Genomic DNA, 57,671 nt, shown 5'->3' on the forward strand with positions numbered 1-57,671 from the left:
GTTTTGGAATCTTTTATTTTATATCAGTACAATTTGATGTGTTTTTATCATTTGTAACCCTTCCTGCTTGGTTACTATGTGGTATTTTATTTCTTGTATTTAGTAAATATGCACAGAAAAATAGTTAAATAAAAAATCTCTAATTAGAGTTTAGACAAAAAAGGCAGGATTAAAATCCTGCCTTTTTTGTTACTATATATTTTAATTAAACTAATTGTGACAATTTTTGAGAAGACTTTCTAACAATTAATTCGGGAGCCAAAACAATATGTTTTTCAGTTTTTTCTCCTTTACTATTAACCTCTTCAAGAAATACCTGAGCTGCAATTCTTCCCATTTGTATAGGAGATTGATCTACAGATGTTATTGATAGTTCCATAAATTTCGTAAACGGTTCATTACTAAAACCAACCACACTTATATCTTCAGGGATTTTAAGCCCATTTGCTTTAATTTCTTGAATAGCACCAAGAGCTGTAAAATCACTTGAAGAAAATATTGCATCAGGACGGTTGTCCATATCTAAAAATATTTTAGTAGTTTTTCTTCCTTCAACAACTTTACTAATTGTTTCAATAACTAAACTCTCATCAAATTCAAGTCCGTTATCAATTATAGCCTGTTTATAACCTAAGTATCTATTCTGAAAAATTTGTAATGAACGATTATTAGATAAATGGGCGATTCGCTTATAGCCCTGATTTATTAGATGATTAGTAGCATCGTATGCCCCCTTAAAATCGTCAATAGTAACAGAGCTTACTCCATGTATATCTTTCTTTCTATCAAAAAATATTAATGGCACATTTTTTTTAATTAGCTTATTAAAACTAGTGTCTTTTTCAATTTTAGCATTGGATATCGACATTAAAACACCATCTACCTGAGCATTCAATAAAGAATTTATATTTTCAATTTCTAAATTTTGCTGATCATGAGTTTGGCAAATTATTACATGATAACCTTTTGGATAAAGCTCTTCTTCAATACCTCTAATTACAGAGGCGAAAAAATTAGTATCAATTCTTGGAACTATAACCCCAACATTATAACTCTTTCCACTTTTTAATGCTAAAGCCAATTTATTTTGCTCATAATTCATTTCTTTGGCTGTCTTAAAAACTAATTCACGTGTAGCAGCGCTAATTTTAGAATTATTATTTAAAGCTCTAGAAACTGTTGCAGCAGTTATATCAAGTCTTTTAGCAATATCATAAATAGTTGTTTTTTTTGTCATGAAAATTAATTGGCTATAGTTAACAAAAATACATTAATAAAAGTTAATATCTAAAAAATTATGATGCAAGCTACAATAAAGTAGATTAATCAAAAACAATACAAATTATCGTTTTTTTTACTAAAACACTTCGATTTTCTTTCTATTTTTGCTTTTATGCAAAAATCTCTTGCAATATATATATATTTTTCTATTTTTGTACAATCGATTGTAATTTTTATACAATCGATTGTAATCGATTGAATTAAAAAAAATCAGTAGAAACATACAAAAACATACAATCGATTGTATGTTTTTTGTATGTTAAAGGAAAAACAAATTCATAATGAATATGTATACAAATATGATTTAGATTTATTAATAACTTAAAAAAAAGCCTATGTAAAAAAACTCTATTTACAAAAATTAAACAATAATTAAATTAACTAAACAAAAAGAATGAAAACAAAGAAAAACATTAAGTATTATTTCTTCCTTCTAGGAATGCTACTATGCTTACCTATTTATGCGCAAAACGCATCAGATATAAATGGTACAGTATCAGATGAATCTGGAATGCCTCTACCAGGTGTGTCAGTAATTATTAAAAACACAACTACAGGAACTGCTACCGATTTTGATGGTAATTATACCCTTAAGGCAAGTTCTGATGCTATATTAGTTTTTAGCTATTTAGGCTATACATCACAAGAAGTATCTGTAAACGGAAAATCAACCATCAATATTACTTTGGTTGAAGAAGCTGGTTTATTAGATGAAGTTGTTGTTGTAGGTTATGGTTCTGTAAAAAGAACTGATCTAACTGGATCTGTTACTAGTATTTCAACTGAAGAAATAACTCAAAGAAGTGTTAACAACCCCTTAGAAGCAATTCAAGGTAATTTACCTGGTGTAGTAATTACTAATAATACTGGACGTCTTGGTGATGGCTTTAATGTAAATATTAGAGGTATAAATACATTTAATACAGATAGAGCAGACCAACAACCATTATATATAGTGGATGGTGTGCCAACGGATAATATTGAATTTTTAAACCCTCAAGATATAGCACAAATAGATGTTTTAAAAGATGCATCTTCTGCTGCTATTTATGGTTCTAGAGGAGCCAATGGAGTTGTTATTGTTACAACAAAAAGTGGCACAACTGCTAAATCAGGCGTAAATGTTTCTTTCGAAAGCTCATATGGTATTGTTAAAACAGCTAGATTACCGGAGTTTATGACTGGCGCGGAATGGTGGGCTTATCACCAAACTGCATATCTATCTAGAGATCCTCTTGCACAAACACCTGCTCAAAATTTCACATTAGCAAGTAATAATAGTCCTGAATTAGTAAAAAGAGCGAACGCAGGGTTTGAATTTGATTGGGCTGATGCTGTTCTTAGAGATGGTGTTTTACAAAACAACTATATTTCTGTAGCTGGTAGAGCTGAAAATGGATTAGCTTATAACATCGCAATTGGTGTTCAAAATGATGAAGGTCAGCTTCAAAAGGAATCAAGAGATAATTACACTTTTAAAGCTGGTGTAAGTCATAATATAAATGATAAATTTTCTGCTGGTATAAATCTAACTATAGCTCATGAAATTAACCAACTTGGTAGTGGTCAAGCCATGAGAGATGCACTTAGATTAAGCCCACTAACATCACCATGGGCAATCGATGCAGACGGAAACCAATTGGTAGGAGAATTATGGGCACAGCCTGGTAAATTAAAGTACCCTAATGGAGATTGGGCATTTAATAAAACAAGTACTAGAAACCCTTTAGTAGAAATAGCAAATTCATCAGACGAAAGAAGAAGATGGAGAACACTTGCTAATATGTTTTTAGAATATAAAGCTTTAGATTGGTTATCATTTAAAACAAGTTTCTCAGCTGGACAAGGAAGTGTTAGAAGAGGTCGAGCATATGGTGTAGATTCTTATGCTGGTGGTGGTAATGGTATTAATTCTAGTATTGATAACTCAGAAAATTTTAATTATACTTGGGATAATCAATTTAATATAAATTATACAATAAATGAAGACCATGTGTTTAGCTTTTTAGGACTACAAAGTTTGTATTCTAATAGAACTGAAACTTCTTTTTTATCATCTAGAAATCAAACTTTTGAATCAGATTGGTATAATATTGGTTCTGGATTGCCGTCAACTTTTATTAATAAGTCAGGCTTTAGAAAGAATACTTTAAGTTCTTATGCGGCTCGTTTAAATTATTCATACCAAGATAAATATTTATTAACAGCATCTAATAGATGGGATGGGTCTTCTGTATTATCAGCAGGTAATAAATGGGATTTTTTCCCTTCAGTAGCATTAGCATGGAAACTTTCAAATGAATCATTTTTAAACAATAATAGCTTTATTTCAAACTTAAAAGCAAGAGCTAGTATTGGTTATACAGGTAATGATAATGTTGATCCTTACACAACACTAAATGGAGTTCCTACGCAAACTTATTATGACTTTGATGGAAATGATGCAAATGGCAACATAGCAGATCAATTAGCTAATAAAAATTTAACATGGGAAAAAACAAGAGAATTAAATTTTGGTATTGATTTTGGATTTTTAAATCAAAGAATATCAGGTAGTATCGATGTATATGATAGATTATCTAAAGATTTAATACTTGAACAAGTATTACCTATAGAAACTGGAGCTGGAAAAGTTAATAACAATATTGGAGATATAAGTAATAAAGGTATTGAAATTGCTTTATTAACAAGAAATATACAAACTGATAAAGTGACTTGGACAACTAATTTTTCATTTTCAAAAAATAAAAATGAAGTAATATCATTTTATGGACAAAGTGAAGTAGATGACCCAGGTAATGGATTATTTGTTGGAAAGCCATATAGACCTCATTACAACTATCTATTTGATGGCGTTTGGCAAGCCGACCAAGCAGCTGAAGCAGCTGTCTATGGGATGAACGAAGGTGAAGCTATAGCTAAAGATATTAATAATGATGGTAAAATTGATCCAGACGATGATAGAATTATTTTAGGTACAGAGCAACCAGATTGGATTGCAGGATTAACATCAAACTTAACTGTTGGTAATTTTGACTTATCTATCTCTGCTATTGCAATGCAAGGCGTACTAGTAAAAAGTGATTTTCTTAATGATAGTTTTGGTGACCCAAATGATAGAGGGCGTCAACACTTAGCATGGGATAGTTACTATGTTCCAGTAAATAGCGCTGGCTTACCAGCCCAAGTGTCAAATGAAGTACCAAGGCCTCGTGGACAAGGACAATTTTGGGGAACTGATTTTGGTTTTTATAGAGATGCATCTTTTGTAAAAATTAAAAATATAGCTCTTGGATATTCTCTTAACGATCAAATATTAGATAAATTAAAAATAAAAAGTTTAAGAATTTATGCTAATATTTTAAATCCGTTTGTATTTGCAAACAAAGATTTTGAAGGTTGGGAACCAGAATGGGCTGCTGCAGATCAAAATGTAGCGAGACCTAGTTCTGTTACATACCAATTAGGATTAAGTTTAAAACTTTAAAAAAAAGAAAATGAGAAAAATATTAATTTTAGGAATACTTATTGCTACATTTAGTTCTTGTAGTGATTTTATAGAAGAAGAAAACCTTTCTAATGTTTCTGCTGAAAGTTTTTATGTAACTCCAGAAGGGTTTAACTCTTTAGTTAACGCAAACTATGCCCAGCTTAGAAATATATATGGAGATTCACCATTTATGTTTATTGGTGGTACAGATTTATACTCAAAAGGAAGAGGACGTGGTATAGTTGGTTTAACAGAATATACAGAGTTAAACTCTACAACTAATGGTGTTGATGATTTATATAGAGAAGCGTATGAAGCCATTCAACTTGCAAATAGAGCAATTTATTATTCTGAAATAACAGAGCAAACTGATGAAGTACCTGCTCGAATTGGTGAGGTTAAATTTATTAGAGCATTATCTTATTTCTTATTAGTTCAATCATATGGTGGCGTAGCTATTACAGATTATATTGATACTCCAGTATTAGAATTTGATAGAAATTCTGCAGAAGAAGTATACACTCAAATCATTACTGATTTGAATGAAGCAGTAGCTACTTTAGGTAATGGTGCTTATGATGGCCGTGTAAATAAAAGAGCAGCTAAAAATTTATTAGCTAAAGTACACTTAACTAGAGCTTACGAGACTTTTGGTACTGCTAGTGATTTTGCAACAGCTGCAACTTTAGCAGATGAAGTGATTGCTGGACAAACTTTAAACTTAACTCATGAAGAAGTTTTTACTCCAGAAAATGATTTGAATGAAGAAGTTATTTTTTCAGTTCAATTTGATGCTGGCTCAATTAGTGCTGATAATAATGGTTTAGGAAGCAGACAATATGCTTATTTTGGATCCTATTTAGGAGGAACAGAAGTAGAAGGTCAGGCTCCTGCTAGAGATTATTCAGCTTGTCCTACTAATTTTGCTTTAGGTCTATTTACTCAAGATGATACCCGTTGGGAATCTACATTTATGACAGAAATATTTTATTGGTCTGATGCAACATACCCAGGAGGACCTTCATACTTTACTTATTACAGAGTACCTAAAGAAGATCATGGAGATCTAGCTGTTAATGAATTTTATGAGCCACAATGGTTTACACCAGCAGATAAAGCAAATTATTTAGCTACAAAAAACTTAGCTTCTGGCTTTGAATACCATAATTGGGGGGAATATTCTTCAGAGTGGACAGATACAGTTTCTTTAGATTACGAAGTAATTTGCGTAAGAAAATTTGATGATCCAGATCCAAGTACTGCTTTTGGTGGTAGATCTAGTACAAGAGATATTATATTAGGGCGTCTTGCAGAAACTTACTTAGTTGCTGCTGAAGCTTATTTACAAAGCAATCCTACAACTGGTTTAGCAAGATTAAATGAGGTGAGAAGAAGAGCTGGTGTTACACCTGCTACTTTAGGTGAATTTGATATTGATTATATATTAGATGAACGTGCAAGAGAATTATTTGGAGAATATCACAGATGGTTCGATTTAAAACGTACAGGTAAATTAGTTGAAAGAGCTTCAATGTATAATGCTGAAATTGAAGAAAGTAATTTTACAGGAGCTGGTGGAAATCTTAAAATATTAAGACCTATTCCGCAATCTGCATTAGATTTAAATCAAAATAGAGATTTTCCTCAAAACCCAGCTTATAACTAATATTTAGTTTTAATCTAAAAAAATAAAAGTTAATTAAAAATAACTTTTTTATAAAACCCGCTTCTTAACTGAAGTGGGTTTTTTGTTTACAACAACTGTTATACGTATTACTATTTATATAACATAAATTATCATTCTGGGATATCATTAAATATAACATTTAACATACTGTATTTTTATTATTTTGTGTTTTTTTGTTTTTATTTTTCTTTAAAAATATATAATTACTTTTAATTATAGAGCACCTAATACTTAAAGTGTTTTCAACTGTTTTAATGCTTTCAAAATATTAATTCAATAATATTTATACTCTTTTATTGTTTTTATATCAAAATATTTGCAAGATATTTTTTTTTTGATACATTTGTGTAATCGATTACAGTTATAAAAGGCACTTGCAAATAAATTACATCTTCTACTATTCGTAAATTTTGGAAAGCATTAAATGATTGCAATCGATTGGATGATTTAATAACTTAATACAAAAATCGCGTATGCAAAAAACAACAATCAAACTAACAAACAAACAAAATTAAAAAACTCAACTAAACAAAAAAGAATGAAAACAAACAAAAACATTAAGTATTACTTCTTTTTATTAGGATTAATACTATGCCTACCTATTTATGGGCAAAACGAAAATACTGTTAAAGGTACTGTTTCAGATGAATCTGGAATTCCTTTACCAGGTGTCTCGGTAATTATAAAAAATACGACAACAGGTACAGCTACCGATTTTGATGGTAACTATACTCTTAAAGCTAAATCTAGTGACGTTTTAGTATTTAGTTACCTTGGTTATACTACAAAAGAAATTACTGTAGGCAGTAAATCTACCATCGATGTAAATATGGCAGAAGAAGCTGGTAAACTTGATGAAATTGTTGTAATTGGTTATGGTAGCACTACAAGACGTGATGTTACTGGTGCAATTGCATCTGTATCAGGAGAAGACATTGTAAAAGTACCTGTAGCAAATGCTGCTCAAGCTATACAAGGTAAACTTCCTGGTGTAAGAGTTACAACTCAAGATGGACGTCCAGGTGCAAATATTGCTATACGTGTTCGTGGTGGTGGTTCTCTTACTCAAAGTAACCAACCATTATTTGTTGTTGATGGTTTCCCAGTAGGTTCTATAGATAATATACCTGGTGACCAAATTTTAAGTATTGATGTATTAAAGGATGCATCTTCTACAGCTATTTATGGTGCTCGTGGTGCAAATGGTGTAATTATAGTTACTACTAAAGGTGGTAAATCTGGTAAGCCAAAAGTAACATACGATGGTTTTACGCAGTTTAGTACAATTCCAGAATACTTACCAGTAATGAACGGATATGATTATATAGCTTATAACTGGGCATATGGTGATGCTATTGGTAGTCAATACAGCGATGCTTGGGAAAGATTATGGCTAATTGGTAGTCAAAATGGAAGTAATTCTGCAGGCATTGATTATTACAAAAATATTTCAAGTCGTGATTATACTAAAGAATTATATAATAGTGCTTTTTCGCATAGTCACAATGTTAATGTTTCTGGTGGAAACGAAAATGCTAAATACCTTTTAGCATTAAATCATTTTGACCAAGAAGGAAATAAAGTTGGATCATTTTTTGAAAGAACAAACCTTCAATTAAGATTAGACCAAAACTTAGGTAGCAAACTTAAATTTTCACTTAACACACGTTATTCTCAAATAAGTGAAGGTGACAATGGAGGTAACTCAACAGCTTACTACTTCCGCCCTATTAATTCTGCTGATATCCTTGGTGATTCTGATATAACAAGTAATACACAATTAGGGGATTATCTTGGTGTTTTAGATGATGACTTTAGCCCTATTGCTGCTTTAAATAATAATCAAAATGATGGCGTTTCACGTACATTGGTTACCAATACATCTTTAAGCTACGAAGTTATACCTGGTCTTACTGCAAAAACAGATTTTAGCTTAGTAAGTTTATGGAGTAATAGTAAATCTTGGTCTGGTGGCCCTCAAAATGAAGTTACTGAAGATGGTATAAACCTAGTTGGTTCTGCTAGAACACAACAAAAACAAGGCTGGAACTACAGGTGGATAAACACATTAAACTATGACTTTCAAGGATTAGGTGAAAACCACAAATTAGGATTATTAGCTGGTTATGAAGTTGCTGACACTGGTAGTGAAACTGTTACTATAAATGCATCAAAATTTCCAGAAGCTTATGATGCTGAACGTGCATGGAACAACATGCAAGAATATTATCGAGACCCTGATGATGGCGCTGCCAATCACTCATACACTACAGTTGGAGGTACTCCAACTACTCAACAGTCCTTATTTACTAGACTAACTTACGGGTTTAAAGGCAAATATTTATTTACTGGAACCTTTCGTGCAGATGGATCTTCTAATTTTGCACCAACAAAAAACTGGGGGTATTTCCCTGCTGCTGCCTTTGCATGGCGTGTATCTGAAGAAGAATTCTTAAATGATGTTAGTTGGTTAGACGACCTTAAAGTACGTATATCATATGGAGCTGTTGGAGCAGATGGTATTGATGCAGAATTATGGAAACAAAACTGGAGAGCTGCTCAAACTAGATTCTCAATAGGAGAAACAAGACAATCTTCAAACATTCCAGCAACTGGTGAACTTGCTAACTCAAATTTAGTATGGGAAACAACTATTACTAGAAACTTAGGTTTCGATTTTACATTATTTAATGGCAATGTAACTGGTGCTATAGACCTATATAAAAATAGTGTTGAAGACCTATTGGTGAAAACTCCTAGAAGTGCTCTTACAGGTTTCAGTAGTGGTTTTAACAACATTGGTGCTACAAGCAATAAAGGGATTGAATTCTCTTTAGGAGGAACCCTTATAAGCTCTGAAGATTTTAACCTATATGGAAGTTTTAACATCAATATTAATAAAGGCAATATTGATGAACTTGTGGATAGCGTTAATGGAGAATACAGTTCTGGATTTGGTGGTGTACGCCTTAACCCTCGTAACGACTACTTCTTACGTGTTGGAGATCCTGTAGGTTTACTAAGAGGTTACACACATGATGGGATGTATACTACTGCAGATTTTGACTATGATCCTGGGACTCAAATATATACTCTAAAAGCTGGAGTTCCAGATATTGCAAGTGGAATATTACCTAATATTTATGGTACTTTTAGTAATAAACCTGGTGCTCAAACGGCATATCCTGGTGTTCAAAAACTAAGAGATATTAATAATGATGGAGTTATTGACGATAATGACATTGGTGTTATTGGTGATACAAACCCAGATCATACAGGTGGTTTTAATTTAAGTGGTAACTATAAAAACTTCGATTTTAATGCAGATTTTACTTGGAGTGTTGGCAACGATATTTATAATGCAAATCGCGTACAAGCTTATTTAGGTAATAAAGAATCTGGATTATTTAGAAATAGATTTCAAGAATTAGCTGGACATTATAAAATTTACGATATAGTAAATGGTCAATTAACTAAAGTAGTTGAACCTGCTGCACTAGATGCACTTAATGCAAATGCAACAACTTACTTACCTTATCCTGAAAGCGCGGTAAGTTCTACTTTTGGAGTTGAAGATGGATCATACTTAAGACTTAACACATTTACTTTAGGGTACTCTTTACCACAAAATATTATTGACAGATTAGGTTTAAATAGATTCCGTTTTTATGGATCTATATTTAATGCTTTTACTCTAACTGGCTACAAAGGGTTCGATCCAGAAGTTAATGTAAACGACAATGATGGTAGTGGTAATTTCCCAACACCAGGTTTAGATTTAAATGCCTACCCAAGACCTCGTACTTACACATTTGGTGTAAACATTGAGTTTTAATTAAAAAAAAATTAAATTATGAAAAAAATATTTTATTTAATACTATCTGTATCTATACTTTTAAATACAGCCTGTAAGGAAGATTTCCTAGAGGTACAAGCACTTTCCAGTGTTGATGAAGATTTTGTTTTTGGATCGCCTAGTGAGGCTTTTAAAGTTCTTGCGGGATTATATGAAATTTGGTATGATTTAGACAGATTAATGTTTTATGAAACAGAAGTTGTAGGATCAGATTCTGAATGTCATCCTGAAAATTATGCGTCTCAAGGACGTCATATTCCAGAAGGACTGTTTGCTTCAGAATTCAACATTAACGATGGTAACTCTTCTAAGCAATGGAATGAATGCTATATCATTATTAATAGAGTTAATATCATGTTAGAGGCACTAGAGGCTAATGAAGATTATCAAGCTGCTGTAGCTGCAGGCCAACCTAGCGCTTGGACACAATTATACGGAGAAGCAGTTGCTTTTCGATCAACTGCTTACAAATTGCTAGTACGTTATTTTGGTGATGTACCTTATTATGACTACGCTATTAGAAGTACAGCTCAAACTGATACTTTAGGAATGACTTCTCGTGATGTAATTTACGAGAAAGAAATTGCAGCTCTTAAAAAAGCAATTCCTTTAATGTATAGATTAGGTGATGGCGGACTAACTGCTGAGCGTTTTTCTGGAACCTATGCTGATTATGTAGCTGGTAGAATGGCATTTGATGCTGCAGGTTATCAATTACGTCGTACAGATTTTGATTACGGAAGTGTTTCTTTTGATCAAATAGGAATAGAAAACTCAACTTGGCAAGCAAAATACGTTAGACGTAGCGATTGGCAAACTTATATGAATATTGCTAAAGATCATTACAGAAAAGTTTTAGATAACCCTGGCTCTGCTCGTTTAATAACGAATGATGAGCGTGGTGCTGGTTTTAATAACCCTTTTCAACGTAACTTCCAATATTTAATGGATTTAGAAATAAGTCCAGAATCTTTATATGAATCAGGTTATACACGTGGTCAAAATTCAGATTTCCCATATTCATTTGGTCGTCCATCAGGTGGTGGAGGTAGAAATGCTTATCCATGTAAAAATTATGGTCAAAGTCGTATTTATGCTAGTTTTTACTATGGAGATTTTATAGAAGGTGATATGCGTCGTGATGTAACAGCTTGTGTAACTGCAAATTCTGGAGCAGCTTCTGAAAGATTAATTAATTTTAATCCTGGAAGTCGTGAAAAAGGAGGTTTAGCTCATAACAAACTTGATGAATCTCGTTTTGCAGAGCCATATACAACAAGACAACGTCAATCAGGTTGTAACTGGCAGCAAGTAAGAATGGGTGATGTTATATTAGACCTTGCTTATGCTTATGCTGCACTTGGTGAGGATGCTAATGCAAAAACTGAACTAACAAAAGTACGTAGTCGTGCATTTAGTGCTGCTGACCAAGCAACTAAGGTTACAGCATACATAAATGGACTTTCTGGTCAAAGTTTAATTGACGCAATAGCTCAAGAACGTAAGTTAGAATTAGCTGCTGAAGGTAAAACACGTTGGGACATGACACTTTATGGTACTATGCCTGAGAGAATCAAAAAGTTACGTGACAGACAAATAGCTATGGTAGAAGGTTTAAAAGCTGATGGATTTTACACATTCCCTGAAACTGGAATGACAATTTCTAATTATGTTTGGACTAAATATGTAAATATTAAAACGGACATAGATCCTTCTTTGAATCTTTTAACAACTCAAACTCCTGATGGTATTACTACTGCAGATCCTAAATATCCTGTATTAGTTCCAGGTTGGAGAGGTACTAGTGATTTATGGACAGACTATATTGCTACACTTTCTAGCGATAAAGTTAACTTAGCAATTCGTGGTTTATATGAATACATTGATCCAGATGGACCTATAGCAGCAGCTTTAGAAGCTGATGGTTATGAAAAATCTGATTGGGGATCAAATATTATTGCCAATGAAAGTCAATACACATCAGATATTTTTAAAGGATATCCAGATTCTTATTATTCAGCAGGTGAACCACCTCGCTATATGAGAGCTGTTCCTTTTACAACATTATCAACTTCAAACGGTTTAATTACTCAAGGATACGGTCACGCATCAGAATAATTAATATCTTTTATAATACTAATAACCCGCTTCACAATTGTTGCGGGTTATTTTTTACCAAGAATTAAAATAATAAAACAATGAAATTTAACAAACACATCTCTATTCTTGCTCTTATACTTTTTTGTGTAGCCTTATTTAATAGTTGTAAACAAGAAAAAAAGGAAAGCCCTAAAGTTGAGGAAACAAAACAACTAACTATTTCTGACACTTTAAAATGGTCTCAACGTATGGCACTTTCAATAATAAAACGTAACCCTCAAGCTTGGGATATCGATCATATTCCTGAACCAAAATGGGAATATAAAGTAGGTCTAGTTTTAAAGGCTTACGAAAGGCTTTACGATAAAACTAAAAATGAAAAATATTATAACTATATCAAAGATTTTGTAGATTTAATGATTGATAGCACGGGTACTATCAAAGGTTATAAACTTGAAAGTTATAATATTGATTTAATAAATTCTGGCAAACTTCTCTTTAACCTATATGATAAAACTAAGGATGCAAAGTATTTAATCGCATTAAAACTTTTAAGAAGCCAGTTAGATGGACATCCAAGAACAAAATCTAATGGATTTTGGCACAAGAAAATATATCCTAACCAAATGTGGTTAGATGGTTTATATATGGGAGAACCATTCTATGCTCGGTATACTGCTGAATTTGAAAACGGTAAAAACTTTGATGATATAGCTCACCAATTTCAACTTTTGCATGATAAAACTTTTGACAAAAATACAGGTTTGTATTTTCATGCTTGGGATGAAAGCAAACAAATGGATTGGGCAAACAAAGAAACAGGGTGTGCTCCTAATATATGGTTAAGAGCATTAGGATGGTATTCTATGGCCTTAGTTGATGTGCTAGATTATTTGCCAAAAGAGCACCCAAAACACCAACTGTTAGTTGATTATTTAAATGAATTAGCAGAAGCTGTAAGTAATTTTCAAGACGAATCTGGATTATGGTACCAAGTACCTAATATGCAAGATAGAGAAGGGAATTATTTAGAAGCCTCTGGATCTTCAATGTTTATATATGCCTTTGCAAAAGGTGCTCATAAAGGATACTTACCAGCTAAATTTGAAAATATTGCTAATAAAGGTTTTGATGGTTTAATTAATAAATTAGTTACAGTTGATGCAAATGGAGAAATACATTTAAATCAAATTTGTAAAAGTGCAGGTTTAGGAGGTAACCCCTATAGAGATGGTTCTTATGAATACTATTTAAGTGAACCTATCTTAACGAACAACTCTCATGGTTTAGGTCCATTTATAATGGCTGCATTAGAATTAAACAGATAAGATAAGTTTTAGAACTAAACAAAAAAGCTATTTCTTTAAAAAGAAATAGCTTTTTTTAAATCATATTTTTTTAAATTAAAATCTATAATAAAAAGTAAAAAAGATTAATGTTTTATTACTTTTAATGTTACAGGTTCTTCTAATAACACTTTAAGAAAAAACATTTCAGATGGCTTATCAGTAATATTTAACTCAATCTTATCTTGATTAACATTATGTTTTTGTGATGAAATTAAAGCTCCACTTATACTATACAATTCTGAATTAACTGTATTAAGGATTTATTACTTAAACTAACATTAAAAACACCATTTGTTGGATTTGGAAAAACCTTTATAGTCTTAGCCAATTCATTTGTTTTCTATATATAAGTAAGGGTGTATATTTAAATATACACCCTTACTAAAATTATAAAAGATACTATTAATTAAATTTTATGTATTTTATTTAGTAATAAATTTTACAGATTTTTGACCTTCAATTGTTTTAACAGTCGCAATCCAAAGTCCTGATTTAAATGCAAAGTTAGTATCTTCATTAGTTTTTAAAGATTTTACTAATGCTCCAGTAATACTATAGATATTTACTTCTGTTGCAGATTTTACATTTGAAACATAAACTCTATTACCATAAGATTTTACATTAGTTGAAACATTAGATTTAGTAATATCATCAATTCCTAATGCTATATAATCAGGGTTTACATATAATGTATTTGGAGACATCATACCAGTTAAGTGATATGCAGCATTTCTCCAGATAGTTAAAGCTTCAGAAGAAATATTTTCACCATCCCCTAATGCAATAGCTCCATAATTCATTGAGAAAGCAATTACAGGTACTTGAAGTACATCTAAAGCATCTTCTCCTAATTGAACACCAGCACGTAATTCATTGAATACAATGGCTGCACTTGGAGTTGTAACGTCTGCTGTTTCAGCATGCATTGAACCTGTACTACCACCAATGTTGTTACCAGTAATATCGATATCATTAAGAACTTGAAGTCCTTTAGCTCCACCTCCTGCAGTACCAATATCATCAGTGCTTAAATCAGCAAATATTTGGATGTCGTTTCCACCTGAAAAATCTATACCACTAAATAATGGGTCAGCTCTTCTAGGACTATGATTAACAGATACTGATAAAGACGTAGATTCTACAATACTTGCATCAGCTTCTGTAATACCAGGCTTACCACTTTTCCAAGCATATGTTTTATTAATAATCATTGGCACACTAATATTTCTAATACTAGCAGAACCAGTAAATATAGCATCACCTGAACCAAACGTTTCTTGTACAATTACCAAATCGTAACCAGAAAGATCAATATTAGCGTCTGGATCTTGTACTACTGTTACATTGAAATTAGCATCAGCTTGTAGCATTCTAATGATTGCATCATTATCTACAGTAGAAGCTCCAGCAGCCATGGTTTTAGCTTTTGTAAGGTAAGCTACTTCTTTTGGACCAGCCGCATCAACAGTTGTAAATGTTGTGTTTGTAAAATCGAAATTAGAAATTATGTCTTTACCAGGAGCTGCTTTTATTTTACCATCAGCAATTAACCCTTCTAATTCTCCTCTTTGGTCTCCAACAACAATTAAACTACCACCATCAATAGTAATGTGGCCAGCACCAGCACGATCAGCACGTCCATCAATTGCTAAGCCTTTTAATTTCATACTACCTCCATTTAAGTTTACTGCTCCGTAACCATTATATCCTCCTAAGATAATTCCTTGACCAGTAGATGTTACTTCACCTCCATTTACGTTAAACTCACAGTCGCCGTTATCACCAACAATTAAATAATTCTTCGAATTTAATATTCCACCATTTATATTAACTAAAGATGGGTTATTTGAACCACCAAAACGTGCTTGATTTCTAATATTTACATCAGCTCCGTCTTCTAGTGTTAAATCTCCTCCCATGTAATTTCCACTTCCTCCATAAACAGCTAAAGGCGCAGCAATGGTAAGAGCTGTACCAGATCTACCATATAAGTGACTAACCACACCTTGTAAAAAGTTATTATCAGAATCAACGTCCCTTAATGCCGTACTTAATACTGGTGCATTAGCAGAAGTTTCTATCTGCACATCATCAAACTCATTCGGAATAACTCCTAAATCCCAGTTGTTTGGATTTAAGAAATCTGTATCTTCAGCTCCAGTCCAAGTTATTAAATCAATATTATCACCTGTAGATTTAGGCTCATAAGCAATAACAGAAGTTGTATCGTTTGCTACTATTACTCCCAACATTTGACTTGGTCTTGGTCTTATTTTATTAGCAGCAATTAATCCATCTACAAGAGTTTTTTGGTCTCCAGGTAATTTTAAAGTACCTCTATCGGTATCACTTTTATAATAAATAACCATGTAACCATCACCAGCACCAGCTTCATTGATAAGCACTGACCCGTTAAGTATTAAATCACCGTTGTAAAGATTAATAACACCATTTCCTGCGTAACCTCCCAAAATCAAACCATCAGCAGTAGAAGTTACTTTAGCATCAGCACCATTTATATTAAAAGTACAGTCTCCACCATCACCAACTATTAATTGATTTTTAGTATTTAAAAGACCTCCATAAACATTAATTACAGATGGGTTTCCAGCTTGACCAAAACGACCTTGATTTCTGATATTTACATCTGCACCTGCATTAAGTGTTAAATTACCTCCAAAGTAATTACCACCACCGCCACCAACTAAAATTGGTCCAGAAATATTTAATACACCACCAGAACCAGTTAAATGTGAAATATAATTATCCGAATTACCTGCATCTTGTACAGATGTTATATAAAAAGGTTTAATTGTAGTTGAATCAATAACTACATCAGAAGTTCCATCTGGTATTCCAACTGGACTCCAGTTTGCAGGGTTAACAAATACAGAATCTACGGCTCCTGTCCAAGTAACAGTATTTTGTGCACTTAAAGCCCCCATAGCGAATACTAAAGCACAAAACGATAATACGTTTTTTAGTAAAGTTTTTTTCATAATTTTAGTAAAGTTGTTTTAATTAGTAATTATTTTAAGGTAATCGATTACATTTTAAGAAATTGGTAAGTTTTTTATTAATGTAATCCATTACATTTTTTAAATATATTGTGTTATATCATTTCTAGTATCCTGCACTTACCTGAGAGATTTTGATTTTTAGACGAACTGCACAACTAATCGGATATAAGGCGTGTAAATTATTTTTTTATTAAGAAAAAAAACAATTTAGTAATAAAAAACCTACCAAGCATATAAATCTATCACCAATAAACATATGGTTCTGATATACTTTTAAAAAAGTATATTTAATAAAAACAAGTAAATATTAACAAATAAGAAAAAAATAAGAGATTATCATAATAATGCTTTAAAAGAAAATTGTGTAAATATTTTTAAAACATTTAAGGAATAAATAATTAATCTTTAAATTTATTAAACGCTTCCAAAGAAACTTTAAAAACACTACCGTGTCTTGTGCCATTAGGAAATTTAATTTTATCTGAAATATCTTCCCAAGTTTTTAAGTCTGTAGATTTAATGGCTCCATACTTATGGTCTTTGTATTTATCAAAATAAACAATCCAATTACCATCTATATTTATAACTGTTGGTCCTTCGGCCCAATAGTTTCCTGTAATAGGAGCACTTGCTTTTGTATACGGCCCTGTTAATGTATCAGCATATGCTATTTTGAGGTTTTTCTGAACAGGATTTTTTGTCTCATCCTTTAAAAACATAACGTATTTATTGTTTTGCTTTTTAATGGTAGCATCAATAACATTAAATCCTGGTTCGTATAATAATTTAGTATTGCTAAAGGTTTTAAAATCTTTAGTAGTTGCATAATACATTCTGTGATTATAACCATCATCTTCTTTTATTTGAGTTTCTGGAAATTGCCCTCTGATTGTAGACGCCCAATAAATCATATACACCTTACTCTCTTTGTCATAAGTAATTTCAGGAGCCCATGTGTTACGAGTCCCTTCTTCGTGTTGCATTACTGGAATAAATTGTTGTTCAGACCAATTAATTAAATCTTTAGAATGTGCATATCCAATACCTTTATCTGTCCAACTCACTGTCCATACCATATGATATAAACCATCGCCACCTTTTATAATACAAGGGTCGCGCATTAATTTATCTTTTCCTACTTCTGGCGTTAAAAAAGAAGTGTCGTTTTTTAACGATTCCCATGAATAACCGTCTTCACTATATGCTAAATGCAAACCGTCTTCTCCATTTCCTTTGAAATAAGAAAACATATAAATCTCTTTTTCGGGGATAAACTTATTTGCTATTAACCAATCTTCGCATGCTTTTGGCCAGTTTAAATGTGTTCCAAATCTTCCTAAACCAAAACCGTGTCCGCCATTTTCATAAATATGCATTTCGGCTTTAACATTCTTTTCCTTTAACGCTAAATAATAATTAATACTGTTTTCAACAGGAACAGATCCATCATCTGAAGCATGGATTAAAATAGTAGGAGGTGTGTTTTCATTTACCTGTTTTTCATTTGAGTATTTTTCAATTAATGCTTCAGAAGGAGTATCTCCTAAAAGATTAACTTTTGAACCATTGTGAGTAATGCCATCTTCCATAGAAATTACAGGATAAATCAGCATAGAGAAATCTGGTCGCGCACTGGTTTTATCTGAAACATAAACGTTATCATTATAATGTGTAGAAATTGTTGATGCTAAATGACCACCTGCTGAAAACCCTATCACTCCAATTTTATTAGGATTTATATTCCATTCTTTAGCGTTTCGTCTCAACATTCTCATGGCTTCTTGAGCATCTTGAAGCGGACCAATAGTTTTATCATTCATAATGATATCACTTGGCAATCTATACTTTAAAACAAATGCTGAAATACCAATAGAATTAAGCCATTCTGCTATTTTATCACCTTCTTTATCGTGTGACAAAACAGCATACCCACCACCAGGATAAATTATTACAGCCGTATTATCTGTTTTTTTATTATCTACCAAAAACAGTTTAAGTCTTGGGTTAACAACCTTTCTAATAGCGTTTGGTTTACCTTCTGAATCTAATCTAAAAACTTCTTGATAATCTTTATTTTCTTTAGAATTTGGTACCTCATCCCAAAGTTTGATTTCTTTATTTTGTGAATGCATATTAATGATAATTCCAAAAATTAAACTTAAAAATAATGTTTTATTAATCCCATTCATAGTTAGTTGTTTTAAATTCTTGAATCATTAATTTATTATGTATTCCAAAAAGAACCTCTAAATATACTATTTCCCTTTTTTATCTATTCTTATTCTTTTAGAGAATTTAATATGGTTTCTGGCATTAACTTATAAGGAATACTTTTTTTATTTCGTGTATCTAGAACAAAATAATCTAACAACACACCAGAATCAACCATATAAACCTTCAATTCTTGCTTGCCTTGTTTCTTAATAGGTACTTGAATTTGTTTAATAGCTGTATTACTCAATACATTTTGTTTCCAAGTATTACTTCTACCTTCTGTTTTAAAACTAATTATTTGAATGGGTTCTTCATTCCATTGTACTGCCACTCTAAGTTCGCTATCGGTTGACACTGGATGTGTTGGTATAGCTACTAGTTTTAGTATGGCGTTTTCTGTGATTGTTTCAGTAAATAATTCGTAATTTAAAACAGGAGCATCCTCATGATTTAAAACTGGTAACGCTTCTAATGGTGAGGATTGCATCACCGATTTTGAATGTCCAAATTCTTTAATTTCTTCCCATTTTAAAGAATCAACGTTATTTTTAGAAGACAAGTGATTTGCATAGATAACAGCTATTCCATTTTTTTCAACAACACTATTTTTAGGTGTTTTTTGATAGTTATCAGATATATTTATATGAATAATTTTCTCAATTGAATTTAACTGAACATTTAGAACTTCTGATTTAGGTGCTCCAGCTTCAACCCAAGCATCCCAATCAATTGAAACAAAAATACGATCTTCATTAATACTTGAAGTATCTAAACTACCGATGTTTTCACTCAGTTTTATCCACTTAGAGAACTCATTAAAAGACCAAGTTCCATTTTCATCATTCTTTAAATAAATGTCAATGAAGTATGATTTTGAATCGTTAATATAAAACGTTGGTAATCGCAATTCTCCACTATCCGTTTTTAATGTATCTTCAACTGAAACACCAATACTTCCTTTTGTATTTACTTTAGCTAAAATTATTTCAGGATCATCAAAAACAGGAAGTCTTCGAGGTTTCATATCCATCATACCATTCCATTTACCTTCTGATAATTGATTATATCCTTTTGTTAAAGATGTTATCTCATTATAAGATTTATGTGATAATCTTGCATAATTTAAAGCGCTTTTTCTTCCTTGTTTAGCATAAGTCATCGCTTTATCTCTAAACAAGAATTTCTTGTTCATATGAGAAGATGCCTTTACAGGATAACCAACTAATTGTGTAAAAGCACTTTTTAAATGCTCTGGCAAGTTTTTTTCAATAACATCAACTTCTGTTTCAATAGAGTCATAAGCATCAATACGCTCTTGAATTTCATCACCATTACTTAATGTGTTATAAGCTGTATTGTATATAGGTGTTGTTCTTTCTGTTTGGCTCCAGCCCATAAATTCAGGCTTACGTTCAAATGCTAATTGAAAATAATCTGCTCTAATATTCGAAATACTTTTTCCTAATTCTGAACCAAAAATATTTCCATAAAATTCTTCTTGATGCGTTGTAATATATTCTGGATTTTGAAATTTATCAGCATCATAAGCCATATCTAAAAATAACTGTGTATTGTATTCAGCAGGTTTAATATCACCAACATTTAATATCCAAATATTTTTATTATTCAAATTATAAGCCTTCATCATTTCCTCTCGTATCAATCCCGGATGTGTAGTGCTTAACCATAAATAATCATGAGGTCTTCCCCAATAAGATGCATGGTAATAAACGCCTGCTCCACCACCACGTTTACGCTCTTCTGTATTACTTAAATTTCTAATATATCCGTAATTATCATCTGTCCAAACCAAGGCAATATCTTCAGGTACAACAAGACCGTTTTGATATAAATCTAAAACTTCTTTATAAACAGTAAATGCTTGAGGAATATTAGTTACATCCTTATTAATATAACTTTTCAGCATGTTTCTTTGATCCTTAATAATGCCATCTAAAATTGAAACGGCTTCATCTTTACTTTTTACGCCTTCCATTCCGCTATCATGTACACCTCGCATACCCAATGTATAAATAGCATCAATATTTTTTGCCTCTTTTACGCGAGTTTCCCAATAATTATAAACAGTGGCTTTATTTGTTTTATAATTAAAACTGCCAAATTTCTCTTTATCCCATTCGTCTACGTTGTTTCTTAACATAGGTTCTGCGTGAGACGTACCTATAACAATATTATACAAGTTTGCCATTTTAGCATTACCCGGATAATAGAAAAACGCTTTGGTACTTGGATGCATCGCAGGCCAAATAGAATTGGCATTTAAACGTAATAATAATTCGAAAATTTTAGCATAAGTTTTCGGACCAATATCGTCCGTTTCGGGTTCAAATGTTTTTGCTGCCCATGGCTGTAATCCCCAATCTTCATCGTTTAAAAAAATACCACGATAGTTTACAGATGGTGCTTTACTATAAAAATTAGATGCGTTTAAAATTAATTCGTTTTGCTTTTTAACAGGAACATCTGCCCACCAATACCAAGGAGAAACACCTATTTTTTTTGAAATATTAAAAACGCCATAAGCAGTACCTCTTGGATTTGTTCCAGCTATGACAAACGCTTTCTTTATTCTTTTATTCGGATTTAAAATTGTTTGATATGAATAACTTTCCCATTGGTTTTCAAATCCTGATTTAATATTTGTTTTACATAAAAACTTCTTTAAAAGTTTTGATTTGATAGTACCTATAACAATAACATGACCTTTTGCCTTCTTAATATTAGTAAGAACTTCTGGTCTATAGTTTGTTACTTTAAAAATATCATCAGCTAATAAATAAGCGGAGATAGAATCTAAAGAACTACCATTTTTATCGTATAAGATAATTGATTGATGCTCTGAAGTTAAAACTTCAAAATCTTGTTGATTTATGTTTTCTTTATCTATTGAAAAAGTATTGGCTAATAAAATTTGACTTCCAAGAATCAAACTTAAAATCGATAAAAAATATTTCATTAATTAATTCAATCTATAAATTTCAGCACCTGCTAATAAAAAACATCCTAAACCGTAATCTTCGAAGTCTGGAACTTTATCATACGATAAAGGTTGACCATCCTTTGGTTCTTTTCCTGTAGACTGTAAATAACCTAAAAAACCATTATCATGTAAGCTTTCTTTAATCATGGCATTCCAAGCTTTTTCTATTACAGGCATATATTTGTCTTTATCTAAAATACCATTGTTTATTCCGTAAGCCATACCATAAACAAATAAAGCGGTTCCTGATGTTTCTTTGCCTCCATAATGCTTAGGATCATGTAAACTTACATTCCAAAAACCATCTTTTCTTTGAATAGGTACAAGAGCTTGAGCCATCGATTTTAAATCCATAATATACTGCTCTCTATGTGGTGCATCTTCTGGAATAATAGTTAAAACTTTTGCCAAGGCTGCAATTACCCAACCATTACCTCTACTCCAATAACTATCTTCACCATTTGGTTCTGTATAAGGCGGATCGAAATCGGCATCACGCCACCAAAGTCCATCTTTGGGATTAAACAATCCATTATCTCCATGTTTATCTCTGGTGTACATATACATATCGTACATTTTTTCGAAATAACGATTATCATTTTCTAAAACACCTAATTTAGCAAATACAGGCATACCCATTTGTATGGCATCAATCCACGACCAATCATCTAACTGCGGTGTGTTCAACAACATATTAATAGTTGCCTTTGTGTTTTTTAGTTTTTTAGGATCTGGTTCTAAATTGTATAAATCTATATAAGTTTGAGCAGCACAATAATCATCTGCATTACGGTTTGCACTTCCGTTTCTAAACCCCCATTTGTGAAACTCAGACCAATCATAAGCATAATCGTAATACGCTTCCTTCGGATAAATTTCATATAAAGCCATTAATCCTTCATAATACACGCCACGTGTCCAAATATTACTTGGACGTTCTTTATTGGTTACTATGGTTTTTCCAACATCTTGCCATTTATTCATGAAATAATCGTTAGCAAGTTGCATGCTTTCTAAAACTTTCTTCTTATCTGAAGTTTGGCCAAAAGCAGTTTGTAAACTTAAAACTGAAAGGCAAACTATTAATATGTGTTTGTTCATTTTATAATATTATGTAAATTAATTTTTCTTTAAAGCTGTTATAGTTACAGGTCCTAAAACACCTGAAGGCATTGGATTCCATTTAGTGGCATCAAATTTTTGATAATCTTTGTTAACCATATTTATTTCATAAAAATTCTTCCACTCTTCGCCTCTAAATTCTTTTGCTCTAATTCTATTTGCTGAAAGATTTGTAACTTTTAAAGTTAGTGTATTCTCACCTTCAAGAAGTGTTCCAACATTAATTTCAAAAGGGTTTGACCAAAGTGTTCCTATAAATTTATCATTCACCCAAACTTTAGCACTTTCTCTAACATCTCCTAGTTTTAAAAGCCAGTTTTCAGCGTTTTTATCTGGATTTTGAAATGAGATTTCATACTTAGCTGTTCCTGAAAAATCTTCTGCTTTCTTGCTTAATGTTGTCCAAGAATTTAATTCTGAAACCTTACCGCTCTCAGGTAAAGTTGGTCCGCCTCTTAAAAATGAAATATCCCAGTCGCCTTCTAAATTATAAACAGCATCAGTCGCTGTAAAATAATTCCAAGCTTCAACATCATTCTTATTGCTTGTTTTCAAAAACAAACTCTCACCAGACTTTATTTGAACTTTTACTAAAGTAATATCGCCTTCAGTTTTTGTTTCAGCCTTACCGTAAACCGATGTATTAGGATTGAAAATAATAACATTTTCTGATTTTACATTTACAGGAATAAATTGATCTATCGTTTTTGACGTATGATTTACCAAATAATAAATTTTATCACCATTAGCATCTCTTCTTATATATTTTAAACCTGTTTCAACTAATTTTTCTGGTTGCACTTGAGCTTCTTTTAAATCAGCAAAAATATTTTCTGAATGAAAGACAATTGACTTATTATCTGAAATCAGTTTTTGCATGGCATCATTCTGCTCCTTATAATTTTTAAATCCTGGAACCGATTTCGGAAGGTTCTGAAAAATAATTTTAGCACCTTGCTTCTTTAATTCGATTAACTTATTTAAAGTAGCCAAAGGCATATTGCTTGACGTAGGAACAATTAAAGTTTTGTAACTGCCACCAGGTAATTTTATTTTGCCGTTTTCGAAAGTAGCTGTTTCAATAAAATTATCTGAAATAAAATCTAGTCCATAGCCTTTTTCCATAAGACTTTTAGTGGTTTCGTAGAAAGGCTGATTATGTAACCACTCGTCTAAAGAATGTATTTTAAACTGAAAAAACAGATTGTTATTTAAATACGAATTCCAAACATCATAAATAGGCCAATACAATAAGTTTTCGTTATCAGGATTCCCCGATTGTAATAACGATTGACAATTAGCAATGTATGAGAACAATTGATTTTCATCTTCACCAAGTGCTAAATTAGGATTAAAATTAACAGATGCATAAAATTTCCACCCTGGCCATTCGGCACGTTTTGGAGAATAGGTTGTGCCATGTAAAAACACATGATTTACACCATTTAACAATAAATCTTCAACCTCTGGTTTACATTGAGATAAGGCTACTTTAAAATGATCGCGTAACCAAGTAAAGGTTTCTGATGATGTTAACGGTTTACCCGAAATATGAGCGGCAGATGAGGAAAACTTTAACATCACAGGATCGGCATCGCCTTCTCTAATATCTTCTTTTTCTCTTCTTAACCCTAATACATCATAGGGCATCGAACCAAATGTTTCACATTCTGGAATATCTGCCGATGCATATAAATCGATTAAATTCCCTGGCGATCCATGAGCTTGTAATCTAGATTTAAAATCATGCTTATTAGCCCAATTTGTCCAAGGTTCGTCAAATTTATAAAGCAACAAATTAGATAACGTTTCTCTATAATCACTTTTTACACGATTACCTTCTTCACTATCTTCTTCACTTAATAATAACGGTATATGTGGTTTTAAATCGTAACCTCTAAATTGCTCAAAAGCTTCAAAAAAGTTTGGTGTAAAATTGGTGCCATAAACTTCATAACTATCATTAAAAACAGATCTTATTTTTCCATCAAAGCCAACCAATGCGTTATCAAAAGGTTTTACATAAACATTAAGAGCTTCTTCAGAATAATGATCTAACGTAAATCCACTCGCACCAGGTGCTGCTCGTTTTACTTTTTGACCTGTTTTACCTGTAAAAACAGCATAAATTTTATAATTATCATCTTCTGCTTTCCAACTAATACTATTATTTTCAACCTGCTTCGTTAAATCTAAATAAGTTCCATTCTCGCCAAAAGCTAAAAGACAATTTAGCTTTGCTGGTCGCTTTTCTTTTGGGTTTTCAACTTTAATTTCTTTAGAAAAAGTATGTCCTTTTTTTACTTCATAATTTTGAGTAATCAGTTTTGTAGCAGCAAATTCAGGCGTTACTTGTGGTCCGCCATATGGCCAACCGGTACCTAAAGTTAAATCGACTTGCATATTTAAACTATCGGCAACAGCTATAGTATAATTAAGCATATTCATCCATTTAGGCGACAAATAATCAATGAAGTTATCTTCTTCTCCTTTAACTCCGTAAATAGGTGCAATTTCAACACCTCCAATACCTACTTTTTGTAAATCGATTAAATTTTGTTTAATATTAACCGAATCAACTGCACTACCCATCCACCACCAACGTGTCCATGGTTTTTGCTGATTGGTTATTTCAGGTAACACACTAGTATCTGAAACCTTTGTGTTTTGTGACTCTAAACACGAAAGCACTAAAACACTTAGTGCTATTATTATAAATAAATTCGTTTTTTGCATTATATAATTTTAGTGGTGTTTTTGTATATCTACAGCATATATTTGAGATTTCCCTTCAAAATTAGCTCTAAAAATGATTTGTTTTCCGTCTGGTGAAAAATGTACATTAGGTTCTAAATGATAATTATGATTTTTCATGTTTACCAGTTTAGTAGATATTAGACTATCTCCTTTTGGTACAAAATGATATATCCATTGACCATCTTTTGCATGAGCCACTTGCCCTTCATCGCCTCCATCTCCAGCAAATGTTTTTAAATCTGGTGATACATTATAATGAATAGACCATTCATTTCTTTTAAGTACATATCGTGTTTCTTTACCTGTATCCAAATGCTTTCCTGCTAAATAAAATGTTTCTCCTCTGGGAATTTGAAGATCGAACCAAATAGTTTTACCATCTGGACTAAAAAACTCATGTCCTGCTATTTCTCTATGAACTGTTCTTTTATGGATAAGGTTTCGCTCCTTTGTAGTTATATCTATATTCCAAATTCTATCAACTTTATGCCAAGGTCCTTCATGACAATACATAAATAAATTTGGATCTGTTGGTGAAAATTGTTCATGATTTAACCAAGCATGTTCATCAAACAATTGTGTTAATTTACCATTAGAAACATTAATAGTAACAAGTGTTCGTTTTAGCTTAGCTTCATAAATTTTATCGAAAAAATTTCTCTTTTCTGGATTTTTCCTAAATATTTCTTGTTCTTCTTTTGATGACAATACACCTCCCAATAATGTTTCATCTGCATTTAAAGTAGCAATAGACCCCACCATATCTTCTGGGAATTTATAAATAAACTCGGTTTTATGTGTATCAATATGTGTGGCAAAAATACTGTCACGCATCCTGTAATACACCTTACGTGTTTTATCGCCAACAATTTCTCCTTTTTTGTTTCCTTTTTTATGGGTAATTTGAGTAATTTCTTTTGTTTCTAAATTAAAAGAAAATAATTGCTTACCCGTTTTAGTGCTTCCATAAAAAATCATAAGCCACCCTTTGTTGTCTTCTGTTGGTAAAAAAGGATTGTTATGAAAATAAAAACTTCTATTATCTCCTACTCTATCAACTAATTTTTCTACTTTATGTCCAGTCTCAGAATCTATCCAAACTTTTGCTAGGGAACTTGCTTTGCCTGTTTTCATTACAGGAATTTGCTCTTGATTTATTTGAGTGACCGTATCTTGAGTTGCTTTATTTTCTTTACATGAAAAACCAAGTAAAATAAATAAGAAAAAATATATTATAGGAGCTTTCATGTGTTTATAATTATTCTTTTTTGGTCACATGTAACATTCATTTAATTCTTTCCTTGGGTATTGAAAATTTAATTATGAATGTTTCATAAAAAAACGCTTTAAAATCTTTTGTAAATATAAAATGTACCAAATTAAATGCTATCCTGTAGCATCCTGTTTATACCAATTCCGCATTAAAATTACCGTAATAAAACGCGCCTTTTTCCTTTCTACTTCAATATAAAAAGAAACCGTAACTACAGCTATGCTTTATTTTTCTATCTTGTATAAAGAAAAAAATTATCATTTTATTTTACAGTAATTTCAATACAGAATTGGTATTAGGTTTTATAATTACTTAAAATGAGGTAATTAATTTTATAAATTTTTATCTTCTAAAAAAAGAATAATTAGAAAATTTGCTGCTTTTATAATTATTTAAGCTCCTGCATCTCATTATTAAAGTCATAAAGCAAAAAAAGAATAGCTTCAACTTTAGGGCTCAAATTATCAGCAAGAACTTTAAAAGCTCTTGTCATATGTCCTTCAATAGTCTTAATTGATATATTTAGATGCTCAGATATTTCGGTGTGTGTTAGACCATCCTTTTTATTAAGTATAAAAATTTGTCTGCATTTTGGTGGTAAATTTTTTATTTCTTCGTTTACCAATTTTATTAATTCATTTAAATTCTCATATTCATTTTCAACCACCAAATCAAGTGCTTCTAAATATTTCTTCTCTAAATAAATTACAGGTTTGTTTTTTCTAAATTGATCAACGAATTCATTATAAACTGATTTATAAACGTAATTCTTAATATCAAAATGAGTATTAATATTTTTTCTATTTACCCAAATTTTCACAAATACATTTTGGACAATATCTTCTGCTTTAGCTTTATTATTAGTTAATGTAAAAGCATATATGCATAAATTCTTGTAATAAGTATTCATTAAAAAATCGTAAGCCTTAGTATTACCTAATTTCAATTGTTGGGCAAGCGTAAGATTTTCAGAAAAATTCAATTTTTTATCTAGTTTTTTTGTAAATATATAATCTAATAAATGGAATGCTATCCTGTAGCATCCTGTTACGTTTTTTATTTACACTTAAAAATAAAATTATTTTTTTTATTAAAAATTAGTCCTAAATTTTAAAAAACAAGTCTTAATCCTTCATGATTCCAAGCATTTAGCATTTTTTTAACACTGATAAATACTCATTTTTTTACATGTTTTTATATCAAATACTCAAAAAAATTAAAAAAAATTAAGAAATAATAGAGGGGTGGCGCAAATTATTACGTAATTAGTAATATAACATGTAAAATGAACAAGTCAGAAATTCATAAAATAATAGTTAAGTTCCTTAATAAGGAAGCATCTTCGCATGAACTAGAATTACTGAATAATTGGCTAGAAACAAAAAAGAACCATACTGAATTTAACCGTTTAGTTAAGGTAGAATATTTAACAACAGCTTGTATGAGTGATTACGATTTGCATAAAGCAAAAAAAAACATAAACAAAAAGCTCAAGAAAGCTGAAAAAGTACGCAGAATAGCCATCTACAAAAAAATAGCCATAGCTGCCTCTTTTGCTCTATTATTAACTTTAGGTTTCATACATAATAATAAAAAGGAAACAGAAATTGTAATTACAACACCAATAGATATTGGCTCTAGTAAAGCCATCCTTACTTTAGAAAATGGCAACCAAGTTCATCTTGAAAAAGGAAAAGCTTATAAATCCGAAAAAGTTAGTAGTAATGGAGAAGAACTTGTGTATTCTGAAACATTACTAAATAAAAACACAAAAAAATCTCCTTCGTATAATTATTTAGCAATTCCTCGCGGAGGCGAATTCTTTATCAAATTAGTAGATGGAACAAAAGTGTGGTTGAATTCTGAATCAAAAATAAAATATCCAACAGAATTTATAAAAGGCGAAACGCGTATAGTAGAACTGTTATATGGCGAAGCTTATTTTGAAGTATCTCCAAGTACAAATCATAATGGTGATGCATTTAAAGTTATTACTAAGCAACAAGAAATTAATGTTTTAGGAACAGAGTTTAACATTAAAGCTTATAATAACGAGGATGAAATTGCTACAACATTAGTAAATGGTAGTGTTCAAGTTAACAGTGGGAATACAAAAAAAACCATAAAACCGAACCAACAATCTATTATAAACAATAAAAACCCTAATTCAATAAAAGTATCAGAAATTGATGCGATGCAAGAAATTGCCTGGGTAAAAGGAAACTTTTCTTTTAACGAAGAAACTCTAGGAGACATGATGCAAGTATTGTCTCGTTGGTATAATGTAGAAGTTGTTTTTGAAACAGCAGAACGAAAAAATTATGTTTTTACAGGAATTTTAGAACGTACTAAATCGATAGAGAACATTTTAGAACTTATTCAGGCAACTGGAGAAGAAGACATAGAATTTAATATTAGCAAAAAAACAATTATTGTGAAATAAAAAAAAGGAAAAGGCTACACGTTCGAAGGTAATAGCCTTTTTCCTAGTTGATTAATTAATTAAAACCACGTTTAACTAAAACCAAGACTAAATTATGAAAATTAATTTTATTAGGGAGGTATTCTGTAAAAAGGATAAACTTCTAAAATGTATTATGAAAACATTTATCTTCTTATGTTGTACAATTTCCTTTGCTTTTGGGTCTAAGGATGCCTTTTCGCAGGATACCGACATCATAATTGATTCAGACAGGACTGTAAATGTCAAACAGTTATTTAAGCTTATAAATAAGCAAACCGATTATAAGTTTGTTTATAGGCATGATTTAATTAAGAAAGCACCAGAGTTACCCTTAAAAAAAGGCGTTATTAAAGCAGGTGTATTATTAGATAAGTTTTTAGCACCTATAAATTTCACCTTCGAATTTAGCAAAAATCAAACTGTTATAGTAAAGAAAAAGCCAGCTGTTTTAAAAGACGAAAGTCATTTACCTACTGTTACAAATGCTGTTACTCAAAAACAGATTAGTGGTACAGTAACAGATGAAAACAATATTCCTGTACCAGGAGTCAATCTTATAATTAAAGGTACTAAAAATGGCACTAGTACAGATTTCGATGGTAACTACACTATTACTGCAGCTGCTGGAGAAACACTTGTATTCTCTTATATAGGCTATAAAAGTGTTGAAGTTTTGATTGAAAACGAAGACATTTATAATGTCTCACTTAAAGCAGACAACGCTCAACTTGATGAAGTTGTTGTTGTTGGTTATGGTACACAAAAACGTAAAGATTTAACTGGAGCAATATCATCTATAAAGTCTGAAAACTTTATAGACGCTTTACCAGTTGCTCCCGAGCAATTACTTCAAGGTAAAATAGCGGGTGTAAATATTGTACAAAGTAGCGGACAACCAGGAGCATCTTCAACAATTAGAATTAGAGGAACTAGTTCTATATCTGCAGGTAACGACCCTCTATATGTTATAGACGGAGTAATGATGCAATTTGGAAGTGCTAATAACACAGTAAAAACTGTATCTTCTGGTTCATCTCCTCATTCTGAAGAATCGATTAACCCTTTAAGCTTAATAAATCCAGCAGACATAGAAAGCATTGATGTATTAAAAGACGCTTCGGCTTCAGCTATTTATGGATCAAGAGGAGCTAATGGAGTTATTATTATTACAACTAAAAACAAAGGAAAGTATGGTGATTTTTTATCATACGACTCTTATATGGGAGTTTCAAGTGTTCCTGAATATCTTCCTTTTTTATCTGCAGATGAATATAGAGCATATGCAAATGATAATAGCTTGCCTTTATCAGATCAAGGAGTAGATACAAACTGGCAAAAAGAAGTTTTTAGAACTGCTATTACACAAAATCATAATATTTCTTTTGCAGGAGGCTCTGAATCTACAAACATTACAGGTTCATTTGGATATAATAACCAAGAAGGTATATTATTAAATTCTGAACTCGAAAAAATGACAGGCCGATTACAAGCTAATCATACAACATTAAACGACAGACTTAAAATTGGTTTAAATTTAACATATGCAAATGTTGATGACCAAAGAGCTGCAGTAAACTCTAATATTGGAGATGAAGGAGGTAACTTACTAAAAGACGCTTTACGTTGGGCACCAACATTACCTGTTAGAAATCCTGACGGTAGCTATTATCAAATTGGTGCACTACGAGTAAATCCTGTTTCTTGGAGAGATGTGACAGATGAAAGTCATAGTTCTTTATTATTAGGTAATTTAGATACATCTTTCAAATTAACTGACGATTTAACTTTATCTACTAAAATAGGTCATTCAGCTGAAAATGTAAATAGGTTTACTCAAATTCCTTCAACGCATCCAGCAGGTGAAGGACAAGGAGGTATTGCATCTATTAGCAAATACAAAAACCTAAATATACTAACAGAAACAAACCTTACCTATAATAAACAAATAAATGATGACAACCATATTACTGTTTTAGCAGGTTATTCTTATCAAAAATTCCAATCAGAAAACACCTTTACATCAGCAAATAATTTTGTTTCTGACGCTACAAGATGGAATTTAATACAATCGGGAACGATTCAATCTAACACATCTTACAAAGAAGCTAGTAAACTATCATCTTATTATGGACGTATTAACTACAAATTAAAAGACAGGTATTTACTTACTTTAACTTTAAGACGTGATGGTTCTAGTAAGTTTCAAAATCATAAATGGGGTACATTCCCTTCTGGTGCCCTAGCTTGGAATATATCAGACGAAGATTTTATGGTAGACTCCAAAATAAGCAACTTAAAATTACGTATTGGTTATGGGGTTACAGGAAATCAAGAAATACCTAATTACCTTGGTTCAGAGCAACTTTCAATAGCCGGGTCTGCTGTTTATGTTTTTGGTGGTCAAGCAATACCAAGTGTATTACCTACAAACTTTGCAAACCCTAATTTACAATGGGAAGAAACGACTCAATTAAATTTTGGTGTAGATTTTGGATTATTCGACAATCGTATTGGAGGATCCATAGATTATTACATAAAAAAAACAAATGACTTATTATTACAATTCACTACAGCAGCTCCATCAGTTGTTCCTTTTCAATGGGCTAATGTTGGAAAAGTTGAAAACAAAGGTTTAGAGCTGAGTTTAAATGCAGATGTTATTAGTAATGAAAATTTCAGATGGTCTACAAACTTAAATTTTGCGACTAATAAAAATGAAGTAATTAGTCTTTCTAACGAAAACTTTCAAAGAGATGAAATTAGAACATCAAGCGGTTCTGGTGTAGTTGGTAATAATGCTAATACACAAATAATTAAACCAGGCCTACCTTTAAATACGTTTTATGGATGGGAATTTACAGGATATGATGCAGATGGGTTAGAAACATATCTTGACGTTGATGGTACAGATGGTGCTGATGAAGTTGCAATTGGTGATGCTAATCCAGATTGGACATTTGGTTTTAATAACACCTTTAATTACAAAAATATTGATGTTACTATGAATTTTAGAGGTGTTGTAGGTAATGACATTTACAATAATACAGCTGCTGAATTTTCGTATGTTAGTCAAGCACCCGGAGTAAATGTTCTTAAATCTGCTTTAAACACAGGAGCAAGTAGAGCACAAACAGCTCAATATTCTTCTCAATGGCTTGAAGACGGTAGTTATTTAAGATTAGATAATTTAACAATTGGGTACAACTTCGATGTAGATAAAGTTAGCTTTATTAAAAAAGCTAAAGTTTATGTTAGCGGAACTAACTTATTTGTTATTACAGGTTATTCAGGTTTCGATCCAGAAGTTAGAACAAGATCTATTGGTATAGATTATCTTGTTTATCCAAGACCAAGAACTTTCCAAATAGGAACTAGTATATCATTTTAATTAGAAACCTATTAAAAAATTTAAAGAAATACAGTATGAAAAATATACAAATAATAACAAAAAAGGTAAAGTTAATAGGCTTTAGCTGCTTATTGCTAATATTATCAGGATGTAATCTTGATGAAGAAGTATTTTCTATATACACACCAGAGACATTTTATTCAAACGAAACACAAGTTTTATCATCCCTGTCAGGAATATATAGAAACTTTGCTCGTACAACGGGTATGGGTGTAGAATATAGATGTTTAGAACTTCCTGGAGATCAAGTAGTCGTTCATGAGAAAATCCAAGGTTGGTGGGGAGGCGCTAACTTTGCAGAATTAATGGAACATACTTGGACTCCAAGTCATAGTTATATTAATGGAACTTGGAATTCTTATTTCAAAACGGTTGGACAAACTAATGCACTTATTGCTTCTTTAGAAGGTTCTGCCTTATCAGAAGATGAAGTTTCTGGTCCACTTGCAGAGTTACACTCGTTACGTGCTTATGCTTATTTCTTTTTAATGGATTTATTTGGAAATGTTCCTGTTTTTACACTTCCTAAAGTAGATGCATTAAATTTACCAGAACAAAATACAAGAGCTGAAGTTTTTGATTTTGTTACTTCAGAACTAATTGCTGCAACAGCAGATTTACCTACTAAAGCAGAAGCCGGCGGTAGCTATTATGGTCGGTTTACTAAAGAAGCTGCTCAAGCTTTATTAGCAACTATATATTTAAATGCAGAAGTATATACTGGTACAGAACAAAATGCTAAAGCCATAGAATATGCTGATTTAGTAATAAACTCTGGAGCTTATAGCTTATTGCCTGATTATTTTGACAATTTTGTTGCCAATAACGAAGGTAACAACGAGTTTATTTTTGGAGCTGTTTACTCACCTGATGTATCTGGTGGTGTTGGACATCCATTAGTACAAAAAGTACTTCCTGGAATTCAAGGTGGTTTATTTGGCTTACCATATACCCCTCAAAATGGTTTTGGAACTAGACCATCTGTTCTTGCTTTATATGAAGACGGAGATGACAGAAAAAATCTTATTATACCTTATGGCGATTTAAAAGATCCTAGAAACGGCGAAACAATTATGGTAGAACGTATCGTTCCAGATCATAACTCTAGCTTATATGATCCTGAAACTTCTACAGAAGGACCAGTTCCTTACACTATTATTCCTGCTACAGGTATTCGTTTGCAACCAATGAACGCTGGTTTAAAATGGATAAAATGGGGCCTAGACCCTAAAACAAATGGAGGTAATGCAGGTAACGACATTGCTTTTATAAGGTATGCAGATGTATTATTAATAAAAGCCGAAGCTTTAGCTAGACAAGGTAAATTTGATTTAGCTTTACCTATAGTTAACGATGTTAGAGACAGAAGTAATGCTGCTCCATTAGCTTCATTAACCTTAGACGATATATTAGATGAAAGAGGTAGAGAATTAGCCTTTGAGATGCAAAGAAGAAGAGATTTAATCCGTTTTGGTGAATTTGGAAATACTTGGGAGTTTAAACAAGCTTCTGAAGCTTATAGAACTATTTTCCCTATACCTAAAGCTGCAATTGAAGCAAATCCTAAATTAAATCAAAACCCTGGATATCCACAATAATTGTTTAGTTTAGTTAATTAAAAAAGCGTTATAATAAATTTCTATTATAACGCTTTTTGTTTTTTAAATAAAATTCCAGTATAGCACAGGATGCCAATAAAACAGTAAACAAATATCTTTGAATTTAAACACCATAATTTATTCTTATGAAATATAATTTTTTGATTTTTTATTGCTTTTTCATGTTCTTAACATCATTAAACACTAGTGCTCAAAAGCATATAGGTAATTATGAAAAAGTTATTTCAGAAAAAGAAAATATAATCAAATTACAAACAGAAAACGGAACGGTAATTATTGAACTTTGTACACCATCAATTATTAGATATAGAACCAGTTGGAATAACAACTTTGAAGCTAACGAACCTTGGATGGTTTCTAATTATAATTGGAATGCTGTAAACTACAAATTAGAAGAAACGGAGTCTAATATTAACATCACTACTGCCCTACTTCAATTAAAAATTCAAAAACAACCTTTTGGAATTCAATTTTTTGATACTAAAGGAAGTTTATTATCATCTGAAACAAAAAACAACTTAGGTTCATTTCAAGAAAACAAAACCGTTAGTGCTATAAAACAACTACAACCTGATGAGCATTTCTTTGGTTTTGGTGAGCGTATGGACTTTTTAGACAGACGTGGTAAAAAAGTAAGATTAGATGTTGGTAGAGGTATTGGAAGACCTCATATTACCGGAGCATACAATGTGCTTAAAGCTAATTATAGTCCAGTGGCATTTTTTATGAGTACAAAAGGATATGGTATCTTTTTTCATAACGCACATCCAACTACTTGGGATATGGGCTCAACTAACTCAAATAGCTATAGCTTTAGTGCTGAAGGCGGTGAATTAGATTATTATTTTATTTACGGACCAACGTTTACTAATATTTTAGATGGCTATACCTCTATTACAGGAAAATCACCTTTATTACCAAAATTTGCTTTAGGATTACAAGTTGGAACCTATAGTGGTGGAACTTGGGGACATGAAGAAGAAACATCAACAGATTATGTTGTGGCTTTAGCTCAAAAGTTTAGAGATCTACAAATTCCGTTAGATGTTTTACACCTAGATTCTACATGGCGCATTTTTGGTGAGAATGGCGGAAAAGGAGCTACAAGCTTTGAGTGGCGTGAAACTTTTGATAATCCAGAAAAAATGTTTTCAGATTTATACGATTTAAAATTAAATATGGTTGGTGTTCATTTAAGACCACGATTTGATAATGGTAAAAAATTACGACTGCTTGATGAAGCTAGAGAAAAAGGATTTGTATATCCTGAAGAAAATAACCCTGGTGAATTTGTTAATTTTTTCGATCAAAAATCTGTCGATTGGTGGTTTGAAAATGGTGTAAAACGTGTTGCCGACCAAGGTGCTATGTTTTTAAAAACCGATGAAGGGAGTGCGTTTGGTAGAAAAGCAAACGAGAGTAATAAAACAGGTCCTCAAGGCGAATCAATTAAAGCTTTACATAATGTATTTCCTTTAGCTTATGCGAAAGCGGCCTATGAGAAATTTCAAGACTATAACAACATTAGAGGTATGAATAATACCCGCGAAGGCTTTGCAGGTATTCAACGCTACCCGTTTATTTTTGCTGGAGATTGGCCTAGTGAATGGCAATATTTTGAGCCAGTTATAAAAGCCGGATTAAACATTGGTCTTTCTGGTGTTGGTAATTGGGCACATTGCATGGGTGGTTTCGAGCATGTTGCAGACCCAGAATTATACATTCGTTGGTGTCAGTTTGGGTTATTGAGTCCTATTGCTCATTTATTCGGAATGGAACATCCTAATTATAAAGAACCTTGGAATTATGGTGATGATGCATTACGTATTTTCACAAAGTATGATAATATGCGCTATAGTTTAATGCCTTATTTATATAGCTATTCGTATATAAATCATACTAAAGGCACACCACTTATGAGAGCCTTAGTATTATCTAATCAAGAAGATAAAAATGTCTATAATATAACCAATCAATACATGCTGGGTGAAAGTTTAATGATTTGTCCAGTAACAGAAAAAGGAGCGCAAACACGAGTTGTTTATTTACCAAAAGGTACTTGGACAGACTATTGGACAAGTAAAACCTTTGAAGGCAAAAAGCATTACAATGTTTTATCTCCTTTAGATAAATTACCCATTTTTGTAAAAGAAGGCGCTATTATTCCAACTCAAGAACCAATACAATATGTTGGTGAAAAAGAAATTTCAAAATTAACTTTAGATGTGTATCCTAATGCATCAAATGCTTTTACAATTTATAATGATGATGGTAAAAGTTTAGACTATCAAAAAGGTGAATTTAATACAACCCTAATTCAATCAGAAGTTTCAGAAAAAAACATTAAATTAAATATTAATGCTACACAAGGTGATTTTAATGGAAATGAAATAACGTATATCGTAAAATTTCATTTAGATAAAAAACCAAATTCAGTTAATGTAAATAACAAAACCTATTTAGCACAAAACGAAATGTTTCAAGATGGTATATTTACAATCGCTCCAAAAGCAACGAATAAAGATAAAATCACAATTCATATTAATAAATAAGGCGTTTTTAACTAAAAAGAAATAAACCATTATGAGTTTTGTTATGATTAATATTCAAAATAAATGGACATTATTTTCATTTTTTTTATGCCTAAGTTTTATATCAAATACACAAGTAATTGAAAGAATAAATTATGAAAAAGGAGCACTTTTATTTGAAGATTCCTTTGATAAAAACCTTACTGAATGGGAAATAGAAACAGATACTTTACGAAACACCAAAATTGGTATTATTAATAAAAAATTAATTATTGATGTAGATTGTGGCGCTACTGTTTGGTTAAACAAAAAGCTTTCAGGAAATCTTTTAATAGAATATAAACGCAAAGTTATAATGGAAAATGGGTTAAATGATAGATTATCTGATTTAAACCAATTTTGGATGGCTAATGATCCTGAAAACTTGAATTTGTTTACTAGGAAAGGAACCTTTTCTCAATATCATAATTTAAAACTTTATTACTTTGGTATTGGCGGTAATACAAATACAACAACACGCTTTAGAAAGTATTTAGGTACCGGTGAAAGATATCTTATAAAAAATTTAAGAGATCAAAAATTCTTATTAAAAGCGAATAAAACATATAGTATAAAAACAATTGTTTACAATGGTGTAGTTAAAGTGTTTGTTGATAATAAGGAATATTTCTCATATTTTGATAAAGATCCATTTAAGGAAGGATATTTTGGATTTAGAACGACCCAATCTAGACAAGAAATAGATGATATAAAAATATATAGATTAAAATAGTAATGAATAAAACACTAATAACAACAGGGGTTCTTTGTTTTCTTATATGGATAAAAGCCGTTTCACAAGAAACTAGATCCTTTCAAGTTTTTCAATTTCCAACAAATATGATTCCTAGAATTGATGGAGATACTAAAGACTGGGATATAGTACCAGAAAGTTACTCTGTAGGTATGGATCAATTATGGGAAGATAGCGGAAAACATTCTAAAGCAGATTTAAAAAACCTAGATGTAACAGTAAAAGTTGGTTGGGTAAAAGGATTAAATCGTTTGTATTTCTTATATGAAGCCTATGATGATTATTGGAATTTTTCGTTATCAGGATTACAAAATGATACCTTCGAATTAATTGTAGATGCCGATTTATCTGGAGGTCCATTTATTGATAGGTTTCACCCAAACAAAAGCTTAAGTATGATGGATGCTTACTTTTCTTTTCATGGTGTTCACGCTCAAAATTACCATATTTTCACTCCTGCAAAAGATAAAGATTGGACCATGGTTTGGGGTAGTCAGCCTTGGATTAAAGACTTACCCTATGCAAACAAGGCTTATAATTATAATTTTAAACCAGGTGAAGCAGGTAAACTCATTCTCGAGTTTTGGATAACACCTTTTGATTATGCAGGTAATAATCCAGAAAGAGCTATTAAATCTATTTTAAAAGAAAATAATAATATTGGTTTATGCTGGGCAGTAATTGATTACGACGACGTAAACACAAAAGAAAACAATGGTTTTTGGAATTTATCTAAAGAGCATACTATGTACGGAAATGCAAGCTACAGCTTACCTTTTAAACTGATGCCTCTAGAAAATTCATTAAAAAAAGAAATAGAAGCAAAATGGAGTTTTAAAACTATAGACATAAAAAATCGTATCATTTCATTTTTAGATGAATCAAATGGCAATATAGAATCTTGGAAATGGGATTTTGGTGACGGGTTAACTTCATCTGAACAAAACCCAATACATCAATACAAAGAAGCTGGGAAATATGTTGTAGTACTTGAAATTAAAGGACCAAAAGGAACTTCTAAGCTATCAAAGGTTTGGGATGTTGCCGTAAAATAAATAAAACTTAATAAGACGAAACAATGAAAAGAAACATCATCTCATTAATAGTCATAGCGCTATCGTTAGTTGCTTGTAAAAAGGAAGTTCCAACAGAAATTATACTAACTAATAATTCTGATTTTGAATTAACAGACAAACCTATTTCTATAAAAAGAAACCTTGTATCTACAGACAGTATTAATTATTATCCTTTACTAATTAATGATTTAGACACTATTCCATCTCAAATTAACGATTTAGATGAAGATGGTAACTGGGACGAACTCTTTTTTGTTGCCAATTTTTCTGCTCAAGAGAAAAAAACAATAACTCTTAAATGGACTAATAAAAAGCCAAATTATAAAATTAGAACTAGTGCTCGATTTGGCAAAAGAGAATCTTCAACGACACCTGTTGTACCAAAAACCGCTGAATTAATGTTGGCAAACCAATTACCAAAAAATATCGGGTATCAACAATACCAAACTGATGGTCCTTCTTGGGAAAATGATAAAGTTGGCTTCAGACATTATCTAGACGGAAGAAATGCAAAAGACCTTTTTGGAAAAAAGTTATCGACTATGTCTCCAGAACAAGTAGGTATAAACTCAGAAGGTGCTGTAGAAGATAATTACCATGTTATGGAAGATTGGGGCAGAGATATTTTAGCAGTAGGAAATTCAATAGGTATTGGAGGATATGCACTTGCCACAAGAAACGAATTAATGAGACTAGGTGTCACAGTAAACGATTCTATAAATAATGTTGAAAAAACAACCTTTAAAATTCTTGTAGAAGGATCAGAAAAATCTATTTTAAACTATAACTATCAAAACTGGCAACCTAATGAAGGTAACAGAAACTATTCAGTAAAAGAAACCACAACAATTTATCCTGGTTTATATGGATATAAAAACACCGTGTCTATTTCTGGTATTCATGGTGATGAAAGTTTAGTTGTTGGTATTGTAAACATTAATAATGATAAGGAACTATCTATAATTAATGAGAATGAAAATTACGTTGCACTATACACACATGATAAACAAACCTACGATAAAAAGTGGTGGTTAGGAATGGCACTAATTGTTCCTAAAGAATTATACCTTGGTTATACAGAAGCTCCAAAAACAGGTGCACTTTCTAATACTTTTTTAGCAAAACTTAAAATTGAAAACAATAAACCTATTAATTACTATGCCATTGCTGGTTGGGAACTTAGCGATTCTGGTTTTGTTGATGAAGCTTTTTTTGTTAACTATTTAAATAAAGTAACCAATCAACTTTCCACAGAAATTGATATTAAAATAACCAACTAAAAACAAACCTAAAGAAATGAATATTAAGACATTTACAAATAACATCAGTATCAAAAAAAATCTAATATTTTTATCAGTAATTTGTTTTGTTTCCTGTACAAATTCAGTAAAAAAAGAAGTGGTAGAAGAACCGCAAAATGATACCAATGCTCCTTTACATGCTTTACAACCGGACTACCCTATTCCATATGGAGTTAGATCTGTTGAAGACATCACAAAAACCTTAGATAGAGTCTATTCATTTTTAGAAACAAATACAGCTTCTAAACTTGTAGATAATAAAACAAAAGAGGAAATAACTAATTTAGAAGACCTTAGCGAAAACACTATTTTTGAAGAAGGTGTTTTTAGACTTACAAGTTATGAATGGGGTGTTACCTATGCAGGAATGTTAGCCGTTACAGATGCTACAGGTGATAAAAAATATGCCGATTACACGAATAAAAGGTTACAAATTTTTGCAGATATAGCTCCATATTACTCAAAAAAACTAGCAAACAACAAAGATTTTGCGTCTCCAATAAAAAAATCATTAAAACCACATGCTCTAGATGATGCCGGTGCTATTTGTGCTGCTATGATTAAGGCTAAAAGATCTGGATCACAAGCCAATCTTCAACCTTTAATTGATAATTTTATTAATTATATAAGCAACAAACAATTTCGTTTACCAGATGGTACTTTAGCTAGAAATAGACCACAACCTAACACATTATGGTTAGATGATTTATTTATGAGTGTTCCCGCTTTAGCACAAATGGGAAAACTAACTGGGGATACTAAATATTTTGATGATGCTGTAAAACAAGTTCGCCAATTTTCAGAACGTATGTTCAATACAGAAAATGGATTGTATATGCATGGTTGGGTGCAAGCTATGGAGGAGCATCCTCAATTTCATTGGGCAAGAGCTAATGGTTGGGCAGTCATGACACTTGTAGAACTATTAGAAGTACTGCCAAAGGATCATGAAGGTTATAATGATGTATTAAAACAATTGCAAGCACATATTAAAGGGCTTGTGAAATATCAAAATGGCACAGGCTTTTGGCATCAACTAATTGATAGAAATGATACTTATTTAGAAACATCTGCAACCGCGATTTATACCTATGCAATTACAAGAGCTATAAATAGAGGTTATATTGAAAAAATGGTGTATTCACCAATAGCATTATTAGCTTGGAATGCCATATCAACAAAAGTAAACACAAAAGGCCATGTTGAAGGAACTTGTGTAGGTACAGGTATGGGCTTTGATCCTGCATTTTACTATTACAGGCCTATAAATATTTATGCGGCTCATGGCTATGGCCCTGTATTATTAGCTGGTGCTGAAATTATAACACTATTGAAAAACAACAAATTTGAAATAAATGATAGTTCGCTTCAATTAAAAATCAAGTAATATTTATGTTTAAATCAATAAATATCCTCTTCCTTTTTCTATGCTTTTTGATATTAAGTTGTAACAAAAAAACAGAACAAAAAGTAAAAAAACAAAATCCTAACATTCTAGTTATTATAGCAGATGATGCTGGTTGGAATGATGTTGGTTATCATGGTTCTGAAATTAAAACGCCTAATATCGATTGGCTCGCTAATAATGGTGTGCAGTTAGATAGGTTTTATGCAAACCCAACCTGTTCTCCTTCGCGAGTATCTTTGTTAACAGGTATGCCTGCCAGTAGAATTGGTATAGTGGCTCCTATTAGTGGAAAAAGTAAAAAAACACTTCCAGATTCTATTACAACATTACCACAAGTACTAAAAAAGCATCATTATGAGAATGCATTGTTTGGAAAATGGCATTTAGGATTAGATATAAAAAATGGACCTAATGCCTTTGGATTTGACTATTCATATGGGTTTCTTCACGGACAAATAGATCAATATACACATCGTTATAAAAATGGAGATCCGAGTTGGTACAGGAATGATAAAATGATTGAAGAAGAAGGCCATACTACCGATTTATTAACAAAAGAAGCCATAGAATGGCTAACTACAAAACGAGATACTACTAAAAGCTTCTACTTACAATTGGCACATAGCGCTCCTCACTTTCCTTTACAAGAAGAAGACAAATGGAAAGAACCTTATTTAGAGACTATTGCAGACGATTCTAGAAGAGATTACGCAGCAGCAATGACTCATATGGATCATAGTATTGGGAAGGTTTTAAAAACCTTAAAAGAGCTAAATATAGAAGATAATACATTAGTTATTTTTATGAGCGATAATGGCGCAATGGAAAGATGGTACCCAACTTATCAATATAACGGCGAACATGGACCAAATCCTGTATTAGGAAATAATAAACCATTGAGAGACTGGAAAGCTTCTAACTACGAAGGAGCTATTCGTGTACCCGCCATTTTATATTGGAAAAACCACTTGAATTCTGAAAATAATTTAAATTTCATGTCTGTTTCAGATGTTATGCCAACTATACTTTCATTAATTAATGCAGACATTCCTAAAGGTGTTGAAGGTTTTAATACTTGGCCTTCAATTTTAAATTCTCAAGAAGAAACAACACATGACATTTATATTCGTGGACACAAACAAGAAAGCCTAATACATAAGCCTTGGAAAATTATTAGAAACCGCTATAAAGATAATTCGCCAGCAACCTATCAGCTTTATAATATTGAATTAGATCCTGAGGAAAAAGAAAATTTAATTACTGAAAATGCTTCTGTATTGGCAGAAATGAAAACATTACTTCAAAATCAATTTATTAAAGATGATAAAACCGTAAATGTTGAATTAAAATAAACTTAATTACATACCAAATAGAATTAAACTTTATTAAACTAAAACCATCAAAATAAATGAATGACACCATAAAAAATGCCTTTAAAATGAAATTAAAACCTGGTTTTGAAGCAGAATATAAAAAGAGACACGACGAAATATGGCCAGAACTCTCTGCTTTACTATCTGAAACCGGTATACAAGATTACAGTATATATTTAGATCAAGAAACCTTGATACTTTTTGCTGTTCAAAAAATAAGTAAAAACTTTGATAAAAATTATTTGCCTAACCATCCCATTGTAAAAAAATGGTGGGCATACATGGGAGATATTATGGAAACAAATCCAGATAATTCGCCCATTGAAAAACCTTTAAAAGAGGTTTTTCATATGGACTAAAAATCTAAAAACAAACAACTATATTTAAACTATTGAACAGTAATTATTTTGCTGCTTCGTTGCGTATCTTTTCCTTTTAAAACTAGTAAATAATTACCAGATGCTAATTTGTTTCTACCTAAAACAATAACATTTCTTCCTTGCGAGTAACTCTTTTCAGGAATATCAAACACCTTAACACCCATCAAATTATATATAGATATTTTAACCTTTGAAGCTTGATTTAAATTAAAAACAACATTGGTTTCACTAGAAAAAGGGTTTGGATAATTAGAAACACCTTCAAACTTATTAATCTCATTAACACCTAGTGTTGACGTTTCAAAAGGACCTAAATCTGGTGCAGTACCAGTAAAAGCTAATCCAACATCAATACCAGCATCTATAAGGTCGCTTCCAGCATTTAACTTCATGAAATCAATATCTGGTAAACTTCCGTCTGCTTTTCTAGCAGATGTTAATAAGGCAATATCTAAACTAACATAATCGCTAGCATTTGCTGTAATACCATTTTGCCAGCTATTATTAGTTAAAATTAATGTAGTAGCTCTGTAACTATCGCTACTATTTCCGGAGAAACTAACAGTGTTTTTAATTTCAAGTAAATTTGCAATGTTAGAACTACTAAAGTTTATATTTCTACCATTACTATAAGATGCACAATTATAAATTACAACATCTCCCCTATTACTATTATGATCAAATCCATCATATACATTACCCACAGCAATACAATTTTTATATGTAGCATTATGTTTTAATAATTTGTCATCGCTCCCACCAGTTTTAAAACCATTTCCATCTCCTGCTCCTACTGTTCCATTCTTTAAATAACCATTTTTAATAGCCCAACAGTTTTCATGTGTAGTGGTTAAATTATTAGAACCTCTTAAATAACCATCCCAACCATCATCAAGATTTTGCCAAGCACGACAACCAATAAATTTATTTCCTGTTCCTGCATTTAACTTACATGCAAAACCATCAGCATTTTCTAAACTTGAATCTGCATTATAAAAAGAATCACAATTAAGAATAGTATTATTGTTTCCTCCACTTGCAATTTGTAGACCGGTATCTTTACACTCGCTAAATGTGCAAAACTCTATTAAATTATAAGCTCCATTAATAAATAAACCGTTATCTCCTGCTCCAAATACATCAATACCTTTTATATGCCAATAACTACCAGATAATGATATAGCACGATTAGATGAGCTTTCAGACATTGAGGAAAAATCAAAAAGAGGTCTGGAATTATTATCAGGATGTGATAAAAAAGAAATCAAATTTCCGTTTGTTCCACTTCTAGAAATTGAAAACTTTGAATTAAATGTATATGTTCCTTCTAAAACATAAATAACATCTCCTGCTGATGCATTTGATAATGCAGACAAAACTTGTTGAGGAGTGCTTACAGTAATTTCTGCAGCTATAGCTATAAAGTTGTTTATAAGAATTAGGGCAATTAATAATTTATGCTTCATAATAATTTATTTAGTTGAGAATAATAATCTATAACTAATAATAGACTAAACAAATTACAAGACTAATTATAATAACCCTTGCTATTTTAAAAAAAAAATATAATTAATTAACACTAATAAGTTTAGTATTCTTTTGACCATCAGAGCTTTTTAAAACTAATAAATAGTTCCCAGATGCTAATTCATTTCTATTCAAATTAAATGAATTTTTACCTGTAGAAAATGTTCTTTCTGGTAATTCAAATACTTTTAACCCCATTAAGTTATAAATATATGTTTTTATTTTTGAAGCTTGTTTTAAATTAAAAACTACTCTGGTTTCATTTAAAAAAGGATTTGGGAAATTTGAAAAGTTATTTAAAAATTCATTCTTCTTTAAACTTAAAGTTCCAGATTCTGAATAGCCTAAATCTGGTGCAACACCATTAAAAGAAAAACCTACATCGTATCCGGCATCTATAAGATCACTATTTGGGGCCAATTTTAAAAAATCAGTATCAGGAAGATTACCATCAAGTTTCCTTGGCGCTTTTAATAATTCAATATCATATGCAATAAAATCCTCAGGTGTTATAGACACACTTAAATCAAAATAATTATTATTAAGAATACATCTAGGCTTATCAATTTTTGTTACTTCGTTTGAAGGCGAAGATGCACCAGCTCCCAAATTGTTAGCCATTACATGTCCCCAACCATCAACATCTGTTCCATAATCTGTAGCATTTAATGCTTTACAATTTAGCATATTATAGTTTTCAGGATTTTGAAATGCAGAATTATTATACCAATAATTTCCGTTTAAATGATGATTGGCATAAAACCCTCTTAATCTGTTTTTTGCAGCTATACAAAATTGAACTGTGTTCATTGGTATAGGCGAGTATCTATCTCGAACTTGAGTAAAAGATTGTGCCGCTTTACCATAACCTCCTGCTTTAAACCCTGTACCATCACCTCTTGATACTAAATCACTTCCTGTTCCTGTAACCGATGAATATCCATTATAAAAAGCCCAACAATTTTCTATTAATACTGGTTCAGCTGAATTAATCAAATCAAAACCATCATCACTGTTTAACCAAGCACGACAACCTCTAAAAATATTTCCAGTGTCTCCATTTCTAACATGACAACCAAACCCATCAACATTTCCTCCTCTACCTCCTTCAGAAACTGAGTCCCAGTTTTCATAAGCATCACAATTCAAAATTAAATTATTCGAACCTCGTAAAATATAAACACCAATAGCCATATTATTATGCATACTAATGTTCTCTAATATATTATTGCTTCCTTTAATCTCAAAACATTCAGACTGCGTATGAGTTGTTATAGTTACCTGAACACCAATAATTTCTATCCCTCTAATATGAATATTACTTCCTGTAAGGTAAAAAGCAAAAATTCGTTTATTGGCTGGTTTTATATTTGAATAATCAAAAACAGGTTTTTCATCTTGATATGCATAATAATTTATACCATTTTTATTTAATTCTGTAACATAAGCCCAAATATCAAAATACCGTGCTATTTGGTCTTCTCTCATGGTATAGTTACCACCTCTAATATAGACAGTGTCACCTGATGAAGCTAACTCTTGAGCTCTTTTAATTGATTCTACAGGGTTAGATATTGTTCCATTATTTGAGTCATTACCATTGGAAGCAACGAAATAATCATTTGCAAACATCAAGGAGTTTACAAAAATAATAGTCAAAATTGTAAACAAATTCTTTAACATAATCTTACTTTTTTCATGTATAAATTTAAGGAATATTTTTCTAGGTATAATTATAAGAAAATAGATTTTCACGAATGCATATTCATGAAAATCTATTTTCTTAATTTTTATATAGAGCTAAGCCCTTCACTATTCGTCTTCTTTCCAAGTAAATGGTAAATACCAATTATCAGTATTCAATAATCTAGAATGAACAGCTTCAGCATTTGCATTTCCTTCTTTAGCAAGTTTATCTCGAATTTTATCAGCAAGAAATGCAGGGTCATTACGACGTAAAGCAACACGAACTAAATCTCCCCAACGATTACCTTCAAAAGCTAATTCTAAAGCGCTTTCTTTAATAAGATTGTCTTCAATAGATATTAAACTGTCTCCAACAACTTCAGCTCTTTGTACATAAGCTCTACCTCTTATACCTCCATTTCGATGCCAATCACTTCTAAAATAAGGAAAATCACCTTGTCTTGCATCAAAATTATATGGGAATGGTAAATGCGTTTGTTCAATATTTGTTACATCAGTTTCTCCTGGAACAGTATACTCACGTTGTAAACCAAAATTTAAAAGTGCATCTGCTACGCGATGTTGACCATCACGATTTGCAGCTTCAGCAAAACGTAAATGAAGTTTTGCTGCGCGATAAAGCATCCAACGCCCTGTTTTATTTGAAGAAATAGTATTGGTAGAAAAATTAGTTACTGGATCTATATAATTATATAAATACTTTTTTACAACAGGGTTTTCCCCATCCATAAAATAGCTAAATTTCTGACCACGAGCATCATAAGGAATTCCGTTGTTTTGTTTCTCATTATCCCATAACGAAATAGCTTCTTGAGATGGTTTAATAAGGTAATCATTAGCAAAAAGATCGACAAAAGGGTATTTAGGAGAAAACACAAAAGAATATGGTATAGACCAAACCCATTCTGTATTCCATAAAACATCAGCTTCACGAGCAAAAATACTCCCCCACCCTTTAGTATTACTAATAACTAAACCTGTAGCATCTTGTTCTCTATATCTTAAATATCCTACAGCTAAATCTTCATTTGAAGCAATCTCAGCAAATTTAACACGATATGTATCAAAAACCTCAGAATCATTACCACTACCAGTACCTGTTTCCATGACATTCTTATAATGACTTGCAGCTTCTAAATAATTACCTTTCCATAATTGAATATCTCCAAGAAGACATCCCTTATTTATAAAAAATTTCTCCGTACTGAATCCATCTACATTAATAAGTAAAGAACTACCAGTAGCATACAAATCTGTATACGGTAAGTCCTCTGTAAATGCTATTAACTCATCAAGTAATTCATCAAAAGAAATTCTAGGATAAGTAGCTAAATCTTTAACATCATTAATATTGGCAATTGGTTCAGTAATATAAGGAACACTTCCATAATGAATTCCTAACTGTAAATACAACCAACTTCTTAAAGCTCCAACATCAGAATACCGTTGATTAAAATCGGTCGCATCCATTCTATTATCTGCCCTCATTAATAGAAAATTTTTCAGAATATCATTACAGTTGTTAATTAATTCATAAAAATCTTTAGGGTTTGCGTATGGATTTTTTTGACTAACTGAATGTTCATTTAATTCTTGAAGCGTTAAATCAGCATTAATTGTTGGACTAAGCAAATCTGCTCTTAATTCATTAAGTACAACATATTTCTCTGCAAGGCCTATAAATTTACCATAAAGCCCAACTATGGCTGCATCTGCATCAAAAACATCACGGTAAACTTGATCTATGTTTAATTTATCTTGAGGCTCAACTTCTATATAATCCTGACAAGAAGATAAACCCAAAAAAACGACTAAGGTTCCTAGAGTGATTTTTTTACTAATATTGTTAATCATTGTTCTCATTTTTCTCATTTTAAAAATCATTATAGTCCTAAGCGTAATCCTAATTGTATTGTCATAAACTGAGGCATCAAACCAATATCTGCACCTTGACCAAAAATAGATGATGATGCACTAAACTCAGGATCATAACCTAAATAATCAGTTAATGTAAATAGGTTATTTCCACTAGCATAAACCTTCATATATTTTATAGATTTAGAATCTACATCAATATCATAAGATATAACAAGTGTTTTAAGTCTTATGTATGATCCATTTTCTATCCATCTACTAGAAAATGAAGCATTACCTAATGGATCTCCCCAAGTAGCTCTTGGTATTGAAGTTTCTTGTCCTTCAGCTATCCAACGATTGTTTATTGCCGTACTTTGATTTTCGAAACCACTCATTTTCTCTAAACTTTGACGTACACCATTGTATAAATCATTTCCTTCTGAGAAATTGAATAAAGCAGAAATACTTAATTTCTTATAAGTAAAATTAGTACTTAAGCTTCCTGTAAAATCTGGATTTGGATTACCAATTACTTGTCGGTCTGCATTATCAATAACCTTATCTCCATTAATGTCTTCAAAAATAACATCTCCACCTCTAAAAGGCATTAAACTTCCATTTTCTAAACGTTTAGATAGTCCTGCAGAAGTTGCTTGAGCTGTTGTTGCATAAACTCCATTTGCTTTAAATCCATAAAACAAATTAGCATCTTGTCCTTCATCAGTTATGTATGTTGCACCTCCAAATTGAGTAATTATTCTATCATTAGGTATATCTAAAACTTCATTTTTATATCTAGCTACATTTAAGCCTATATCGAATTTCACATCCGGTGTATTAATTAATCGGCTATTAAGTCCAACTTCAAAACCACGAGTATTCATAGTACCACTATTAGAAACAATGTAATCAAAACCACTTGGGGTTGTTAATGTTTCATAAGTAATCATATCTGTAGTTTTATTTTCAAAAACATCTAAAGATGCATTAAGACGCTCATTAAACAGCGATAAATCTGTTCCTAAATTTATTTTACGCACTGTTTCCCATTTTAATTCAGGGTTTCCAATATTTCCTCTAACCAAACCTTGAATACCTAATAAGTTTTGAGATACATATAATTGTTGTGCTGTATAGTTTCCAATATCGTCATTACCACTTATTCCTATACTTGCGCGAAGTTTAAATAAATTGATACCTGAATTTTTCATAAACTTTTCAGATGAAACTAACCATGCTGCTGATAAAGAACCTAGACCTGTAGCAGATATATCTTCTCCAAATCGGCTTGAACCATCATATGAAGCATTAAGTGTTAAAAAATATTTATTTAGGTGACTATACTGTCCGCTAAAGTAGGCGTTATACCAATTCCATTCTCCTAAAGCTCCTCCTACTTGTCTTAAAAGATTACTCCCTGCTCCAACTGTTGTAAAGTCATCTGTAGCTGAATTAAAACCTAATCCTAAATCACTTTCAGACTCATTTGATTGTGTTCTCAAACCTAAACGAACATCAATATTACTTTTATAATTAAAGTCCTTAGTGAAACTTAAAAAACCATCTGTATAAAGAGAATAGTAACGTTGTACTTCACTACCACTACGATTAGTCGCTGTAATTAACTCTATTGGAGATTGAATGTTTGCTACACCAAAATCTGGAATAAAAAAGTTTTCACGCTCTTTGTTATAAGTTAATCCAACTAAAAGATTTGCTTTTAATGCTTTAGTAAAATCATATTGAAATTTTAGATTACCAAAGAATCTGTAATTCTTATTTATAGCAATACCATTTTCAATAATTGCATTAGGATTACCTACATCAAAAATATCAACATCTGCTAAATTTGGAGAAACTTCTCCTGTTTCGTTTATAACGTTTACTGCTGTAAATGGTGATTTTGTTAGCCCCAAATAAATTGGACTTGTTTTATATGCAAGACCTTGATTGTTTTGGTTCTCATTATTATAAACAAAAGACAAATTAGCATTTACTAAAAGTCTTTCCGAAAGACGCAGTGAAGAATTTAATCTTACATTATATCTTTGTAAATCAGAATTTCCAGCTATACCTTCACTATTTAAATAGCCAACAGATATACCATACTTTGCAATTTCATCTCCACCTCTAATTTTTAAGAAATAACTTTGATTTGCACTACTTTTGAAAACTTGATCTTGCCAATTTGTTTGATTGTGGTATTGGTAATAAGATCCACTATCACGATTATCTAACATCCAAGGCTGAGCTGCAATTTGTTCTTGACTCATACCTCCAGTTGCAAATAATTGAGACAAGTAAGTTCTATATTCTCCAGAGTTCATTACTGGTAATTCATGAGAGTCTTCATTAATACCACCATACATAGTGAAATCAATCTTTGTACTTAAATCTACTGGACGAGTTGTTGTTATTATTATTACCCCATTTGCTCCCTTTGTTCCATATAGTGAAGAACCATCTTTTAATACAGTTATATCTTCAATATCCTTTACATCTAACATTGAAAGCGGTGATGAAATATTATACTGAATAATTCCTGAACCATAATCTTCATCGTCATAAATCATTCCATCTAAAATTATTAAAGGCTTATTTGTTGCATAAAGTGAATTAAAACCTCTTAATGTTAAATAAGAACCAACTCCAGGTACACCAGAGTTACCAACACTATTAAGACCTGCAACACGACCTTGTAAAAAACTACCCACAGATTGATTAACTGGGTTACTCCATTGGTCTTTTTCAAAATCTACAACTTGTGCTGCTTTTGGACTAGTATATTGTAATTGTTCTGTACTAGGTAAATTTGCTGTTTGATAAAATTGAGAATAACTATCTTCAAAAAGATTAATTTCAATTTCTTTATTTCTATTTTTTAAAGGAAAAACTTTAGTTTGATAATTTTGTCCGCTTACTAAAAGTAAGCTATTAAGATGCGGAACGTTAATAGAAAAGCTTCCATCTTCGTCTGAAATTGCAGCAGAAAAGCCTTCAACAGCAATATTAATTCCAGAAATTCCCTCTCCTGTTTTAGCATTTTTTATAAGTCCAATAACTTGGATTCCTTTATTTTTTTTAGAATCTACAGATGTAGAATCTTGAGCATAAAGGATACTGTCAATTCCACCTAATAAAAGTATGCAGAGTAGACTAGTTAGTTTCAATATTTTAAGCATAATAGTTGGTTTAAAAGACATTTATTTAATTACTGGAACTAGTTTTAAGTAATCTAGAGTTAGTGTATTATCACCGTTTCTACCTGTATTAGCGGCAACTAGAGAAATAAGGTCTAGCCTACCTGCTTCATCAAGAGTAAACTCGCCTACAAATGTTTCGTCATATACATCTTGTAAAACATCTGTATACTCAAGTTCAGCTATTGGGTTTTCTACTGTACCATCTGGTAAAACAGTACCTCCAAAGCGTAAAGTTTGCTGAAAATCATTACCCTGTATATCGTTAATAGCTCTCCAATAAACTTTATAAGTTGTACTGTACAAGTTATTTGCACTATAATTAATTGTAAACAAAGGTGTTCCATGATTTTGAACCATAATATCATAAAACATAACCCCGTTTGGATCTTCTTTTTCTCTGTAAAAAGTATTGGAACGCTTATCACCTCTACTAAAGCCGTTTGGCTCTTCTCCTTCAATTTGTGTTGTCAATAATCGTGTTTCTAAAGGTACTTCAAGCGTACTCATTATATAAACAATACCATTACTTAATTGCACTTCTTCTACAATATTACTCTTATCAATAGGAACTTTAACTCCAAAACTTGATACAAGTGTATCTGGAAGATTCTCACGTGCTACAGCCTTATGGAAAGCAAAATCTCTTGCAGTAAAGTACCTAGCATAAACGGTTGTAGAATCTTGATTGCTTTTTGTTAAATATGGCTCCATTTTTTCTACCTCTGAATTGTAACCATCATTTTCTAACATGAAAAAAGTATATTTATTTTTCTCATTATTTAGATTATAAACATTTTTAAGATAGGAGTTAGTTAATGAATCTGCGAACATTTCATGAATTTCTTCTTCACTTGCCTTAGCTATACTATCAGATTGATACACGTTAAATTCAGTTAGCGATAATAAATATGCACTCATTTCATTAGTACCAGATTTCTCATTTATATATTGCCAAATATTAGATTTAGGCTCTAATGCTTTATTAATAATATGAAATAAGCCATTTGATGCATATTGATCTGTAGTAACAACAGGAGACTGTGCCATTACATTACCATTTTTGAATTCTAAGTATTTATTAGAAAGCATTTGTACGGTAACAGTATCAGCTTCTGTAACTGAAGAAAAAGCTGTTAATGCAATATGATTTTTTACAAATAATTTTTTGCTGTTCAAATCACTTAAAAAAGAAGGGTCAACCTGATTTAATGCTTCATTTGTAGGAGCCCAAACCGTATAGGTTTTAGAATTAGATAACTCAGTATCATAACCTGTTTCTACTAAAAGTTTACCAAATTCAGAAGTTTCAGAAGTATTCTGTAAACGCTCACTTAGATTTTCTGTGAGGCTTTTGTCGTTCGTATTACTACGTTCTTCCCAAGGGTCTGAGCAAGAAATAGCTGCAATAAGAGCAAAACTGGCCAAAAAGCCTTTTGTGTATGTTTTAATTGATATCATCCTTAATGGATTAGTTTAAATATTATTATATATATTAATTATGATGCTTATTCATAAATTAGCCCATCACCACCTGATTCGAACTTAGGATATAATTGATCCATATCTATAGGTCTGAATTCAACTATATCTATCCAAGTTTCACCATTTCTACTATCTTGAACAGCTTCTAAGGTTAACTTATGTGTTCCTGTTGTTTTAATCTCTACAATACCAGCTAGTCTACAATTAAACCTGTTGGTATGTGGTTCAATATGTCTTTTATAACCTTGAGATTCTAAGACACGCTCTGGAAGTGATGTATTACCGTATTCTGTGAAATTAATAAACCTTGAAAGTGTTACATCATCAACTTTTACACTAACAGCAGCTGAAGACCTTCCATTTTGCCTGTACGACACCCAAACTTTATATGTTCCTTTTATAATTACAGGTGTATCAAAAGTTATAGGGTCTAAAAACCCATTTCTGAACCTAGTTAATTCCATAATATCTCCGTGCCAAGCTCTATCTAAATAAGCACCATCACCAATTGCAGGAGCTCGATAAATTAAAGATTGATTATCTGGCCAATCAACTCTACTTAATTCACTTTTTAGAAAAGATGCTCTATTATCAGGTTTTCTAAAAACGGAACTAAGTTGTCTTACTTCTGGTTGATCTCCAACATCAAAATAAACTGGTGATGGAAACCTTTTTTTAATGAAAAAATTCTCTTTAACATAATGTAAAACACCATTTGAAGCTGTAATGTCACTTTCGCTACGATTAATTTCTACGCCCTTTTCTAAAACACCAGCAAAAGTTTGTTCATTAATTAATAGGCTATCAGCTGCTAATTTAAAAGTTACAACTTCTAGAGGAGCCTTTGTAAGAGATGCCGGTGTTACTGCTAAATCTGCTAAATAACTTAAGCTTGGAACAATACGATATGCGACAAATAGATTTAAACTATCTTCTAGATTCAAAGGATCATCTAAATGACTATACCTTGATTTTAAATCATCAATATTACTAAACCCTGCTTCTTGAAACACCTCATTTTTTTGAGCAAGAATTGTTAAATGATTGGATATACTATCAGCATCATACGTTAAAGGTTCATTTAATCTATCAAACCAACCTGTAACCTTAAGTGCTTCAGTAAAAAGAGAAAGTGAAGGATCTTCTTCAAAAGTTTCAGCTAATGTTTTATCTGCCACAAGTAATGTTTTATCTAAAACATGTATAATTCCATTTCCAACAACTATGTTAGAATTTACTATACGAGCTTCTTTATTAACAGTAATACTTGAAGCTCCATCTATAAAAGCAGCACCAGTAATTAAGAATTGCCCCTGTAAACTAGGGCTTGCTATTTTTCCATCGTTAAAAGAAGTGGTATTTACTGCTTCTGGTAAGATATGAAGCTTTGCTAATTCTTGAAGATATTCTAATGGCATATCATTTACAGAACTAACACCTTGCTCATTTAAAAGTTGAGTGATGGCATCATTAGTAGGTAGAAATAATGTGTATGTACCATATGTATTCATAAAAGCAGCATAACCAGTAACATCTAAAATCTCTAAAAACAATGAATAATCATCATTTACTCTTAAAAATTCTGTAATATTAAGTGTCTCATCTGTAGATTCTTTAAATTTTTCAGATGTACAATTAAGAATAAAAATAGTCATTACAACAGCTAGTGTAAGTCTAAATAAATTGTGTGAATTAAATATTTTTTTCATGACTCTTTTTTTATTTGTAAAACGGGTTCTGAACAAGTTCCTTATTTGTAAACAATTCATTCTCATTTATAGGAAGATAATGGCTATTAGAATCTTTCATCTTAGCTATTATACTTTGTTGTTGATTTGCAGGAGCGCTTTGCAGAGCAACAGCCAAAAGAATATCTAAATATTTATAATCTTCCTTTCGAGCATTTCGTAAAAGATCAAACCAACGCTTACCTTCAAAGGCAAACTCTCGTGCACGCTCAGCAAGAATATATAATCTTATACCTTGAGTGTCATCGACACCAAGTTGCTCTTCTGTAAGTTGAATAGCCGCTCTTTTTTGTCTAAGATCTGCTATAATATCTAAAGCTTCACTACCACGATTTAACTCGTTTAAAGCCTCTGCTTTCATTAATAACACATCAGCATAACGATATACAAACCAATGAGTATCTGATTCTTGCAACGATTTACGCTGAAATTCGTTAAGACCAGTGTATTTATAAATTTCGTTAGTACCTGGCACCATAGAAGCTCTTTCTCCACGAACATCTTTATTCTCTGCATCTTCAAAATCAACTCCAAAGACACCTTCTAAAACTATTGGTGATGCTAGATATTGCGGACGCTGTAAAAAGATGCTATAAAACGGATTAAGATTTTGAGTTGTATACTGAAGCTCAAAAATACTTTCGGTAGAATTTCCTCTAGCAAAAACAGTTGTAAACCATAAATTATTATTGGTTCCATCAATTAATGCAAAATTACCTGTGTTTATTACTTTATTGGCTGTTGCCAAGGCTGCACCATAATTTGCTTGCCATAAATAAACATCTGTTAACATAGCATTTATAGCACTCTTAGTTATTCGTCCTTTATTTTCTACCTCAACACCATAATCTTCAACCGCAAAACCTTCAGCGGTAATTAAATCTATAACCACTTGATCAAAAACCTCTGATTGTGAAGTAGTAGGTAATTGAAAATTATCGTCATCAGAAAGTGTCGCTTCCAATTTTAAAGGTACATCTTTAAATGTACGAGCTAATGTAAAATATAAATACGCTCTTATGGCTAAAGCTTCAGATAAATAATTATTTAGTTGCGATTGTGTTAGAGTTGGGTCATTTTCTAAAACCTCTGGAGCAAGATCAATAACCGTATTACAAAAATTAATTATACGGTAAAATTGAGACCAACTAGTAAAACTATTAGAAGGTAATACATTAGAAGTAAGCATATCTATTTGATCGTCAACCATAAACCCCCCTGGACTTATCATATCTGCTCTAAGCTCACCATACATAAAAACAAACTCTGCAAGTGTTCGGTCGCTTCCTAAACCTGGAGGTGTATTTAACATTGATGAATAAATACCTATTACCGCTGCTCGAATATCTTCTTTCGTTTTCCAAAACTCTTCACGTATGGTTCCGTTTTCGGGTTTTAAATCTAAATAGCTATCGCAAGAGAGATTTAATATTGCTATCAAAATAGCTAAAGTATATATAATTTTTGTTCGCATGAATCAAATAGTTTATTATTAAAATCTAGTTCTAAGACCTATTGTAAAACGTCTAGTTGGTGGTGTTCTAGAATAATCAATTGCTATCCCAAAAGGATCTCCACCTCTCATGTTTACTTCTGGATCTTGACCTCTATACTTAGTAAAAGTTAAAATATTATCTGCCGTAAAAAAGAGATTTAAGTCATCCAACTTTAAATTCTTCAAAAATTCGCTACTAAACTTATAGCTAAAAGTAGCTGATCTAAATCTTAAAAAAGATGCATCTTCAACATAACGATCTGAACCAAGCCAGTTATAAGCTGTTCCGTAAACTGCCCGCGGCATATTTGTTACATCTCCAGGGTTTCTCCAACGAGATAATGTTGCTGTACTTTGATTATCAAAACCATACATATTAGTAGCAAGCATATCAGTACCATTTACAATATCATAATCTAAACGATATGTAAAGAATAACAATAACTTAATTCTATTATCAAACGATATAGATGGTCCGAAACCTCCAGTAAATTTAGGATTACTATTACCAAGATACACTACATCACGACTATCTATATTACCATCTTTATTTATATCTTCATATATAGCATCTCCCTGTTGAAACACGTAGTCTGTATTTGGATAATTAAATCTCATATATACATTTTGTCCATTTGGGCCTGTAATCACATCTCCATTTGCGTCTTTTGCAAGCGTAGACTGTGTATCTGGGTATACCCCCTTGAACCTATAACCATAAAAAGAACCGAATGGATTATCTGTTTGAAGAAAACGTTTAAATTGTCCGTTACGATCAACATTACCACTTTCACTTGGATAAAATTCTGAAATTTCACGAATTACATTTTCATTTCTCGAGATATTGAAATTAAAATCTACTCGCCACTTGTCAGATTTAAAAGGGGTTGTAAAAAGACCTATTTCCCAACCTTGATTATCAAGAGTACCAACATTTTGATCAGAAATATTAGAATATCCAGAAACACTTGTTACATTTATATTTTGAAAAAGAAGATCTTTAGTTCTATTTTGATACACATCAATATCTACTGAAAAACGATTGTCAAACATTTTAAGGTTTATACCAAAGTTTTTACCAGTTAAAGTTTCCCAACGTAAATTAGCTAACTCAATATTTTCTGGATACACACCACTATATCCAACAT

The 57,671-nt window shown here is 31.5% G+C and carries 33 protein-coding genes (2 of these 33 running past the window's edge); 16 read left to right on the top strand and 17 right to left on the bottom strand.

Annotation, left to right across the window (positions count from 1 at the left end; genetic code table 11):
- Positions 1–128, top strand: partial view of a purine-cytosine permease family protein gene (locus ACH5TW_RS02435; RefSeq protein WP_439334889.1) — the end only. The gene continues 1,285 nt to the left of window position 1, outside the view; the window shows 128 of its 1,413 coding nt (coding positions 1,286–1,413); the start codon falls outside the window, past its left edge; the stop codon is at positions 126–128.
- A gap of 77 nt (positions 129–205) precedes the next feature.
- On the opposite strand, the gene ACH5TW_RS02440 is transcribed toward ACH5TW_RS02435, so the two are convergent.
- Complete coding sequence (locus tag ACH5TW_RS02440; RefSeq protein ID WP_439334890.1) at positions 206–1,237, bottom strand: LacI family DNA-binding transcriptional regulator; 1,032 nt, start codon at positions 1,235–1,237, stop codon at positions 206–208.
- 438 nt (positions 1,238–1,675) lie between these two features.
- On the opposite strand from ACH5TW_RS02440, the gene ACH5TW_RS02445 reads away from it, so the two are divergent.
- From ACH5TW_RS02445 to ACH5TW_RS02465, 5 genes are all read left to right on the top strand, one after another.
- Positions 1,676–4,768 carry a SusC/RagA family TonB-linked outer membrane protein gene (locus ACH5TW_RS02445; RefSeq protein WP_439334891.1) on the top strand — a complete coding sequence of 1,031 codons (3,093 nt, stop codon included), beginning with the start codon at positions 1,676–1,678 and terminating at the stop codon, positions 4,766–4,768.
- A 10-nt stretch (positions 4,769–4,778) separates the two neighbouring features.
- The gene (locus tag ACH5TW_RS02450) at positions 4,779–6,437 is read left to right on the top strand and encodes a RagB/SusD family nutrient uptake outer membrane protein (protein WP_439334892.1); all 1,659 of its coding nucleotides are present in this window, start codon (positions 4,779–4,781) and stop codon (positions 6,435–6,437) included.
- Positions 6,438–6,996: 559 nt separating this feature from the next.
- Complete coding sequence (locus tag ACH5TW_RS02455) at positions 6,997–10,293, top strand: SusC/RagA family TonB-linked outer membrane protein (RefSeq protein ID WP_439334893.1); 3,297 nt, start codon at positions 6,997–6,999, stop codon at positions 10,291–10,293.
- Between the two features lie 18 nt (positions 10,294–10,311).
- Entirely contained in the window at positions 10,312–12,432 is a 2,121-nt protein-coding gene (locus ACH5TW_RS02460; RefSeq protein ID WP_439334894.1) for a RagB/SusD family nutrient uptake outer membrane protein, read from the top strand.
- 80 nt (positions 12,433–12,512) lie between these two features.
- Positions 12,513–13,742, top strand: coding sequence for a glycoside hydrolase family 88/105 protein (locus tag ACH5TW_RS02465; protein WP_439334895.1), 1,230 nt, complete (start codon positions 12,513–12,515; stop codon positions 13,740–13,742).
- Between the two features lie 244 nt (positions 13,743–13,986).
- On the opposite strand, the gene ACH5TW_RS15960 is transcribed toward ACH5TW_RS02465, so the two are convergent.
- From ACH5TW_RS15960 to ACH5TW_RS02500, 8 genes are all read right to left on the bottom strand, one after another.
- On the bottom strand, positions 13,987–14,091 hold the full coding sequence (locus ACH5TW_RS15960; protein WP_500691797.1) for a T9SS type A sorting domain-containing protein: 105 nt from the start codon (positions 14,089–14,091) through the stop codon (positions 13,987–13,989).
- 94 nt (positions 14,092–14,185) lie between these two features.
- Complete coding sequence (locus ACH5TW_RS02470; protein WP_439334896.1) at positions 14,186–16,762, bottom strand: hypothetical protein; 2,577 nt, start codon at positions 16,760–16,762, stop codon at positions 14,186–14,188.
- 419 nt (positions 16,763–17,181) lie between these two features.
- Entirely contained in the window at positions 17,182–18,972 is a 1,791-nt protein-coding gene (locus tag ACH5TW_RS02475; protein ID WP_439334897.1) for a prolyl oligopeptidase family serine peptidase, read from the bottom strand.
- 89 nt (positions 18,973–19,061) lie between these two features.
- On the bottom strand, positions 19,062–21,974 hold the full coding sequence (locus ACH5TW_RS02480) for a glycosyl hydrolase 115 family protein (RefSeq protein ID WP_439334898.1): 2,913 nt from the start codon (positions 21,972–21,974) through the stop codon (positions 19,062–19,064).
- 3 nt (positions 21,975–21,977) lie between these two features.
- The gene (locus tag ACH5TW_RS02485) at positions 21,978–23,099 is read right to left on the bottom strand and encodes a glycoside hydrolase family 88/105 protein (RefSeq protein ID WP_439334899.1); all 1,122 of its coding nucleotides are present in this window, start codon (positions 23,097–23,099) and stop codon (positions 21,978–21,980) included.
- An 18-nt stretch (positions 23,100–23,117) separates the two neighbouring features.
- Positions 23,118–25,856 carry a glycosyl hydrolase gene (locus ACH5TW_RS02490; protein WP_439334900.1) on the bottom strand — a complete coding sequence of 913 codons (2,739 nt, stop codon included), beginning with the start codon at positions 25,854–25,856 and terminating at the stop codon, positions 23,118–23,120.
- 9 nt (positions 25,857–25,865) lie between these two features.
- Positions 25,866–27,125, bottom strand: coding sequence for an oligogalacturonate lyase family protein (locus ACH5TW_RS02495; protein WP_439334901.1), 1,260 nt, complete (start codon positions 27,123–27,125; stop codon positions 25,866–25,868).
- A gap of 413 nt (positions 27,126–27,538) precedes the next feature.
- Positions 27,539–28,132, bottom strand: a complete 594-nt coding sequence (locus tag ACH5TW_RS02500; protein ID WP_439334902.1) for an RNA polymerase sigma factor — start codon at positions 28,130–28,132, stop codon at positions 27,539–27,541.
- 303 nt (positions 28,133–28,435) lie between these two features.
- Here ACH5TW_RS02500 and ACH5TW_RS02505 point away from each other — a divergent pair, with 303 nt between their 5' ends.
- The 10 genes from ACH5TW_RS02505 (at position 28,436) to rhaM (ending at position 43,483) form a co-directional block, all read left to right on the top strand.
- Positions 28,436–29,593, top strand: coding sequence for a FecR family protein (locus tag ACH5TW_RS02505; protein WP_439334903.1), 1,158 nt, complete (start codon positions 28,436–28,438; stop codon positions 29,591–29,593).
- A 154-nt stretch (positions 29,594–29,747) separates the two neighbouring features.
- Positions 29,748–33,002 carry a SusC/RagA family TonB-linked outer membrane protein gene (locus ACH5TW_RS02510; protein ID WP_439334904.1) on the top strand — a complete coding sequence of 1,085 codons (3,255 nt, stop codon included), beginning with the start codon at positions 29,748–29,750 and terminating at the stop codon, positions 33,000–33,002.
- A 35-nt stretch (positions 33,003–33,037) separates the two neighbouring features.
- Complete coding sequence (locus tag ACH5TW_RS02515; RefSeq protein WP_439334905.1) at positions 33,038–34,621, top strand: RagB/SusD family nutrient uptake outer membrane protein; 1,584 nt, start codon at positions 33,038–33,040, stop codon at positions 34,619–34,621.
- Positions 34,622–34,803: 182 nt separating this feature from the next.
- Positions 34,804–37,194, top strand: a complete 2,391-nt coding sequence (locus ACH5TW_RS02520) for a glycoside hydrolase family 31 protein (RefSeq protein WP_439334906.1) — start codon at positions 34,804–34,806, stop codon at positions 37,192–37,194.
- Between the two features lie 31 nt (positions 37,195–37,225).
- Entirely contained in the window at positions 37,226–37,945 is a 720-nt protein-coding gene (locus ACH5TW_RS02525; protein WP_439334907.1) for a DUF6250 domain-containing protein, read from the top strand.
- Positions 37,946–37,947: 2 nt separating this feature from the next.
- Complete coding sequence (locus tag ACH5TW_RS02530) at positions 37,948–39,021, top strand: PKD domain-containing protein (RefSeq protein ID WP_439334908.1); 1,074 nt, start codon at positions 37,948–37,950, stop codon at positions 39,019–39,021.
- Positions 39,022–39,044: 23 nt separating this feature from the next.
- Positions 39,045–40,322, top strand: a complete 1,278-nt coding sequence (locus ACH5TW_RS02535) for a DUF4861 domain-containing protein (RefSeq protein ID WP_439334909.1) — start codon at positions 39,045–39,047, stop codon at positions 40,320–40,322.
- A gap of 118 nt (positions 40,323–40,440) precedes the next feature.
- On the top strand, positions 40,441–41,730 hold the full coding sequence (locus tag ACH5TW_RS02540; RefSeq protein ID WP_439334910.1) for a glycoside hydrolase family 88/105 protein: 1,290 nt from the start codon (positions 40,441–40,443) through the stop codon (positions 41,728–41,730).
- Between the two features lie 5 nt (positions 41,731–41,735).
- Positions 41,736–43,103, top strand: a complete 1,368-nt coding sequence (locus ACH5TW_RS02545; RefSeq protein WP_439334911.1) for a sulfatase family protein — start codon at positions 41,736–41,738, stop codon at positions 43,101–43,103.
- 56 nt (positions 43,104–43,159) lie between these two features.
- Positions 43,160–43,483, top strand: a complete 324-nt coding sequence (gene rhaM, locus ACH5TW_RS02550) for an L-rhamnose mutarotase (protein ID WP_439334912.1) — start codon at positions 43,160–43,162, stop codon at positions 43,481–43,483.
- A 29-nt stretch (positions 43,484–43,512) separates the two neighbouring features.
- On the opposite strand, the gene ACH5TW_RS02555 is transcribed toward rhaM, so the two are convergent.
- The 8 genes from ACH5TW_RS02555 to ACH5TW_RS02590 form a co-directional block, all read right to left on the bottom strand.
- The gene (locus tag ACH5TW_RS02555) at positions 43,513–44,970 is read right to left on the bottom strand and encodes a right-handed parallel beta-helix repeat-containing protein (RefSeq protein WP_439334913.1); all 1,458 of its coding nucleotides are present in this window, start codon (positions 44,968–44,970) and stop codon (positions 43,513–43,515) included.
- Positions 44,971–45,073: 103 nt separating this feature from the next.
- Complete coding sequence (locus tag ACH5TW_RS02560) at positions 45,074–46,714, bottom strand: right-handed parallel beta-helix repeat-containing protein (protein WP_439334914.1); 1,641 nt, start codon at positions 46,712–46,714, stop codon at positions 45,074–45,076.
- Positions 46,715–46,843: 129 nt separating this feature from the next.
- Complete coding sequence (locus tag ACH5TW_RS02565; protein WP_439334915.1) at positions 46,844–48,601, bottom strand: RagB/SusD family nutrient uptake outer membrane protein; 1,758 nt, start codon at positions 48,599–48,601, stop codon at positions 46,844–46,846.
- A 20-nt stretch (positions 48,602–48,621) separates the two neighbouring features.
- Entirely contained in the window at positions 48,622–51,777 is a 3,156-nt protein-coding gene (locus ACH5TW_RS02570; RefSeq protein WP_439334916.1) for a SusC/RagA family TonB-linked outer membrane protein, read from the bottom strand.
- A gap of 21 nt (positions 51,778–51,798) precedes the next feature.
- Positions 51,799–53,256 carry a fasciclin domain-containing protein gene (locus tag ACH5TW_RS02575; RefSeq protein WP_439334917.1) on the bottom strand — a complete coding sequence of 486 codons (1,458 nt, stop codon included), beginning with the start codon at positions 53,254–53,256 and terminating at the stop codon, positions 51,799–51,801.
- Positions 53,257–53,303: 47 nt separating this feature from the next.
- The gene (locus tag ACH5TW_RS02580) at positions 53,304–54,989 is read right to left on the bottom strand and encodes a fasciclin domain-containing protein (RefSeq protein ID WP_439334918.1); all 1,686 of its coding nucleotides are present in this window, start codon (positions 54,987–54,989) and stop codon (positions 53,304–53,306) included.
- A gap of 10 nt (positions 54,990–54,999) precedes the next feature.
- On the bottom strand, positions 55,000–56,502 hold the full coding sequence (locus tag ACH5TW_RS02585) for a RagB/SusD family nutrient uptake outer membrane protein (RefSeq protein WP_439334919.1): 1,503 nt from the start codon (positions 56,500–56,502) through the stop codon (positions 55,000–55,002).
- Positions 56,503–56,520: 18 nt separating this feature from the next.
- Positions 56,521–57,671, bottom strand: the end of a protein-coding gene (locus tag ACH5TW_RS02590) for a SusC/RagA family TonB-linked outer membrane protein (RefSeq protein WP_439334920.1). Its footprint extends 2,128 nt past the window's final position; 1,151 of the gene's 3,279 nt are visible here — the last part of the coding sequence; its start codon lies off the right edge, out of view; the stop codon is at positions 56,521–56,523.

The organism is Thalassobellus sediminis, from assembly GCF_044386045.1.
Lineage (GTDB): Bacteria > Bacteroidota > Bacteroidia > Flavobacteriales > Flavobacteriaceae > Thalassobellus > Thalassobellus sediminis.

Excerpts from the sequence above, each read along its gene's own strand:
- ACH5TW_RS02440 (WP_439334890.1), bottom strand. The coding sequence starts at position 1,237 with ATGACAAAAAAAACAACTATTTATGATATTGCTAAAAGACTTGATATA.
- ACH5TW_RS02445 (WP_439334891.1), top strand. The coding sequence starts at position 1,676 with ATGAAAACAAAGAAAAACATTAAGTATTATTTCTTCCTTCTAGGAATG.
- ACH5TW_RS02450 (WP_439334892.1), top strand. The coding sequence starts at position 4,779 with ATGAGAAAAATATTAATTTTAGGAATACTTATTGCTACATTTAGTTCT.
- ACH5TW_RS02455 (WP_439334893.1), top strand. The coding sequence starts at position 6,997 with ATGAAAACAAACAAAAACATTAAGTATTACTTCTTTTTATTAGGATTA.
- ACH5TW_RS02460 (WP_439334894.1), top strand. The coding sequence starts at position 10,312 with ATGAAAAAAATATTTTATTTAATACTATCTGTATCTATACTTTTAAAT.
- ACH5TW_RS02465 (WP_439334895.1), top strand. The coding sequence starts at position 12,513 with ATGAAATTTAACAAACACATCTCTATTCTTGCTCTTATACTTTTTTGT.
- ACH5TW_RS02470 (WP_439334896.1), bottom strand. The coding sequence starts at position 16,762 with ATGAAAAAAACTTTACTAAAAAACGTATTATCGTTTTGTGCTTTAGTA.
- ACH5TW_RS02475 (WP_439334897.1), bottom strand. The coding sequence starts at position 18,972 with ATGAATGGGATTAATAAAACATTATTTTTAAGTTTAATTTTTGGAATT.
- ACH5TW_RS02480 (WP_439334898.1), bottom strand. The coding sequence starts at position 21,974 with ATGAAATATTTTTTATCGATTTTAAGTTTGATTCTTGGAAGTCAAATT.
- ACH5TW_RS02485 (WP_439334899.1), bottom strand. The coding sequence starts at position 23,099 with ATGAACAAACACATATTAATAGTTTGCCTTTCAGTTTTAAGTTTACAA.
- ACH5TW_RS02490 (WP_439334900.1), bottom strand. The coding sequence starts at position 25,856 with ATGCAAAAAACGAATTTATTTATAATAATAGCACTAAGTGTTTTAGTG.
- ACH5TW_RS02495 (WP_439334901.1), bottom strand. The coding sequence starts at position 27,125 with ATGAAAGCTCCTATAATATATTTTTTCTTATTTATTTTACTTGGTTTT.
- ACH5TW_RS02505 (WP_439334903.1), top strand. The coding sequence starts at position 28,436 with ATGAACAAGTCAGAAATTCATAAAATAATAGTTAAGTTCCTTAATAAG.
- ACH5TW_RS02510 (WP_439334904.1), top strand. The coding sequence starts at position 29,748 with ATGAAAACATTTATCTTCTTATGTTGTACAATTTCCTTTGCTTTTGGG.
- ACH5TW_RS02515 (WP_439334905.1), top strand. The coding sequence starts at position 33,038 with ATGAAAAATATACAAATAATAACAAAAAAGGTAAAGTTAATAGGCTTT.
- ACH5TW_RS02520 (WP_439334906.1), top strand. The coding sequence starts at position 34,804 with ATGTTCTTAACATCATTAAACACTAGTGCTCAAAAGCATATAGGTAAT.
- ACH5TW_RS02525 (WP_439334907.1), top strand. The coding sequence starts at position 37,226 with ATGAGTTTTGTTATGATTAATATTCAAAATAAATGGACATTATTTTCA.
- ACH5TW_RS02530 (WP_439334908.1), top strand. The coding sequence starts at position 37,948 with ATGAATAAAACACTAATAACAACAGGGGTTCTTTGTTTTCTTATATGG.
- ACH5TW_RS02535 (WP_439334909.1), top strand. The coding sequence starts at position 39,045 with ATGAAAAGAAACATCATCTCATTAATAGTCATAGCGCTATCGTTAGTT.
- ACH5TW_RS02545 (WP_439334911.1), top strand. The coding sequence starts at position 41,736 with ATGTTTAAATCAATAAATATCCTCTTCCTTTTTCTATGCTTTTTGATA.
- rhaM (WP_439334912.1), top strand. The coding sequence starts at position 43,160 with ATGAATGACACCATAAAAAATGCCTTTAAAATGAAATTAAAACCTGGT.
- ACH5TW_RS02555 (WP_439334913.1), bottom strand. The coding sequence starts at position 44,970 with ATGAAGCATAAATTATTAATTGCCCTAATTCTTATAAACAACTTTATA.
- ACH5TW_RS02560 (WP_439334914.1), bottom strand. The coding sequence starts at position 46,714 with ATGTTAAAGAATTTGTTTACAATTTTGACTATTATTTTTGTAAACTCC.
- ACH5TW_RS02565 (WP_439334915.1), bottom strand. The coding sequence starts at position 48,601 with ATGAGAACAATGATTAACAATATTAGTAAAAAAATCACTCTAGGAACC.
- ACH5TW_RS02570 (WP_439334916.1), bottom strand. The coding sequence starts at position 51,777 with ATGCTTAAAATATTGAAACTAACTAGTCTACTCTGCATACTTTTATTA.
- ACH5TW_RS02575 (WP_439334917.1), bottom strand. The coding sequence starts at position 53,256 with ATGATATCAATTAAAACATACACAAAAGGCTTTTTGGCCAGTTTTGCT.
- ACH5TW_RS02580 (WP_439334918.1), bottom strand. The coding sequence starts at position 54,989 with ATGAAAAAAATATTTAATTCACACAATTTATTTAGACTTACACTAGCT.
- ACH5TW_RS02585 (WP_439334919.1), bottom strand. The coding sequence starts at position 56,502 with ATGCGAACAAAAATTATATATACTTTAGCTATTTTGATAGCAATATTA.